At 47.4% G+C, this 57671-nt stretch carries 54 protein-coding genes (1 of these 54 cut by a window edge); 27 read left to right on the top strand and 27 right to left on the bottom strand.

Annotated features, from left to right (window positions below; genetic code table 11):
* The first annotated feature begins 169 nt into the window (after positions 1-169).
* Positions 170-379 (top strand): DUF2683 family protein, encoded by a 210-nt coding sequence (locus IEX60_RS05795; RefSeq protein ID WP_188748395.1) that lies wholly within the window; start codon positions 170-172, stop codon positions 377-379.
* Between the two features lie 485 nt (positions 380-864).
* Here the strand turns inward: IEX60_RS05795 and IEX60_RS05790 are convergent, their stop codons facing one another.
* Positions 865-1746 (bottom strand): hypothetical protein, encoded by an 882-nt coding sequence (locus IEX60_RS05790; protein WP_188748393.1) that lies wholly within the window; start codon positions 1744-1746, stop codon positions 865-867.
* Positions 1747-1940: 194 nt separating this feature from the next.
* Here IEX60_RS05790 and IEX60_RS05785 point away from each other — a divergent pair, with 194 nt between their 5' ends.
* The 6 genes from IEX60_RS05785 to IEX60_RS05760 all read left to right on the top strand — a co-directional run bounded on the left by IEX60_RS05785 (position 1941) and on the right by IEX60_RS05760 (position 6081).
* The gene (locus tag IEX60_RS05785) at positions 1941-2237 is read left to right on the top strand and encodes a hypothetical protein (RefSeq protein WP_188748391.1); all 297 of its coding nucleotides are present in this window, start codon (positions 1941-1943) and stop codon (positions 2235-2237) included.
* Positions 2234-3154 carry a DoxX family protein gene (locus tag IEX60_RS05780; protein WP_188748388.1) on the top strand — a complete coding sequence of 307 codons (921 nt, stop codon included), beginning with the start codon at positions 2234-2236 and terminating at the stop codon, positions 3152-3154. Before IEX60_RS05785 ends, IEX60_RS05780 begins: the two co-directional genes overlap by 4 nt.
* A gap of 11 nt (positions 3155-3165) precedes the next feature.
* Positions 3166-4248: a hypothetical protein gene (locus tag IEX60_RS05775; protein ID WP_188748387.1), complete on the top strand. Its 1083-nt coding sequence runs from the start codon at positions 3166-3168 to the stop codon at positions 4246-4248.
* Between the two features lie 260 nt (positions 4249-4508).
* The gene (locus IEX60_RS05770; protein WP_188748385.1) at positions 4509-4982 is read left to right on the top strand and encodes a hypothetical protein; all 474 of its coding nucleotides are present in this window, start codon (positions 4509-4511) and stop codon (positions 4980-4982) included.
* Positions 4961-5548 carry a MauE/DoxX family redox-associated membrane protein gene (locus IEX60_RS05765; RefSeq protein WP_188748383.1) on the top strand — a complete coding sequence of 196 codons (588 nt, stop codon included), beginning with the start codon at positions 4961-4963 and terminating at the stop codon, positions 5546-5548. Before IEX60_RS05770 ends, IEX60_RS05765 begins: the two co-directional genes overlap by 22 nt.
* Positions 5549-5718: 170 nt before the next feature.
* Entirely contained in the window at positions 5719-6081 is a 363-nt protein-coding gene (locus tag IEX60_RS05760; RefSeq protein WP_188748381.1) for a hypothetical protein, read from the top strand.
* A gap of 53 nt (positions 6082-6134) precedes the next feature.
* Here IEX60_RS05760 and IEX60_RS05755 read toward each other — a convergent pair whose 3' ends face one another.
* The 3 genes from IEX60_RS05755 to IEX60_RS05745 are packed head-to-tail and all read right to left on the bottom strand — an operon-like array spanning position 6135 to position 11818.
* On the bottom strand, positions 6135-7502 hold the full coding sequence (locus IEX60_RS05755) for a RagB/SusD family nutrient uptake outer membrane protein (RefSeq protein ID WP_188748379.1): 1368 nt from the start codon (positions 7500-7502) through the stop codon (positions 6135-6137).
* 14 nt (positions 7503-7516) lie between these two features.
* The gene (locus IEX60_RS05750; RefSeq protein ID WP_188748377.1) at positions 7517-10723 is read right to left on the bottom strand and encodes a SusC/RagA family TonB-linked outer membrane protein; all 3207 of its coding nucleotides are present in this window, start codon (positions 10721-10723) and stop codon (positions 7517-7519) included.
* Positions 10724-10741: 18 nt separating this feature from the next.
* A complete protein-coding gene (locus IEX60_RS05745) occupies positions 10742-11818 on the bottom strand; it encodes a TlpA family protein disulfide reductase (RefSeq protein ID WP_188748375.1) in 1077 nt (358 codons plus the stop codon).
* Positions 11819-12477: 659 nt separating this feature from the next.
* Between IEX60_RS05745 and IEX60_RS05740 the strand changes: the two genes are divergently transcribed.
* From IEX60_RS05740 to IEX60_RS05710, 7 genes are all read left to right on the top strand, one after another.
* Complete coding sequence (locus IEX60_RS05740; RefSeq protein ID WP_188748373.1) at positions 12478-12990, top strand: helix-turn-helix transcriptional regulator; 513 nt, start codon at positions 12478-12480, stop codon at positions 12988-12990.
* Positions 12991-13023: 33 nt separating this feature from the next.
* Positions 13024-13260 (top strand): hypothetical protein, encoded by a 237-nt coding sequence (locus IEX60_RS05735; RefSeq protein WP_188748371.1) that lies wholly within the window; start codon positions 13024-13026, stop codon positions 13258-13260.
* Complete coding sequence (locus IEX60_RS05730) at positions 13260-13517, top strand: Txe/YoeB family addiction module toxin (RefSeq protein WP_188748369.1); 258 nt, start codon at positions 13260-13262, stop codon at positions 13515-13517. The genes IEX60_RS05735 and IEX60_RS05730 overlap by 1 nt, the downstream gene beginning before the upstream one ends.
* Positions 13518-13624: 107 nt before the next feature.
* The gene (locus IEX60_RS05725) at positions 13625-13864 is read left to right on the top strand and encodes a hypothetical protein (protein ID WP_188748367.1); all 240 of its coding nucleotides are present in this window, start codon (positions 13625-13627) and stop codon (positions 13862-13864) included.
* Positions 13851-14243 carry a type II toxin-antitoxin system VapC family toxin gene (locus IEX60_RS05720; RefSeq protein ID WP_188748365.1) on the top strand — a complete coding sequence of 131 codons (393 nt, stop codon included), beginning with the start codon at positions 13851-13853 and terminating at the stop codon, positions 14241-14243. Before IEX60_RS05725 ends, IEX60_RS05720 begins: the two co-directional genes overlap by 14 nt.
* Positions 14244-14318: 75 nt before the next feature.
* Positions 14319-14717 (top strand): integrase core domain-containing protein, encoded by a 399-nt coding sequence (locus tag IEX60_RS05715; protein WP_188748363.1) that lies wholly within the window; start codon positions 14319-14321, stop codon positions 14715-14717.
* 503 nt (positions 14718-15220) lie between these two features.
* Positions 15221-16726, top strand: coding sequence for a M43 family zinc metalloprotease (locus IEX60_RS05710; RefSeq protein ID WP_188748361.1), 1506 nt, complete (start codon positions 15221-15223; stop codon positions 16724-16726).
* Between the two features lie 125 nt (positions 16727-16851).
* Here the strand turns inward: IEX60_RS05710 and IEX60_RS05705 are convergent, their stop codons facing one another.
* Genes IEX60_RS05705 through IEX60_RS05695 form a run of 3 tightly spaced genes read right to left on the bottom strand, consistent with a single transcriptional unit; the run spans position 16852 to position 22430 of the window.
* Positions 16852-17718, bottom strand: coding sequence for a DUF1735 domain-containing protein (locus tag IEX60_RS05705; protein ID WP_188748359.1), 867 nt, complete (start codon positions 17716-17718; stop codon positions 16852-16854).
* A 23-nt stretch (positions 17719-17741) separates the two neighbouring features.
* A complete protein-coding gene (locus IEX60_RS05700) occupies positions 17742-19289 on the bottom strand; it encodes a SusD/RagB family nutrient-binding outer membrane lipoprotein (protein ID WP_188748357.1) in 1548 nt (515 codons plus the stop codon).
* Positions 19290-19307: 18 nt separating this feature from the next.
* A complete protein-coding gene (locus IEX60_RS05695) occupies positions 19308-22430 on the bottom strand; it encodes a SusC/RagA family TonB-linked outer membrane protein (protein ID WP_188748355.1) in 3123 nt (1040 codons plus the stop codon).
* A 499-nt stretch (positions 22431-22929) separates the two neighbouring features.
* On the opposite strand from IEX60_RS05695, the gene IEX60_RS05690 reads away from it, so the two are divergent.
* The gene (locus IEX60_RS05690; RefSeq protein WP_188748354.1) at positions 22930-23202 is read left to right on the top strand and encodes a hypothetical protein; all 273 of its coding nucleotides are present in this window, start codon (positions 22930-22932) and stop codon (positions 23200-23202) included.
* Here IEX60_RS05690 and IEX60_RS05685 read toward each other — a convergent pair.
* The 5 genes from IEX60_RS05685 to lepA form a co-directional block, all read right to left on the bottom strand.
* Positions 23190-24470, bottom strand: a complete 1281-nt coding sequence (locus IEX60_RS05685; protein WP_188748351.1) for a sensor histidine kinase — start codon at positions 24468-24470, stop codon at positions 23190-23192. The two genes, IEX60_RS05690 and IEX60_RS05685, sit on opposite strands and share 13 nt — an antisense overlap.
* Positions 24471-25145 carry a response regulator transcription factor gene (locus tag IEX60_RS05680; RefSeq protein WP_188748350.1) on the bottom strand — a complete coding sequence of 225 codons (675 nt, stop codon included), beginning with the start codon at positions 25143-25145 and terminating at the stop codon, positions 24471-24473. It abuts the gene before it with no gap.
* A gap of 180 nt (positions 25146-25325) precedes the next feature.
* Positions 25326-25727, bottom strand: a complete 402-nt coding sequence (locus IEX60_RS05675; RefSeq protein ID WP_188748348.1) for a hypothetical protein — start codon at positions 25725-25727, stop codon at positions 25326-25328.
* A 102-nt stretch (positions 25728-25829) separates the two neighbouring features.
* Complete coding sequence (locus IEX60_RS05670) at positions 25830-26711, bottom strand: bifunctional 5,10-methylenetetrahydrofolate dehydrogenase/5,10-methenyltetrahydrofolate cyclohydrolase (RefSeq protein WP_188748346.1); 882 nt, start codon at positions 26709-26711, stop codon at positions 25830-25832.
* 83 nt (positions 26712-26794) lie between these two features.
* Entirely contained in the window at positions 26795-28585 is a 1791-nt protein-coding gene (lepA, locus tag IEX60_RS05665; protein WP_188748343.1) for a translation elongation factor 4, read from the bottom strand.
* Positions 28586-28826: 241 nt separating this feature from the next.
* Here lepA and IEX60_RS05660 point away from each other — a divergent pair, with 241 nt between their 5' ends.
* Both IEX60_RS05660 and IEX60_RS05655 read left to right on the top strand, forming a co-directional pair.
* Positions 28827-29813, top strand: coding sequence for a GlxA family transcriptional regulator (locus IEX60_RS05660; RefSeq protein WP_229717438.1), 987 nt, complete (start codon positions 28827-28829; stop codon positions 29811-29813).
* A gap of 24 nt (positions 29814-29837) precedes the next feature.
* The gene (locus IEX60_RS05655) at positions 29838-30389 is read left to right on the top strand and encodes a hypothetical protein (RefSeq protein WP_188748341.1); all 552 of its coding nucleotides are present in this window, start codon (positions 29838-29840) and stop codon (positions 30387-30389) included.
* Positions 30390-30392: 3 nt separating this feature from the next.
* Here IEX60_RS05655 and IEX60_RS05650 read toward each other — a convergent pair whose 3' ends face one another.
* Positions 30393-31493, bottom strand: a complete 1101-nt coding sequence (locus IEX60_RS05650; protein ID WP_188748339.1) for a Gfo/Idh/MocA family protein — start codon at positions 31491-31493, stop codon at positions 30393-30395.
* Between the two features lie 84 nt (positions 31494-31577).
* On the opposite strand from IEX60_RS05650, the gene IEX60_RS05645 reads away from it, so the two are divergent.
* Genes IEX60_RS05645 through IEX60_RS05620 form a run of 6 tightly spaced genes read left to right on the top strand, consistent with a single transcriptional unit; the run spans position 31578 to position 36842 of the window.
* Positions 31578-32123, top strand: coding sequence for an OmpA family protein (locus IEX60_RS05645; protein WP_188748337.1), 546 nt, complete (start codon positions 31578-31580; stop codon positions 32121-32123).
* A 9-nt stretch (positions 32124-32132) separates the two neighbouring features.
* Positions 32133-33311 (top strand): AIR synthase related protein, encoded by a 1179-nt coding sequence (locus IEX60_RS05640; protein WP_188748335.1) that lies wholly within the window; start codon positions 32133-32135, stop codon positions 33309-33311.
* A gap of 5 nt (positions 33312-33316) precedes the next feature.
* Positions 33317-33733, top strand: a complete 417-nt coding sequence (locus tag IEX60_RS05635; RefSeq protein WP_229717437.1) for an ATP-dependent zinc protease family protein — start codon at positions 33317-33319, stop codon at positions 33731-33733.
* A gap of 34 nt (positions 33734-33767) precedes the next feature.
* A complete protein-coding gene (rimK, locus tag IEX60_RS05630; protein WP_188748333.1) occupies positions 33768-34694 on the top strand; it encodes a 30S ribosomal protein S6--L-glutamate ligase in 927 nt (308 codons plus the stop codon).
* Between the two features lie 53 nt (positions 34695-34747).
* Positions 34748-35578 (top strand): prolipoprotein diacylglyceryl transferase, encoded by an 831-nt coding sequence (gene lgt / locus IEX60_RS05625; protein WP_188748331.1) that lies wholly within the window; start codon positions 34748-34750, stop codon positions 35576-35578.
* A gap of 46 nt (positions 35579-35624) precedes the next feature.
* Entirely contained in the window at positions 35625-36842 is a 1218-nt protein-coding gene (locus IEX60_RS05620) for a multidrug effflux MFS transporter (RefSeq protein WP_188748329.1), read from the top strand.
* On the opposite strand, the gene aroQ is transcribed toward IEX60_RS05620, so the two are convergent.
* Both aroQ and IEX60_RS05610 read right to left on the bottom strand, forming a co-directional pair.
* A complete protein-coding gene (aroQ, locus tag IEX60_RS05615) occupies positions 36781-37203 on the bottom strand; it encodes a type II 3-dehydroquinate dehydratase (protein WP_188748327.1) in 423 nt (140 codons plus the stop codon). The two genes, IEX60_RS05620 and aroQ, sit on opposite strands and share 62 nt — an antisense overlap.
* 33 nt (positions 37204-37236) lie before the next feature.
* Entirely contained in the window at positions 37237-38895 is a 1659-nt protein-coding gene (locus tag IEX60_RS05610; RefSeq protein WP_229717436.1) for a gliding motility protein RemB, read from the bottom strand.
* A 315-nt stretch (positions 38896-39210) separates the two neighbouring features.
* Between IEX60_RS05610 and IEX60_RS05605 the strand changes: the two genes are divergently transcribed.
* Both IEX60_RS05605 and murI read left to right on the top strand, forming a co-directional pair.
* Positions 39211-40629, top strand: coding sequence for a glycoside hydrolase family 125 protein (locus IEX60_RS05605; protein WP_188748325.1), 1419 nt, complete (start codon positions 39211-39213; stop codon positions 40627-40629).
* A 65-nt stretch (positions 40630-40694) separates the two neighbouring features.
* Positions 40695-41516 (top strand): glutamate racemase, encoded by an 822-nt coding sequence (gene murI, locus IEX60_RS05600; RefSeq protein ID WP_188748323.1) that lies wholly within the window; start codon positions 40695-40697, stop codon positions 41514-41516.
* 1 nt (position 41517) lies between these two features.
* Here murI and IEX60_RS05595 read toward each other — a convergent pair whose 3' ends face one another.
* Complete coding sequence (locus IEX60_RS05595) at positions 41518-42054, bottom strand: OmpA family protein (RefSeq protein WP_188748321.1); 537 nt, start codon at positions 42052-42054, stop codon at positions 41518-41520.
* A 31-nt stretch (positions 42055-42085) separates the two neighbouring features.
* A complete protein-coding gene (locus tag IEX60_RS05590) occupies positions 42086-44251 on the bottom strand; it encodes a glucoamylase family protein (RefSeq protein ID WP_188748319.1) in 2166 nt (721 codons plus the stop codon).
* 213 nt (positions 44252-44464) lie between these two features.
* On the opposite strand from IEX60_RS05590, the gene IEX60_RS05585 reads away from it, so the two are divergent.
* Positions 44465-45418, top strand: coding sequence for an acetyl-CoA carboxylase carboxyltransferase subunit alpha (locus IEX60_RS05585; protein WP_188748317.1), 954 nt, complete (start codon positions 44465-44467; stop codon positions 45416-45418).
* Positions 45419-45433: 15 nt separating this feature from the next.
* On the opposite strand, the gene IEX60_RS05580 is transcribed toward IEX60_RS05585, so the two are convergent.
* From IEX60_RS05580 to fucP, 7 genes are all read right to left on the bottom strand, one after another.
* Positions 45434-46216, bottom strand: a complete 783-nt coding sequence (locus IEX60_RS05580) for an L-fucose dehydrogenase (protein WP_188748315.1) — start codon at positions 46214-46216, stop codon at positions 45434-45436.
* Between the two features lie 6 nt (positions 46217-46222).
* Entirely contained in the window at positions 46223-47062 is an 840-nt protein-coding gene (locus IEX60_RS05575) for an amidohydrolase family protein (protein WP_188748313.1), read from the bottom strand.
* A gap of 17 nt (positions 47063-47079) precedes the next feature.
* The gene (locus tag IEX60_RS05570; RefSeq protein ID WP_188748311.1) at positions 47080-47934 is read right to left on the bottom strand and encodes a fumarylacetoacetate hydrolase family protein; all 855 of its coding nucleotides are present in this window, start codon (positions 47932-47934) and stop codon (positions 47080-47082) included.
* A 5-nt stretch (positions 47935-47939) separates the two neighbouring features.
* On the bottom strand, positions 47940-48710 hold the full coding sequence (locus tag IEX60_RS05565) for an SDR family NAD(P)-dependent oxidoreductase (RefSeq protein ID WP_188748309.1): 771 nt from the start codon (positions 48708-48710) through the stop codon (positions 47940-47942).
* A gap of 125 nt (positions 48711-48835) precedes the next feature.
* The gene (locus IEX60_RS05560) at positions 48836-50494 is read right to left on the bottom strand and encodes a UxaA family hydrolase (protein WP_188748306.1); all 1659 of its coding nucleotides are present in this window, start codon (positions 50492-50494) and stop codon (positions 48836-48838) included.
* Positions 50487-50840, bottom strand: a complete 354-nt coding sequence (locus IEX60_RS05555; protein WP_188748304.1) for an L-rhamnose mutarotase — start codon at positions 50838-50840, stop codon at positions 50487-50489. The genes IEX60_RS05560 and IEX60_RS05555 overlap by 8 nt, the downstream gene beginning before the upstream one ends.
* A gap of 54 nt (positions 50841-50894) precedes the next feature.
* On the bottom strand, positions 50895-52154 hold the full coding sequence (gene fucP / locus IEX60_RS05550; RefSeq protein ID WP_188748302.1) for an L-fucose:H+ symporter permease: 1260 nt from the start codon (positions 52152-52154) through the stop codon (positions 50895-50897).
* Positions 52155-52343: 189 nt separating this feature from the next.
* Between fucP and IEX60_RS05545 the strand changes: the two genes are divergently transcribed.
* The gene (locus IEX60_RS05545; protein WP_308420735.1) at positions 52344-53252 is read left to right on the top strand and encodes an AraC family transcriptional regulator; all 909 of its coding nucleotides are present in this window, start codon (positions 52344-52346) and stop codon (positions 53250-53252) included.
* A 17-nt stretch (positions 53253-53269) separates the two neighbouring features.
* On the opposite strand, the gene IEX60_RS05540 is transcribed toward IEX60_RS05545, so the two are convergent.
* From IEX60_RS05540 to IEX60_RS05530, 3 genes are all read right to left on the bottom strand, one after another.
* Positions 53270-55558: a GH92 family glycosyl hydrolase gene (locus IEX60_RS05540; RefSeq protein ID WP_188748300.1), complete on the bottom strand. Its 2289-nt coding sequence runs from the start codon at positions 55556-55558 to the stop codon at positions 53270-53272.
* 100 nt (positions 55559-55658) lie between these two features.
* Complete coding sequence (locus IEX60_RS05535; protein ID WP_188748298.1) at positions 55659-56633, bottom strand: NAD(P)H-quinone oxidoreductase; 975 nt, start codon at positions 56631-56633, stop codon at positions 55659-55661.
* Between the two features lie 20 nt (positions 56634-56653).
* On the bottom strand, positions 56654-57671 hold the final stretch of the coding sequence (locus IEX60_RS05530; protein WP_188748296.1) for an outer membrane beta-barrel protein. It continues 1670 nt past the right edge of the window; only the last 1018 of its 2688 coding nucleotides appear in the window; its start codon lies off the right edge, out of view — the gene reads right to left on this strand; the stop codon is at positions 56654-56656.

The following is a 57671-nucleotide window of genomic DNA, read 5'->3' as shown; positions in this document are numbered from 1 at the left end:
CCGGGGTAAAAACAAACGGTTGCGCAATTTACGGAAACCGTTTGGAAATTTGGATTTTACGGAGCCCCTGTTGGCGTTGAAAGCGTGACAGGGGCTAAGTAAGCTTCCGCCTATTGAAAAAGCGGTATTTTTTGGTATCTTAGCCTGACCGTTATCAATGGACATACAAATGGATACATATATCGTACACCCCAATAAGTCACAGGAGAAAGCTCTCAGGGCATTCCTTGAAGCTCTTAAAGTACCCTTTGAACACCAAAGTGACGAGACGTTACCTCAGCATGTCATCGAAAGTATAAAAAGAGGACAGGCGGATATTGACGCTGGACGAACGATTACCTTTGAGGCATTCAAGGAAAAAATTGCCAATAAACGGTGAGCTTACCTATCGACCTATCCGAACGTGCAGTCGAATCCTTCGATGCAATTTGTGCGCAGATCAATGAAAGGTTTGGAGAGAAATATGAAAGGCGCTTTGAAAAAAACACTATCAAAACATTAGAGCTAATTAGCCAGAATCCATATTTGTATCAAGCAAGCAAATTTGATCCTACTATCAGACGGGCCTTAATTGACAAAATATCCTCTGTATTTTACGAAGTCAGACAGGATCGTATTAAGGTCCTTTTCTTTTGGGACAATCGGCAGGAACCGATGTTTTAAGGCGGATAAAGGAGTGGACACCCTCCGCCGGAAGGCGCCGCATCATAGAGGAGTCAGCTGGCGGTTTCACTGCGGTCACCTTGCGGTAAGGGTGCCGAAAACCGCCAGCATACCGCCAGCTCACGGCTCGCACACCGCCAAGCCACCCGCAGCAGTTAGGTAGCGGTTTGGAAGCAGGGTAATTGCTTTCCAAAAACATGTTTAAGAACCACTGGTCTCCCTTACCAAACACGCCTGATACCAACCCATCACTTCATCTACCCGCTCTTTGCGGACATACGTACAGGATTCTTTATCCGGATGCAGTTCACTGTAATTCGGCGGATCGAGCCAAACCTCCAGCCGCCTTTTCTTGTCGGGCCTGAGCGCTCGGATGGCTCGCCAATGGACGATATAGTTGCGGTTTATCCAGCAATAGTTATCCGGGTCGATTTTTGGCGCCAGCTTTTTCAGCGAAGTATCCAATGCCAGCGGAGGCAATTCCGGGTCACGGCGAAACACCCGCTGCCGGTCATCGAAGGAATTCATGTAAGCTACCTCCCACTCCAGCGAAACTTCTTGCACCCGACCCGTTTCGTCCGTACCCAAGAGATGCTTAAGATACCCGTCGCGCGGGGACACCCCGGACTGCATGAATCCGACCGACATGGGCATAAACACAAAAGCGAAGTTCAGCGCAATCAGGTAAATCGCCGCCCACCACGGAATGCCCCTGCCATTCTCAAGCAACAACAAGCTTTCGCCCAGCGCGCGCCAAAACAGGTTGCTGTATGCATACCCCAGCAACCCCAGGCCAAAAATCCCCACCACAGCCTGTGCGAGGTAACGCCGCAACATACACCGCATCAACCACGGCCAACTGTTTAACGCGAGCGTAACCACGAATACGGCAAACGCCATACCGAACGCCGCGGACATGAATGCCCAAATCAGTAATCGGAATTCAGGATGAGGATACATCCGGTACCAAGGCCCAACAGACCACATGGTCAGTAACGAAATGACCATCACTTCCCCTACCAAAACCGAAAGGATCGGAATCAGCCAGTAGCGGAGCGATTTGATACGATCAATCATCTTCATTGGCCCGGTCGGTTCAAACACCGATTAGTTCCATGCTAAGGTACCAAATAACCGTACGTTTCACAATTGTAATGCTGTCCATCGATGGATGGACAGCACACATTGGCAGATGGATAGCGCCCATCGACGGATAGACACGCTCTCTGGGTGTCAATACCATACCGCTTGCGTAAGTTTGCCTAAAACCCACTAAAATGAAAACCACGCACTTCAATGAGCTGTACCACTGGTACCTGCACGGATGCCGCCGCATCGCCATCCATCCGCTAGCCCTCCCCGCTGTGTCGCTGGCCTTTGCATTGGTATTAATCGCCACCCCGTCGCCCTGCTTTGAGCCCGAGGAGAAAGCGCACCTGCAATTGCTGGATGAAATCCAGCTACGGAAGCGGGTGGCCCAGTTACACGCTTATCACGAAAGCCGCAACCCCTGCGACGTACAGGAGCGGATGTTGCTCGAATCGATTGACTCACTACGCAGGGTAAGCCCATGAAAACCAAAGCACTCCCTATCGTCCGTATCGGCATTGCACTGGTTTTCCTTACCTCCGGCTTTGCCAAGGTGCTGGATACCCAGGCCTTCGTGGCGTTGGTGCACCGGTATGTGCCGGGCAATCTGGCTGTCATGGCTGTGGTTATCCCTCCTGTTGAAGCCATGCTGGGACTCTGCTTATTGCTTGGCTACCAGCCCCGCGAAATTGCCGGTACGCTTGCCTGGCTCACCCTGGCTTTTACGCTTGTATACAGCTATGGCCTCGTAACCAAGGGCATCACCGACTGCGCCTGCTTCGGTTCGGTAAAAAATCTGCAGTTGCCCCCTTGGGGGGTATATATCCGCAATACACTGCTCCTTATGGGCGGCTTCTGGATGGCCAGCGCGTATCCAGCCCACCGGGAAGCAGCGCCGGTCAACCGCATCCGGGGCGCCATCGTCCTCCTATTCGGCGCAGCAGCCTTCCTGCTCGCCGGGATGAGCTTCGACGGGCCCTTACGCCGGAACCGGGTTGATAACCCGCACTGGCTCGGACTTCCACGAAGCCGTACGCCTTTTGCCGCACTGCCCCTCTCCGCCGACAGCACGTACGCCCTTTACCTCTACCGGCCCGACTGCCCCTTATGCAAAGACATGGCCGCCAATGCGGCATCGTGGCGGGAAGCCGGATTGGTGGACGCCGTGGTAGCCCTCACCGCCCGGTCGCAGGCAGCAGTATCGGATAGCCTGTTCCGGCCCGGTTACGGCCGGTATTTCGATACCCTCGGTTTGCTTACCGACCAGCAGATGGTTACGGCCGTATCCCATGTACCCACACTGGTCGTCATCGAAGGCGATACCGTGAAGTATATCCATACTGGGCACTTGGCCAACGGGTTCCGCATCCGGCCAGTGCAGCCAAACAACGAAGAACCCTAAACCGATTACCTATGCTGGTACTTCTACAACTGTTGCAACAAGCCCTCGATCAATGTGCGGATGGCAGCCATGACGCCAGCCACATCAGCGGCATCTGCCTGCAACTGCAGGTAGATGTACCCCGTACATTCAGGGAATACACCAGTGCAGAGCTCGCCGCCATCGATTTCCTGCGTTACCACCGCGGCCTCGTAGCCTTGTACAAATGGGCGTTGGCGATGGCCGACAGCATCGTCGTGCTATCCGTATGGAAGCTGTTGACCAGCCATGAACGGCTTTTTGCCGATCTCATCCCACCCCGCGAACCCTTACCGGACTTTCACGTGAAGGTATTACAACACGAAAGCCACAGGGAGCTACGCCCCACCATCGAAAAGCTCAAACAGAAAGAAGTACCACCAACGCTCCTCGCGGAAATAGGCCATGCCCTGACCGCTCTTTTTACAGAAGGGAAAGCACCGATGCCCGTTTACCATCACCGCACCTACCTACCCGAATTCATCGGCATGCTGCGTCAGCTCGCCGAAGACCAACGTACCAAGGACTGGCCGAAGCGCTTCATGGAGGCGATGGTTAATTACAATTTCAATTACATGGGATTCTTCAACCGGTGGAAGGAGCACCTCAGCGACGAAATGGAACGGGCCTGGGCAGAGGGGCGGGCAGACGAGGTGCTACGTCGGTGCCAGGAGACTGTCGAACTTTATCACACCCTTCCCCTTGCCTTCGACCCCAACCGGCCATCGCTCAAAGTATTAATGGAAACTACGGTCGCCCATCTGTGGGAATCGCTTTCCGACACGGGGTCCAATAGCCACCCCCTACGCACCAATGCACTCGCAGGCGATATTGCCGTCCGCTTCCATTACCGGCACAAGGCCGGTGAATTTGACTATGATACGCAACAGGAGGCGGCCAGGGACTTCACCAATGCCCACCTGAGCAAAACAGGCCAGCCTGTATCCGCCCATACACTCACCAAGTTTGATAAATCCGCATTATACGGCCCAGCCCTACGTTACCGCAGGCAACTGATCAAGGAACTGGAGCTGCTCGAAAAAGACTTTAAGCTCAACAAGACCGAAAACCGCTAACCTACTTTTTTTCACATTTCCCGGGGAATGGATTTTCCCCATCCGCCCCCCACATTGTCCAGCGTGCCGGATGCGGCCAACCTACCTGATATGCATGATTCCGGCAAGCAGCGAAAGCGCGCGCAAAAGATATTGGGGAATGAAAATTCCCCGGAAAAACACGTCACACGATACCATATGGCAACCTACGTCCCCCATTCATATCAGTAGATTCCTATCTTCTTTTGTATCGATGACAATAAAACAATGGAGGTCAAAAGATGAAAACATTACAACACATACCGATGAAAACCTGGGCAACCTCGCCTACCCCAGCCACTACTCCGGCGATGATCCAAGCATTTTGGCATCGGCTCTTCCGCGAACGGACCCATCAGGTCAAGATGGACTGGCTGCAGGGCTTCGGTAATATGGTCTATGCCGATACCTATGCTTCGCCGTTCATCATCCGGCTGTACCACAACGACCCAAGAGATAAGCGGGTGGCCTACCTGTCGGTTACAGGTGGATGCGTCGAATGGCGTTTCGGCATCAAGGCTGTAGGCTTCGAGCAATGCCCGGTAGTGGCCGATCCGAAACTAATGGAATGGCTGGACAGTCTGTTCTGGTTTTACACCGCCACCGAATCGCAGAAACAGCAAATCAGCAGATTGACCGATATCCAACGATTAGTTTCCGAACGGATGTATACAATTAAGAAAAAACAAGGGTTATGGAAAAGAAATCCATCATAGTAGGTATTATCAAGTTAGCGTTGCTTGCCTTGTGGGTTCCGGTAGCCGTAGAGAAGCTGTGGGATCTTTCCGGGTTCTACAGCACCCTGCGGCGTCAGCCGATTCCGCAGTGGAGTGCTGACATCCTGTTCTGGTTGCTACCATTGTTAGAATTGGGTGCCGCAATACTGCTTGCCTGGCCCCGAAGCCGAAGACGCACCCAGCAGGGCATGTGGCTATCGGCCATCCTGATGCTGGTTTTTACACTATTCATTCTTTTCGGTGTGCTGGGTTGGTACGAAAAGCGCCCGTGCGGATGCGGATCGGTGATCAGCGGGCTCTCATGGAACGATCATCTGTGGTTCAATGCCGTTTTCTTCCTGCTGGCGGTACTTGGTGTGTGGCTTACGTGGCCCACGCGCCAAGCCAGCGGCTGCCGGCGGAAATACCGGAAGTCCGTGCAGATATTCCGGCAGCCGGCCGAAACCCGCGATATTTCCGGACACTTTATTGTTAAACGATGTGTGTTTACTTTTCCTAAACGTTTTCCCCGCAAGTTTGCACTATTCAGGCGCAGGGCCTTGTAAAAACTCACCCTGTCTGTGCGAAACTACCGAGGGTAAATGTAAAGGCACGTGACCGGAATCTCCACGTCAGTGACCGGAATAATAAGTGTAACGGCTTTGAAGAGCCATAAGTCAAATCAAACCTTTTTTTGGGGTGCTTTTTTTCCAAATGCGAAAGAAAAGTCCATTGTATGAATAAGATTGTAAACAAAGCAATAGATATAACGAAACGTTACTTTTTTATGCTGGCCCTGACGGGCATGATGATCGGGTTTTCGGCCTTTAAGTTTACCGAGAAAAAACTCGATACGGCCTGGTATTCGGTAACCGTCGCTCCCGGAGGCAGTCCGGAGAACGAGGAAGAGCTACTGATCGGTAACGAAACAGATGCTCCTTTTATCGGTTCGAGCGAAGACCAGTGTGCGACGGAAAACGAAACCATCATGTGTTCCGTCCAGCTTACGCTCGATGATCCGCAGGATAAACCTGAAACGATTGCCGAAGCAAGGGATACTTTTGGTACGCTTCTTACCGCCGATCATCCGGAAGAATGATGATGGGAGATTACCGAGGCGGCAGGAATCTGCCGCCTCGGTAAATTGATCACTTACCTGATATTTTGCTCAAGCTTATTCAGTTCCACTTCATTATCCGGTATCGGCCAGACCCACCTCGGATCTCCCGCGGGCAATTCATATCGCTGTCCATCAATCATCCGTACCAAGGTTCCAGCGAAGCGCGGATCATTGCTCAACCGGCGTAAATCCTCCCATCGCGTACCCCGCATAACCAGCTCCTTACGGCGTTCCTGTAAGACGATCCGCAATACTTCTTCAGCATTACTTTCCTTTATCGGATCAAACATCCCATCGCGGAACCGGTACCGCAACAGGTGGTTTAGGTCTTCAAGTGCCCCCTGAACATCACCGAGCCTTGCCCTGCATTCCGCACGTGTAATCCACATTTCATCAGTAGCCAATCCAATCCATGTCCGGGTACTCCTCACGTACCCCCCACCGAATATCGTTGCCCCGTTAGTATGTGCAAAGTAGTAGACATCCCTACGCAGATCGCGATCACTATATAAGGCCAGTAACGTGGTATCCGCGTTAAATCTGGCAAGTCCTACAATTGTCGCGGCCCCGCCACCATTGTCGAACAATACTTCAATATTTTGGTTGACATCCTCAGGAAATGGATAATTTAGTGTCGGATCAAGGGTATTTAAATCGATCAGATCGTCCTGTAATTGCAGACTCAGGCTCGCATGCTTTTCAGCGAGTCCATAGTCTGCCATTTGAAGGTAAATCCTGCTGAGCAACGCATGTCCAGCAGCTTTGTTTGGTCGCTTTTTATCAACTGCCATTTCGGGTAGGAGCTCCACGGCCGCTGTTGCGTCATCCAGTATCCGGCGGTATGTCTGTGCCAGCGTACCACGTCCTACCCGTTGCGTCACATCGTATTCAAGCCGGAGCGGGATGCCGGGTACCGAAGCGGCCGTCGCCGCATCGTAGATTTGGCAGAAGAGCTGGGCGAGCTGGTAATAATTCAATGCACGGAAAAACAGCGCCGAACCCTTTACGTTTTTCCACAGGGCGATTTCCTTGTCCGCCGGTGTAATTTTTTCAACTTCCAACGCCATATTGGCGTATAAAATCCGCTCGTAGGCACGGTTCCAATCCGCCGACTCGTCGCCTTCGAAGATTTCCGTTGCCCATATATATGCGTTACGCTCGTCCGCTCCGGAGAGTGTGGTCAGGGTCCCATCGGGGATATAATACTCGTCGCTTCCGATGATTCCAAGCTCGACACTTGCCGCGGTATTCATCCGTATATGGTTGAGTAACGCATCGTAGTCCTGCACGGTGTTCGGTACGGTGAGCCTGACATCGGGCTTGATATCCAGAAAATTCCTGCCGCAAGCCGTGCAAACGAGCAATGCGGCGAGAGACAAAACTGTTTCTTTTTTCATCATGTTCATCTTTATCCTTAAAAATCTACTTGTACACCAAATGCAAATGTCCGGGGGGCAGGGTATTCGGCCGTTACATAGTCCGGGTCAATGCCCGTTTGGGTCGACTTCCATAAGATACCCACGTTACGCACATAGCCGTATAGCCGAATACCGGCAATAGGCAGCCGTCCCAGCAGATCACGTGGAAATGCATAGCTGAGATTCACATCCTGTATACGTACGTGATCTCCCCTATCGACAAGGGCTTCGGAATGCCGGTATACCTGTGTCCTGTAGGTTTCCGAGCTTTCGGCCCACGCGGGCACATCGGTGATCCGTTCGTCGCCGGGCTTCTGCCACCGCCGGAAGTAGTCCATGTGATATCCCCCGTCATATTCCACACCGGGATAAATTGACTCCCTGCGAAATACGTAGTTGGTTTTCCAAGTGACCAGCACACTCAGCGCGATGCCCTTCCAGGAAACATCATTCCTGAGCGACCCGTAGAAAGACGGTACCCTCACACCTTCAATACGCAGGTCTGCCGGATCGTAGTTGCGGTAGTAGTCGCTGTATTCGGCACCAAGCGCCCCGTCATACCATACCAACGGCATGCCAGTTTCGTGGTCCAGGCCCGCCCACGGCAGCGCGTACAGGGCATCCCTGGACCGGCCGACCACAGGCGGCGGGCTGGTGAAATAGTTCCCTATAGTCGCGACTTCCCCGGTATTGAAGTGCGTCACGCGGTTCCGCACCCAGCTTACCATCAACAGGCTTTTCCAGGTAATGCCGCCATTCAGGTTCAGGCTGTTTATCTGTACATCAACGCCCTTTGTCTGTAAGTCGGCATAGTTTATCAGGTTGGTTGCTACGGCGGTCCCTCCCGTTATGATACCCGTGCTCGGCGGCAGGTAATCGGCACCTATAAGATCCTGTGCCCATTTTGTATAGTATTCAATACTGCCGGTTATACGGTTGCCCATCGTCCGCCAATCCATGCCCATGTTCAGCGTGTTTACCTGTTCCCATCGCAGTGAGGGATTCCCCGCGCTTTGCAGATCGGCATATTGAAGGTCACGTCCGGTATCCATCGCATAGCGGATAACCGGATATGCACTTACCGATTTGTTGACATTCCCTGCGCTGCCATACGTCCCGCGGAGGCGAAGGTAAGGCAGCCAGTCCGCGATGGGATAGAAACGCTCCCCGCTGGCTTCCCAGCTCCCGCCCACCGACCACAGGGGAGTTCCCCGCTGGTTGGTCTTCACCCCAAAGAGATTACTGCCATCCCACCGCAACGAGGCGGAGAGTATATACCGCTTCCTGTATGTATAGCTTCCGTTGCCATAGTAAGACAGGAACCGGTCCATATAGCCGTCCCTTCCACTCGGCTGCTCGGGAATGGTACCCGTTAGCCGCGGTCTTGTCGGGTAGCGGGTTACGTAGTCAAAATTGGTGTTGCCCGTGCGGTATTCCGGGTCGTAGTTATACAGCCGGTAACCCGGTTCCGTTTCGCGGACGCCACTGCGCATTTCGGCACCCGCCAGCAGTGCCACCGCATGGTCACTGCCGAAATCACGGCTATAGTTCAACTGCCCCCTTGCCGAGTGGGCATGTTGCCCGGCTGGACGCTGGCCGTACAGGATGTGGTTATGAGGGATCACCTGCGTGCCGTCCTCCTGGGTATAGCGGTTTACCAGATTACGCACGTAGTAGCTGTCCGGCGTATAATGCTGGATGGTCTGGCTTTCGCCCCGAACAAACTGGTAGTCGGCAGACAGGTTAAAATGCCGGAGGAATGCGTACCGCACACCGCCATTGAGCCTCATTTCAGTGCCTTTCGTGCGGTTGTCGGCCATGGTGATTTCATCCAGCGGCCGGAATTGCCAATCCAGTAAGCCTTCCGCGGCCATGCTTTCCTTATAGGGCATGCGATAGTCCTTCACGACGGGTAGACTGTTTCCCATTTCATCCCTTAGCCGGATATAGGGCGAAAGGCCGAAATTCGTGGCGCCGCTGCCCAGGTCATCGAGCGTAAGGCCATTTGTTTCGGTACCCTGGCTGGTATACCATATACTGCCGCTTAACTCTAAACCCTCCAATGGCTTGAATGTATTCTGCATGTTGATGTTCAGCCGATCGTTGCCATTGCCCACTATCGTACTCCGGTTTCTGTCATATCCCAGACCGAAGGCGTAACGCATGGTTTCACCGCCGCCCCTTACATTCAAGGCATGCTGCCTGTATTGCGAGGGTCGGTAGAGATAGCGGAGTGCTTCGTCGCGTACCTCGGTATTGCGGAGTATGGTTTCCTGTTGGGTAAACTTCTCTCCGGAGATCAGTCCTTGGTCACGCCTGATCAACAGTTCCACATACTCCGGGAACGGTGCCTGGGTAGCGGCCTCGTTATAGTAGCCACCTCGTTCGTACTTCTCCTTCTCTATCTGCATCACGATGTCGCTGGGCAGCCGGTTTTGGTTGTAGAACAGGTCCGGCTTTTCCCCGATGGTTACATTGTTGTTGAAGGATATCTGTGCCTTTTGGCCGTACCGTCCCTGCTTGGTAGTGATCACGATGACCCCATTGCCCGCACGGGCACCCCAGATGCTGGCCGCAGCGGCATCTTTCAGTACGGTAACGCTTTCAATGTCATTGGGGTTGATGGTATTGATGTCACCTTCGTAGGGGAAACCGTCCAACACGATCAGCGGTGTTTCATCGGATTGTATCGTTGCCAATCCACGCACCCGTATGTCTGAGGCCGAAGTGCCGCCCGCATTGGTGAACTGCACGCCCGGTGCGATTCCCTCCAACCGTTGGAGGATACTGCCCCCGACAACGCGGTTGAGCGTCTGGTTATCCACATGCACAAAGGAACCCGTGGCCCGTTCCCGGGGCACTTGGTAATATCCCGTATTGATTACCACCTCTTCCAATGTCTCTGCTTCGGGCTCCAGGTATATTTCCAGTAGCTGTTGTGGCTCAACGGTCACCGGAATGTATCGGGGAATGTATCCCACGAATGATACCAGCAGCGTATCATTGCCCGTCAGTTCAAGCTTGAACCCTCCATCCGGCCCGCTGTGCCGGATCTGACCGGCTTTCTTCAGTTGCACGCTGGCACCGTGCAACGGCATCTGATTACTGGATGAATAGACAAATCCGTTGATTTCCTGTTGTGCGATGCATGGCCATATCCATGCAAGCACATAAAAAGCAGCTAATGCGATCTTACGTTTCATGATTCAGTTTAGGGTTGGTTAATTGATTGTATCCTGTTTGATTAGATTTCCATAATGCGTCACATCGGTTACCGAAGGAAAGTTTTTGATGTTACCCGCCAAAATATCTCCGATAATCCCGGCGTCGTATGAGCGCCAGGACGGTATGGAGAAGACCTTACCATCCTTGATAAGTACCACTCCGCCCGGTGTCTGCTGGGTGAAGAAATGCCTGCTTACCAGCACCCTTCCCTCCCCGATTACTACCGGATATTTCCATCCACGGTGCTGCACAAAGGGAAGTGCCTTGTAATCAAAATCCATGTGTATGGTGACCACATCGATTTCCCCGGGATAATGCCGCTGGATATCGATCCATTTTTCCACCGATTTGATGCAGGGGGCGCACCATGTGGTCCAGAGATCGAGCACCAGCAGCTTGCTGTGTTCATATTCCCGGAGCGTGATCGTATCCTTCCCTTCGGGATGGTTGACCACCCATAACGGCAGGTCCCACAGGTAATCGGGTATCGTATCCCCCGGCACCAGACCGCCCACCTTACTGAGGTCGGGGTTATGTTTTATCTTGGGAAACCTCACCAGGTCCGCATCTTTTTCCAAAACGAGTCCATTGTTGGTTTGGGCAACAGATGGAACGCTGAGGATGCCCAGCATTAAACAGGTAATCCCCAAAGCGAGGCCCAGCCCGCTACGGGCTGGAACCTTCGCATGGGTCCAAACACATGACTTTTCAATATTTTTTCGACAAATGCACACAAACGGACTAAGCTGCCACGGACTTAGAGCAGCCGCCATCCTCCGTGTAGATATTCTTGCCCCATCTTTGCTCCACATATTAGCCACATATTTACCACGTATTCGCCACTTTTTGTATGGTGTAGAATAAGTGTAAGGTACCCGGGTAACACCGAAGTAAAACTTATCTATTAATCGGCGATAACGAGAGACAGAATCGTGACGTACGATCCCGGGGCTCCCATCGGGTTGTAATTGTTTCTGTTTATAGCTTAGTTTGTTTGTTGTCAGCTGATTGATAAACAGCAGCAACCTGATTTTATAGACGTAGCTATCCCCTAAGCGTAATTTTTGCTTCATTTGTTCGTGTTTTGGTCAATTTCTCAGTGGCATTAACGAGATCGCTGTCACTAAGTTTATTGTTGGATTTAAGTGAAAGAAAACGTTGGTTAATTTGATACTTTTACCAAAATCAAACGGGGCGACGAATAATATTTCTATAACGTTGACTGCTCAGGATAGATAGTAGTTCGCGCTGATCGGAAAAGACCGATTCACGGAATTGATTTTCGGTTAGGTAGATATGCTGCATTCCTTTTCATTTTGTTGGTTACACGTTTTGGATTCGCAGCGGAGAGAGAATTTGACTTTTATCAAAAGAAAAAGGTGTGGTTCTCTACCCGCCCCCTCACCAGCAAGTTCGGAATGAGCGGGTGAGCTGCCCACACCTTTCTCTTATATATTCATAGAATACAATACAAAGGTATGGGGCTCCACCCGAGGCAACTGTATATTCCTAATTTGCTGGTGAGGACACAGATGCTTCTTCGTAAAGCCTTATTTACGGCCTTCAAAAATATCAAATTATGTCGAATTTTCGGTTATCATCTTGTTTTCGGTTATTAAGAACGCAAATATAGGCGTTCAGATTTCCCGGCAAATTTTCTGATGGGTGTAAAATACATATTCCGTACACCCAAAAACATTTTGTATATTTGTGGTATCAGCAATACACCTTTATGATGGCACAAGCACGAAAAGTTCATCTTGGTCAGAATATACGTGATATGCGCGTGCTGAAAGGCATGAAGCAGGAGACTTTAGGCAAATTGATTGGCATGGCCCAACAAAACGTATCAAAAATGGAACAGAAAGAATTACCTTCGGAAGAAATCATGGAACGGGTAGCTAAGGCAATGGGGACCACCGTTGAGGCTATTAAGAAGTTCAATAAAAATAGTGATTTTCAATTCTTCTTTTGTGCAACCAACCAGCACAACCATCCCATCAAAGAGGTCATCAAGTATTTCAAGGAGGAGTTGTTGAAGGAATACGAAGAAAAAGAAGCATTAAAAGACGAGCTTTCGAAATTGAAAGCCGAGTTAGAGGCACTGAAAGGTGGAGAAGCGCAACATGCAAAGCCCGCTCAGCCAGCAAAAGCACCTTTGCGTACGAAAAAGAAAACGGCTGCAAGCGAAGAACCCGTTGCAGATGGAAACGTGCGTTCTATGACCGGAAGTGGAAAGGGTTAAGGAATTTTCGAACAGTAAACAAAAGGAGCTGATATGAATACCATCATTATCGAACATGCGGATGAAAAGCTAACCTCGCTTTTTCGGCAAATGGCCGAGATTGCCGGTGTTCCTATTAAAATTAAAACCAAGCCTGAAAAAGAAAGTAAGGCAATCAGTAACCCTGAGATATTAAGGGCTATTAAGCAATACGAGTCCGGCAAGGTAGAAGGCACAACGATAAGTCCGGAAGACTTGAAAGTACAACTTGAAAAAATGGTTATCGGGTAATGCTGGATATCAATATTCAGCCTTTGGCATGGGGTCATTTGGGTTGGTGGGCCAAGAACAACCCCAAGACCCTATTGAAAATCCATGAGCTAATTACTATCACTGCGCGGACACCGTTTGAAGGGGTTGGGAAACCCGAGCCCCTAAAGCATAGCCATAAAGGCTATTGGAGTCGTCGGATAACACAGGAACACCGCTTGGTATATAAGGTGGAAAGTGAGCGGATTGTGGTTGTTTCCGCAAAAGGGCATTACTAACCACCACTGATATTGCGACAACGGATGGAAACGAACATTCTATGACAGGGAGCGGAAAGAGTTAAGTAAATTCAGTAATTTTGCATTAAAACTGAAAGGAGGCACACATGTACTCAGAAGCGAGGAAGCTGCACTTGATAGAAGAAGTATTGAAAATAAAAAGCGACGACACATTGTTAGCCCTCGAAGATTTTTTAAATAAAGCAAAGATTAAAAGTAAAGCGAAGCCTACGAAAAAATCTGCTTTCGCCGAGTTCTCGGGGATATGGTCGAAAGAAGAAGCCGAAGAGATAGAACGGGCAATCGAAGAGGGGTGCGAAACCATACATCCTGATGACTGGAAGTAACATCATCCTTGATACAAACATCGTCATCGAGTTGTTTAAAGGTAATCCCAATGTCATCAAACAACTTGGGGTTTTGCCACTTGTCAAAATATCAACTGTCGTTTTGGGCGAGTTGTTACTTGGAGCTTATCGCTCATCCAATTTCGCCAAACATGTGGCACAAATCAACGGCTTTCTAAAGAAATGCGAACTCATAGGCACTGATGCCAATACAGCCAATGCTTATGCAATGATTAAAGCGGCTTTGTTGAGTAAAGGCAAACCAATACCTGAAAATGACATCTGGATTGCAGCAATAGCAAGGCAACATAATTTGACGCTAATAACACGAGACGCTCATTTTAGGCAAGTAGAAGATATAAGTACTGAAAATTGGTAACCTTTATCGGCAACGGACGGGAATGTAAGGAAGATAAAGGGGAAATAAGGAAGCGAATACAGGGTGAATGATAAAATGATAATTGGTATTTTTGCATTATGGAAGCAGTGCTCGGACAACGGACCGGAATTTGTCGCCGAGGCCATGCGTGGCTGGTGCGAGAAAAACGGCATCCAATGGGAGTTTATCCAACCTGGAAAGCCTACACAGAACAGTTTGATAGAACGTTTTAACAGAACTTTCAGGCAGGACGTGCTGGACAGCTACATGTTTGACAGCCTCCCGGAGATAAGAAAATTCGCAGAAGCATGGGCGTGGATGTATAATAACGAAAGACCACATTCATCGCTGGGGCAGTTGACGCCGACAGAGTTCCTGTTGAAATATGGGAAACTCTCCGAGTTTCCCACATTCCAACAGGATAGCAATAGCAATTCTGATTGGAATTCTTTAGTTTTGAATGTAGCTAGCTAAGGGAAGATTACATATCCACATAGAGATATTTGACAATCTTCAGCAGAATCTGAACTCCGTGAAGTAACAATACTATCAACAAGACTCTCACCATTTTGTTATAGTCCGTCGACCTTCGATCAACTAAAAAGATTTCATCCGAAAATATTTGGATATTAATATATCATTGTGTACATTTACTAAGCCAATTGAATCAGACTTCCTCAAGTTAAGCTAAGGTTGACAAGATGGACAACAAGTCATAAGATAGACTATAAAATTAAGCTGCCTTTTTAAAATAAAATAACAACTACCAAATATTAGTATATTAGTCAATTTCATTTATTTGAACGACGTTTTACGTAGTTTAAAACATTTGCATAGACTATATGCTGGACTCAGACGTCATCCTATGTCATCCCATTTAAAAATATTAATGTATTCCAAGAATATAAGATATGGTTAATCAACTAATCATCATTGAATATTCAAACAAATATCAACGGTTATTTTAATAATAACTAATGTCTACCTTATTAAATTTTAAAATGAACTCTTTCTTTGAACTCCGACGTATAAGCACTTATTTGATATATATTTTTGCTTTACTACTCCTTGACGCATGCCATAAAGCAGAAATCAACGAAAATATGTCATCAGCTATTAATGAATTGCAGCAACATAATGAACTTATATTGCAGGATTCGGTTGGGTTGAATTGTGGGACAATTGCCTCCGAGGACTTTCTAACCCAACGCTTAGGTATTAAAACTTATAAACTTAGCGCCATAACAGATAAAATTTTTCTGGTCCATTTCCACATTGTTCGCAAAAGTGACGGAACGGGTGGGTTAACCACTTCACAGGTGGATCAGGTTCTGTCCAACCTGCAAATGGGAATGGAGCAAGCAAGTATATGTGTAGCTGAAAAAGGCCGATCTTTTATTAATAATAGTACATTCTACTCCGGTTCCCCCTCTACAAACTTTAATAATATTGTGACCACCAACAGACAAAGCGACGCTATTAATATTTATTTATTGCCTACAGAAGCATTGTCATTTGGTAGAGCAGTCGATATTCCTTCAAATGCTCTAGTACTTGCTGGGTCATACGTGTTGACTCCGGTGGTCGCCCATGAATTTGGTCATTGCTTGGGACTTTTTCATACCCATAGAGGGACTGCTGACGATGGGGTGGGTGGGCCAGCCCAATGCCCTGAATTGGTCAATGGAAGCAACTCGTCTACCTGCGGTGATTATGTGACAGATACACCGGCAGATCCCTATCAATGGCAAGGTTGTGTTTACGTTGGCACTGGTACCGATGCAAATGGTCAACATTATTCGCCTTTAACAGATAACACAATGTCTTATGTATCACCAAGTTGTTTACAAAGTTTCACTCCGCTACAAATCGCTCGAATGCATACAGCTATTGATAACAATTCGACCCTACAAAACGCGATGAGTCGAATTACAGGTCCCGACGTCATTTGTACAAACGGGACCTATAGTGTCAGTAATCTTCCTTCTGGCGCAACTGTTACATGGACTACTAATGGTGGTTTGAATATATCCGGCTCAAATACTGCAAATCCTGTAACTGTGGTCAATACATCAGGGAGTGGAGGGGCCGTCATTGCAGAAATCACAACTACCTGCGGTAGTTCTTCAGTAACCAAATATGTGCTTGCTGGTACTTCTATAGTATTGGGAATAGAGGAAATGATCGACCTTCAAGATTCTCCTTCGGGGGATAGGTTCACCGTATTGGCCGGAATAGGCAATTATAAATATACAGGAGTACTAAAGATAAAAAACCTTAACGGTGTACCCACCACATATTCATGGTCTAAAGTATCAGGATCAACAGGAGCTCCTATCATAGGTTGGTCAGCACAGGGGAATAAAGTTACAGTTTACTCAAAAGGTGTTAACAGGTATATCAAATTAAGATGTACTGCAACAACTTCCTGTGGTTCTTCTTTTTCGAAAGATTATACATTTTATACAGGATTCGCCCCTTAATCATTGTCAAGCGAAATTGGGTCCTTTTATACTAGTTTAAAAATCCCCGGCAAAATTGGCCGGGGATTTCATTAATAACAATCTCAGACGATAGTCTCTTAAAAAAAGGCCATCTTTATAGTCGCTTAATTCCTAACAGCGGTCTCGTCAAACGTATAACCACCGCCAAGAATCGTAAACTTCACATGAAAGCCATTATCATCATAGCTGCTTTCCACCACCTGCGCCCCATAACTAGAAGTTTTGGTGGCGTCCCCGTATGCACCGACTGTGATTGTTCCGTCTTCGTTGAATGTGTATTCCGTGTAACCTGTGAAGTAGCCACCGATGCCATCTTTACTCACCGTATTTGCATTGATAGTTGGCATGTGAACATCCTCATTCGTTGTAGCACTTACGCCACCTGTAATCACGGAGATAAAGGAATAGTTGGCCTCAAAAGCACTTTGTGCAACAAATTGGATCAACATATCCTTAAAATTACCGCTGATCAAATATCCTTCTTGATCAACACTAGCAATCCGGAAACCAAGCGCGTATTGACCTTCTAGTAACACAGTCGGGTTAAAAGCGATATTTATCGGCGTAGTTACAGAACGGCTACCTCTGGGAATGGTAACGGACAACCCTCCTTCTATCGAAAATTGATCCGAAGGAAAGCCAACGAATTCACCGTCATTGGCTTCATTCCAATTAGCGATGATTTCTTCGCTATTGTCCAATGTCAGATTTACCGTGATGTCTTCACTTGCGGGCTCTTTGGATGCCAACGCTACTGTCAGGGTACGAAAAACAGTATCCTTATCTTCCGGAACAAACGACGCCGCAATTACGTGCGTACCACTTGCAGATGGTAGTTCGATGATTCTATTGCTTTCAAACGCCTCATCATTGACACCATATTTAAGGTCCTCGATATTCTGATCTTTCAAACACGATGAGAGTCCCAAAGCCATTACGGCCATTGGAAGTATTTTATATAATATTTTCATATTCATATTTTTATGGATTGTCACTATTTATCCCAAAAAACAGTAGATGTTTGGGCATCAATTGTTCCCTGAGCCTCTACATTCGCCCCATTATAATCATATTCATTCTGCGGATAAAGTAACCGCAATGGGATATGCCGTCCATTCCGGCTTGGTGAAAGTGACAAGGGTACATTAGGAACGCCTAGCCGCCGGTAATCAACCCAAGCTTCGAAATTGTTGATACCCGGTAAAGCAAGATATTTCTGCGTTGCGATCAGATTGATTTTATCCTGATCGCTGCCGGCGGCGCTCCAACTCACAATACTCCTAGATTGAGCCAAGTAATCTTCAGCCTCATCTGCTGCATTTTCCACACCTAGCCAAATAAAGGATTCGGTGACTGCATCAATATATGCTTGATGGGCATCTCCATTCAGCCATCCCCGTTGCGTAGCCTCCGCCTGCAGAAACAAACTTTCCACAGATGTGAACAGCCATTGCGGTTGAGTAGCACTTTTAGCCAAGCCCGGGCCAGCAACTTCTGAAGAATTAACGGCTTTAGGATTGTCCGGATCGAGGTCAACGAACCCAAAATCATAACCAAAATAAAGATCGTCTTCGCTAAGTGGGTCACGGGCCTCGTTGAATACATATTGATACCGAATATCATTGTTATTCATAAACAACCCTAGCAGATAATTATTAGCCCGATTAAAGTTATCGATAAGCGTCCCAGTATGATCTCTCAAATACGTGTTATAAAATGGATTTTGCTTGTATTCATCAACCGCGTAACCAGGATTTACCTCAGCTGTTTCCCCACTCATCAGGAAACCGCTTCCATCTGCCTGGATTTTACTTAACTGTTCAGAAGGTGCAGTCGTCCCAAATATTTCGGATTGGCGGATCAACAATTTTAAGCGTTGCGTATTCACTAATTTCCTCCACATTAAGGCGTCACCACCAAACATAATATCTGCATCTTCGATACCTGGATTAACCAATACATCCGCAGACGCAAATAGGGAAGCTGCTTCATCCAGTTGAAGAAGCAAATCGTTATAAATATCCTGTCCATTATCGTAAGCCGGTGAAATAAATTCACTTAAATTGAGGGCTTGTGTATAAGGCACGTTGTTGTACTGATCAACCAGATACATATAACCAATCGAGCGAATAACTTTTGCAATAGCCACATAAAAGGTTTGCTCCGTTTCAATAGCTTTACGTTCCATTACATTCGCATCCATAAGGATGTTATACCAAGAAACTGTTGGATAAGTGACCGTAGTATTTCCATTTACCCATTCATCCTGTTCATAGGTGGTTGTAAGGTCATAATTTTCTAACGGATTACTTGGTCCGTAAGACCCGGATCTTGCCCAATACCCCATCCAGTGCGCAGCGTAATCATATGATGTTGCCATCTTAGTGGCAGTTGCATTTAATACCGACGGTAACAACAAATTAGGCTGCATGGCCTCGTCCGTGGGCGAGTTGGGGTTGTCATTAATATCAAAAAAACTATCACTACATCCTGCAGCCAAAAAAACCAGCAGGAATAAAAAGCTATATTTTAAATTTTTCATCGTTCTGTTTTTTTTGTCTTAGAATCTCAAGTTTACATTAAATCCAAAGTTCCTGACCGGAGGATAGGACACTGAATTGACAATCCCGAAGGTATTGGGATAGTCCTCATTCACACTGTTGAAATCAGGGTCACTGAACTTATTTTCTTTAGGCACCCATATAAACAGGTTCCTTCCTGTCAACGCTACGGACAAACCTTTTACGACTCCAAGCCTCGCTAGAATGTGCTCGGGAAAATCATAAGACAACGATAATTCACGCATGCGCCAAGCGGCTGCACTGGTAATGAAGTTAGATGCAGCATCGCGATACACACCTGTAAAAAAGTCATTTACATTTGCTACCGTAATATCTGTGTTCGGCAGGTATGTGCCGGGGTTGGCAGGATCTTCATACGAAGAATTAGGAAGCACAAATCGCTCCCTGTGGTTCAAAGCAGTTGCTTCACCTACACCCGTCCAGGACATATCACTCCCCATCGCAAAGAACGATGCATAATGTCCCCCTTTGTATTCAAATAACGCAGATAAGTTGAAACCTTTCCATTGTACCGACGGATTTAGACCGACAATCCACAAAGGAAGTGTTCGGCCAAAATCTTTACTGTTCGGATCAACAGAGGGATAGCCAGAAACACGATCAACAATAATGCGGCCTTCGTCATCTCTCAGATAGTCCGTCGCTCTAATAACAAAAGCAGGCTTGCCTATTACCGCTACGTTGCCCGACGCGACATAACCACCGATGGATACTTCATCTAATCCGGGGTAGACGCCGATCACTTCACTGTTATTATAGGTTGCATTTGCACGGAAATGAACACCTCCGTCCTGGAACTTGATCAACGGGGATAAACCAAGATCCATCTCTATACCTTTATTAATAAACGAAGCGGCATTCAAATTGGCGAAATTGTACCCGGTTGCATCCGACGTTCTCACACTGATGATCTGATCGGTGTTCTTTTGGTAGAAATAAGTAGCTTCCAAGGTGATACGGCCATTTAAAAATCCAGATTCAATACCAGCTTCAGTGCTATTTACGAACTCAGGATTTAAATTCGCATCGTATGTGGTATTTCCAGCTGTAAATCCGGGTAACGACCCAAATGGAAAACCTGTATAAGCTGGCTGTGTATAAATAGCCGCCAACGAATACGGACTAATTTCGGCATTACCCGTTTTATTCCATGCCCCTCTAAGCTTTAAATATGAAAACGCATTGCTTTTAAAGCCCGGTATCGCATCCGATAGTAACACGGATCCACTAACTCCTGGATAAAAATAGGAGTTGTTCCCCATAGCTAAAAGTGAGGTTTGATCATTCCGGCCCGTGAACTCGACGTTAGCCCAGCCTTTATAGCTTAAGGCGGCACTACCGTAAACGGAAAATAATCTTGACTGGCTGTAGGTTGAAGCACCGGAAAGACTTCCGGTGCGATTACCTATATTATAGAGTTCAGGAACGACTAGATTTCCGGCACCTACTTCTGTATTCCGGAATTCCGTCTGTCTCACATACGTTCCCAAAATAGCCTTAAGTCTAAAGTCCCCATCCAACTGCTTATCCAATTGACCAAATAGCTCCGACGACAACCTAGTATACGCATAGGGCTGCTCCTCTACCGTACCCGGAATTAATGTGAAAGATCTGCCAAGCCCATATTCATTAGGAACCTCGCCTTTCGAATAGTTTCTATCAATCCTCGTCTGACTGGTTAAACCGGCCATATAGGTAAAGCTAAGCCAGTCAGTTGGTTTGTAACCAAGTCTCAGGTTAGCCAACACATCTTGTCGCTTTCCTTCACGCCGCCAGTTATCAATTGCAAAGTACGGATTTAAACCATAGTCATTATAGTATCCGTTGTAGTCAGCAAAAGGATCGGTTTCAAAATTCTTATATTTTGACAACGGGATATGAGCCGGGGTATTAAATATTTGCGCCATTATCCCATCGTTACCACCAACATTCTGCGCGGTAAAATAATCCCCCATACCTTCATCGTGAAACACCTTATAATTCATCTGGCTGTAGTTGACGTTCATTCCAGCGTCAAATTTTCCGTATTCACGGGTCGCATTCAGACGAACGCTGGTACGTCTATTTTTATCGCCGGGTACAATGCCTTTAATGTTTGCGTCCTGCAAGCTTAAGAAAAAGCCCTTGGAGGACAGTGAAACATCGTTTTGCATGGTAACTCCCGTATCAAAGAAGTCCTGCCGCTCATCAGTAGCGCTATAAACTACTGTCTGAACGCTCCCATCCGGCAATTCGTGACCAATTTCTTTGGTAGAACCGTCGTACGCAGGCCCCCATGACCAGTTTTCATAAGGTATGTAGGATCCATACCCGCCTGAACCAAACTCTTTCTGGAGTTTAGGAAAAAAGGAAATATTCTGAAATTGTGTGGCATGGCTAACGGTGATTACCGGTGTATCAGATCCTCTCTTGGTAGTTACCACAATAACTCCGTTACGGGCATCGGGACCATATATACCTGCCGAAGAGGAACCCTTTAAAACAGAGACGTTCTCGATATCATTCGGGTTAAGTGAGGAAAAGTAACTAATCGGGGTCGGAACACCGTCCAAAACCAATAAAGGATCGTTATTTCCTGTCAGCGAGCGTATACCGCGTAGGTTAATATTTACGTCCTCAAATACGCCACTGCTTATTGTCGTTACATTTAATCCGGACACTTTACCTTGCAATCCATTAATGGCATTTACGGCATTTACCTGAGTCAATGTTTCATTGTTTATTGATGTAGCAGCATAGCTCAATTCATTCTTGGGCCGGGCAATCCCCAATGCAGTTACCACAACCTCTTCCAATTCCGACGTATTTGGAGATAACGTTACATCGACAACATTAGAAGCATTCAGCGGAGTTGTTTGACTAACATAGCCTAAATAACGGAATGTTAATGATTGAGAATTTTGCGGAATAACAAAGGAATATTGTCCATTATCATCCGTGGCTGTAACAGCAGCCGAACCGTCAGCCAAAACGGATACCCCCGCTATCGGCTCACCGGTACTTACATCTGTCACTCTACCACTGATTCTCCTGTCTTGGGCATGTGCTGATCCAATCAGCAGCATCCCCAACATAAAGAAACATAGTAATCTTTGTTTCATGTGTTTTGTGAATTTGGTTAAAAAATAGTCGTATAATAAAAGTTGTTGAAATCATTTAACGCTCCCGCCCGCTCGCCAAGGGGGCCGGGGCACGGTAATAAGCAAAAAATTTTCCGTGAATTATTCTCCTGGTTTAATGACAAGCCGGTACCGCCTATTTTCTATGGTCATTTTCCGAAACATCACTTTACTCTCCTGAAATAGGTAGCCACAATGTCAATATCGAAATCTCTACAGGTAATTAAATTGACAGAACAACAACGGGGTTGAGTCAATCAAGCAGATGCTAAAAAAAGTGTCTTGTAAAAATTACCCAATAGTTTGTGTCTACGTGTGCTGTTTTCTATGTGTGTGTTAGTTATCGCTGCGCCAAAAATACAACATAATCTCTCAACGACAAAAAATTCAAAAAAAAAAGTTAAAAAATGTTAATTTGTGTAGTAGACTGATATCCAAAAAGATTTTTAGTACTTTCGTTTCAACATTCAAACGAAAAACCATGCGTGCAAAAACCATTTTCATCATCGTAATAACGGTATTGGTCACGGTCATACTCATGAAAAACATGGATGAGGTGAATTTTTGGATATTTGGCAACCGGACAGTCCCCAAATTGGGTGTTTTGGCCACCATGTTTTTCATCGGCGCCATTGTAGGTTTTTTATTAGGGCGCCCCAGGAGGAGGCGGAGTAACGAGGAGCAACAAACGGTCGACCCGTCACTCGATATCAATAAGCCGTTGGATCCGACCGATGAAGATTACATCAGATGAGTTAAGCGGAAGTATAGACGATGCAGTCCGTCTTCGTAGCGGTACCCTACTTCTGCCTGATACAATTGCGCAATTGCTTTTACCACCGCTAACCCCAGCCCGGTAGATGACGATTGATCGGCCGACCGATAGAAGCGGGTGAACATCTTCTCGGAATCCAGGGGCTGCTGCTTGCCGGTATTCGCAATTTCAAATCCGTCATTTCCAACCGTAATGATCACCCGCCCCCCCTCGTGATTGTGGACAATGGCGTTTTTCAGCAGATTGGTAATTAATACATCGGCCAGATCTCCATTAAAGCGCCGTGTGAGGACGGCGTTTTCGATCATCTTCAAATGGATATTCCGATAGAGGAGAAGTTCTTCGAAATCATCCACCTGCCCCCGTAACCGCTCGTTGAAATTAACCAATTCTTCTTTTGAGAATTGCCGGTTTTCGATTTTTGAAAGCAGGAGCAGCGATTTATTGAGCCTGGTCATCCGCTCCAGGTAGTGAATCGCATTAGCGAGCAATTGTGCCTGACCGTTTTTTTCCGGAGATTGCTCAAGCAACAATTCCAATTTATTGATTGCAATGGCTAACGGGGTTTGTAATTCGTGAGAGGCATTTTCGATAAACTGCTTTTGCTGCTGGAATACGGCGATATTGGCCCGAAGCAATTCGGCCACCGTATGGTTCATATCCTGAAATTCGCGCACACGGGTTTGCGGGGGCTGAAAGATCTTATCTTCGCCCAAGCGGAATCCCCGTAATTCGCTTTGCAACTGGTAAAAGGGGCTCCATATTTTACGCAACACCCAATTGTTAATGATGAATGCACTGGCAATTACCGCGACATACAGCCACAGCAGCGCGTGCAGCAAGTCCGCGACGAGGTCGTCCCCTTCCACCATCGAAGTGATGATCTTCAGTTCGTAATACTCGGCCTGTGGGGTGGAGAAATACGTGGTGAGCATACGTACAATCTCATAATCTTCCTCGTATTCCATATATATGGACGTATCTTTGAACTCTTCGGTGGCCTGTAAGGCAAACTCCCTGTCTATGGGCCGTATGGCATAGTTGCTCTCATCGAAGCGGCTTTTCTGAAGTAACGTAGAATCCCGGTTAGCTTTCTTGATGATGAGCATTTTATAGTTTTCGAGCCCATCATCGATGCTGTCATACACCTCCTCCATCATGCTAAAATAAAAGACTACGGCCCAGATACTCAGAATAAGCACCAGGGAAGCAGACAGGTATAACAGCGTATGGTTGAGGAGCTTCATCTATACGGTCAGTTTATAACCTACACCGTAGATAGCCTGGATTTCGAGGTTGGCACCGTGATCTTTTAATTTCCTGCGGAGGTTTTTTATTTGGGAATAGATAAAATCAAAATTGTCGGCGTTATCCATATGGTCCCCCCAAACATGCTCTGCCAGCGCAGATTTATAAATCAATCTGTTTTTGTTGACCACAAAAAACGCCAATATATCAAACTCCTTCCGGTTGAGATGGATTTCCACTCCATCAACGCTAAGCGTACGCCCGTTAAAATCCAGTTCCATGTTATTCAACTTAACAACGTTGCGCCCGTCCAACGCCTTGCGACGTAATACAGCTTTGATGCGTGCATTGAGTTCGGCCAGGTGAAAGGGTTTGGTGAGGTAATCGTCTGCACCAAGATCCAGTCCTTCCAACTTGTCATCTAATGAATCTTTGGCTGAAATAATAATAACGTTGTCACGCTTTTGTTTGGATTTCAAGGTCCGGAGCAGATTCAGTCCGTTCCCGTCGGGCAGCCCCACATCCAACAAAATACAATCGTAATCATAGAGTGCAATTTTTTCCATAGCCGAACGAAAATCGGCTGCCGCCTCTACAATATATTGTTCTTTTTGCAAAAATTGGGTGATGTTATCCCGCAGGCCCTGTTCGTCTTCAATGATGAGTATCTTCATTTCCGGATTATTTACCGGATAAAGATAGGTTGAAAATCTGTAAAAAGGTGGGAGGATGATTGATTAGGATATGCAACGCAACTGTAACGCTCCCTGCGGTGCGCGTCACTAGGTTGCTTTTGCACATCCTAATCAATTGGGGGGGACAAATAATAATGCCGAAATCACCAATGGATGTTTCTACTTTTTCAGGTCTTTTTTGACCTCTTTGGCGGCTTCGTCGATTTCGTTACCTACCTTCTTCGCGGCATTTTTTACGTCGGTAGCGGCGGCTTTGGAAGCTTCCTTCACTTCTTCCTTCGCGTTTTTTACGCCGGCTTTGACTCCTTCTTTGGCATCTTCAAACGTTGATTTGGCATCTTCACCAACCTTTTCAGCCTTTTCACCGATGGTATCCCCCACCTTTTCTATTGTATCCAAAGCTGCGTCCACTTTTTCTCCGACAGTATGATCATGCCCTTCATGACTGTGGTCATGGTCCGCGTGATCAGGGTTATGTGTGTCGTTACCGGACGTACCATTGTTACAGGCAGCAAAGAACAATGCTCCGGCAAATAGGCTTATTAATGCTATTTTATTCATTTTATCTATTCCTTTTATTGAATGTTGAAGAAACAATTGTTATACCAAAATGTTTGAGTACCGGCGGAAATCGGCTATCCATTACCGGAGTTCAGCTTTTGGCTATGGGTAAATGGTCCCTTTTGCAGCTTCCAACGTATTTTTCAGCAATCCGACGATCGTCATTAAGCCCACACCTCCCGGGACCGGCGTTATCCACGACGATTTAGGTGCGACATTTTCAAAATCGACATCGCCGTACAGTTTGTATCCGGATTTGGTTGCCTCACTCACTTCGCGGTTAATTCCCACATCGATCACAATGGCTCCTTCCCTAACCATATCAGCGGTAATAAAATGCTTCTTTCCAATGGCCGCCACGACGATGTCAGCCCTTAATACCTCTTCTTTGATATTGCGGGTACGGCTATGGGTAAGCGTCACGGTACAGTTTCCTGGATTGCTATTCCGGGCTAACAGAATACTCATCGGGCTTCCCACAATGTTACTCCGTCCTACCACAACTGCGTGCATTCCCGAGGTATCAATGCCATAATGCGCGAGCATCAGTAAGACACCATAGGGGGTAGCCGGAATAAAACAAGGTAAGTTGCGCTGCATACGCCCGAGATTGACCGGGTGGAATCCGTCGACATCCTTCCGGTAATCAATCGCTTCGGTAACTCGTTCGGGGTCGATGTGTTTTGGCAAAGGAAGCTGCACGATTAATCCGTCCACGCTATCATCCGCATTGAGTTCCTTCACTTTGGTTAAAAGTTCATCTTCCGAAATACTGGCATCGAAGTGAATATTGGTTGATTCGAACCCGACAAGTTCGCAGTTGCGCATTTTACTGGCCACATAGGTCTCACTCGCACCATCATTACCAACCAAAATAGCCACCAGGTGAGGTTTTCTCCCCGTTTCTGCCAAAAAAGCAGCTGCTTCCTGCTTAATATCTTCCTTGATTTCCGATGATACGAGTTTACCGTCTAATAAGTTCATTTTTTTGAGATTTGAGATTTGAGATTTGAGATTTGAGGCGTCCATGGTCTCATATCTGATATCTCATATCTAATGTCTACCAACTAATCCAACTTCAACACGGCCATGAAGGCGGATTGTGGAATCTCCACGTTGCCCACCTGCCGCATCCGTTTTTTCCCTTTCTTTTGCTTTTCCAGCAACTTACGTTTCCGGGAAATGTCACCTCCGTAACATTTTGCGGTTACGTCTTTGCGCAATGCACGGATATTCTCCCGGGCAATGATCTTGGCACCGATGGATGCCTGTATCGCGATTTCAAACTGCTGCCGCGGCAACAGCTCTTTTAGCTTCTCACATATTTTCTTTCCGAAATCATACGAATTGCTCCGATGGATAAGCGAAGAAAGTGCATCCACGGGTTCGCCGTTCAGACGGATATCCAACTTGACCAGATCGGATTGCCGATAACCAATCTGGTGGTAGTCAAACGAAGCATACCCTTTGGAGATCGTCTTCAACTTGTCATAAAAATCAAAAACGATTTCGCCCATTGGCATTTCAAACACCAGCTCCACCCGGTCTGCGGTAAGGTAGGATTGATTGATGATTATCCCCCGCTTTTGGATACAGAGTGACATTACCGGCCCAACGAATTCAGCTTTCGTGATAATGTTGGCTTTAATATACGGTTCCTCCACGTAGTCCAGTTTACTGGGATCGGGGAGATCAGATGGATTGTGTACAATGATCTCTTCTTGGTCTTTCGTGAGGTACGCTTTATAGGACACGTTGGGTACGGTGGTAATCACCGTCATGTCAAATTCCCGCTCCAGCCGTTCCTGGATAATCTCCATGTGCAGCATTCCCAGGAAACCGCAGCGAAAACCAAAACCAAGCGCCGCGGATGATTCGGGCTCAAACACCAGCGATGCATCGTTAAGCTGCAGGCGATGCATGCTTTCACGCAATTCCTCAAAATCTTCCGTGTCTACGGGATAGATTCCGGCAAATACCATGGGCTTCACTTCCTCAAAGCCTTTGATGGCCTCCTTGCTCGGGCGGGCTACATGGGTGATGGTATCTCCTACCTTTACTTCTCTCGCCTCTTTGATGCCGGATATGATGTACCCCACGTCGCCGGTACGGATAACGTCTTTGGGCACTTGGTTGAGCTTTAATGTCCCGATCTCGTCCGCAATGTACTCACGGCCCGTAGCCATAAATTTCACCTTATCCCCTTTCCGTATCTCGCCGTTTTCGACTTTGAAATAAGCCATGATACCGCGGAATGAATTGAACACAGAGTCAAAAATCAACGCCTGCAAGGGCGCTCCGGGGTCACCAACGGGCGCCGGTACACGGTCTACAATCGCATTCAGGATATCCAACACCCCCAAGCCTGTTTTGCCCGAAGCGGGGATGATATCTTCGCGCTTGCCGCCGATCAGGTCCACAATCTGGTCTTTCACCTCCTCGGGCATTGCTCCGGGCAGATCCATTTTATTGAGTACGGGGATGATTTCAAGGTCATGTTCAAGCGCCAGGTATAGATTGGAGATGGTCTGTGCCTGGATTCCCTGCGAAGCATCCACAATGAGCAGCGCCCCTTCGCAGGCGGCAATGGACCGGGACACCTCATACGAAAAATCCACGTGACCCGGTGTGTCGATGAGGTTCAACACATACTCCTGTCCATCCTTTATATAGTTCATCTGGATAGCGTGGCTTTTGATGGTAATGCCCCGCTCCCGCTCCAAATCCATGTTGTCCAAAAGCTGGGCCTGTGCCTCGCGTTGGGTAATGGTATTCGTGAACTCCAACAGCCTGTCTGCCAACGTACTTTTACCGTGGTCTATGTGCGCAATGATACAAAAATTGCGAATATGGTTCATTCAAAATAATTTTATGGGAAGCGGTTTCATGGAATCTTATATTTCATTCGCTCGTTGGCTCTTTTACTGCTTTCGCGTTGCGTGCTGACCAGACAGATTTTCCACAAATCCACTTCAAACGGCAAAGATAGTTTTTTGGCAGGATATTTAGCGATAGCGACGATATTTTGGATAAATACTCCCAAATTGCCTTTGCATATAAAAGCAAATTTCTCTAAGTTTGATTAGAATAAATATAGCAATGCCCATGCAACTATCCATCCTTCTGACAAGTAAATACCGGTTACTGAGCCTTGCGGCTATTGTGGATGTATTTGAAACGGCCAACCGTTTCCTGAAAGAAGAGGGTAAACGGGAATTGTTTGAGATCAGCTTCGTCGGGGCAACCGATACAACAATGATTCCTGATAACTTCCGCCATCTTGCTTACGTACTGCTCGGTAATGGCCAAGCGTACGACATCATTTTTATCCCTGCTTTTGGACCGGTGGATATGGCACAGGCCCTCGAAGATAACAAATGCTTTATTCCTTGGCTCCATGAACAATATGCCCGGGGCGCCACATTGGCCAGCAATTGCACGGGAGCCTTTTTGTTGGCAGCATCGGGGTTATTGGACGATCGCCGGGCAACGACGCATGTGGATGCGGCTGAGAAATTGGCTGCTTATTTCCCCAAAATAAAATTAGAACAGGATGCCGTCGTAACGCACGATGCCAATATTTATACCAGCGGAGGTGCTACCAGCGGATTTCACGTCATGCTGGCCCTCATACAAAAGTGTTGCGGAAGGGAATTGGCAATCCGTATTGCGAAGAACTTCGCCATTGACATGGATCGTGAAAATCAATCGTATTTTGGTCAGTTTTCGCCGGTGGAAGCCCACGATGACGAATTGGTTATGCGTGTACAGCACAAAATCAAAAACCAGTTTCCCGAACTAAAAAGCATCGAAGAAGCCATCGCCGGCATTCCCGCCAGCCGGCGTAATTTCGTTCGCCGGTTTAAACAGGCAACGGGCCTCACGCCCATACGGTACCTCCAAAAGACGAAAATCGAAGCAGCCAAAAGATTACTGGAAAACACGGAAAAGGGGTTATTTGAGATTATGTTGTGCGCGGGATACAACGATATGAAAAACTTCAGGCAACTGTTCAAAGAGAATACCGGTATGACGCCAAAGGCTTACCGGGACAAGTTTGCGATGCGGTTTGAGCCGATTATTTAAATGAATTGAAAGCAGATAACACGGATGCTACGGATCTTCACAAATTCATTATTTATTTTAGTAGCCTGCGTATGCTGGGCGTTTGGCAGCAAGGCCCAACCTACGCCGGGCAAAGAAAAAATTGTGATCACCTTCCCGGGGGAATACCGCTGGAAAAGCACCAAAATCCCCAAGGATACAAAAGGTATACGCGGCACTGCCTATACCGTAAAAGGCAGGGAGGAGGAAAATGCCCCGGTAAAAACCGTGACGGTAACCACCATAGACCGGCGCTATTATCCCATGAAAGCGGAAGGAACGCCCGAAGAAAAATGGGAATTTGAGAAAGCCGGTTGCCCGGAAGCGCTGCTTGATATCGTGGACCGAAAAACGGCAGAAGGCCGCACATCCATCCTGTATGCGATCAAAGCCACCAAATCTCCGGAAGGAGCCTGTGGTTCAACCGTGCTGCTTACCTATGTGGCCGAGGGGCCTACCGCCCTGCATACGGTTGAATTGTCGATCCCGCAGGAACGCTATACCCCGGAATTGCAGCAGGAATGGCACGATGCATTGCTGCAAAGCAAGATTGAATAACGATTACCGGCCATCCATCAAAATCCGTTCTCCACGTTTTGCAGATTCTCTTGCCGCCTGCAAAATTTCGACCACAATCAAATTGTTCGACAGAGAAGACAGGTCATCTGTTCCATCCGCTTCGCCATCCAGTAATGCCTTTAAATAGGATAACTGGTCATCGAAGTATTCTGTCTGCAACGGAATTTGCTCCTGTTTACGCGGACCGGTATAACGCAACAGCGTACCTGGGTCTACGGCGTGAAGCGACGTGCTTTCACCATATACTTGTAGATCTTTGATGCTGTAGGGCCAGTCCCATGATGCCTGGATAATACCCGTGGTACCGCTTTTATATTCTAAGATAATCGTCGCATCGTCATCCACCAACGGATAAATCGACGGTTTCAACTGCCGTGTAACCGCAGTAACCGCTATAGGACGCTCTCCATTCATCAGCCAGGTCATCAAATTGGCGCCATAGCAACCGAAATCGATCAGCGCACCTCCCCCATTCTTTTCCGGATCGGTGAGCCAGCTTAAAAAATCTTCGCTGCACCCGATTTCCCGTGGCCCTTGATGACCGTCTTTTACCATTACTTTTTTCAACGCACCGATATTCCCTGCTGCCACCAGTTGCCTGAGGGTTTGATTGCTGTCATACCAGGTTGTTTCGTAGTTGGTGAACACCGGCGTGTGGTGTTCTGCCGCCAATTGAGCAATCCGCCTTGCCTGTTTGTTGTCAACGGCCAGGGGCTTCTCGACCATCAAGGGCACCTTCAAGGGCAAACAAACCTCAGCTACATCCACATGTTCGGAAATGGCATTATAGGCCAAAACCGCATCAGGACGGATGGCTTGCATCATTTCTGTTACCGTGCGGAAAAACAACGAATCGGGCAACCCATAACGATTCCGGTAGCGATTTGCCAGTGCTGTATCCGTTTCGGCAATTCCCAATATCGCTACTTCATGTTGCTGATAAGCACGGAGCAACGTGTGTACATGGTCATGGCTCAATCCGGCCACAGCTACTTTCAGGGGTTCTTTTGCAAATGCACTGCTAAAAAACAACAGCACGGATATAAAAAACAAAATTGAAAAACGATGGGTTGGCACTATCATTGTATTTATAGAAATATATTAAGCACCAAGTATAGGTAAAAATCACAGATATTTCCTATGTTTACAGCAGAAAAGTTATCAAACATGAAAACCGTAAGCAATTGTATATTAATGTCATGCATTGGCATGTTGGCCATCTCTTATCAAGGTTGCAAGCCTAAACAGGTCGTTCTCCAGCCCTCAGCAGAAGTAGTTGAGCGAGATGTTCCGGAGGAGCGTGTCGTTGCTGAACCTCAGAAAAAGGAGCCAACACCGGCACCTACGCAATCAACACCTACCCCGGTAGCACCACCAAATTACAACTTCAACAATATCCAGTTTGAGTTCGATTCATCTGTGTTAAAAACCGATTCCTATGCGGTTCTCGACCAGATTGCCCGGGAAATGCAGAAAGATCCCGATGCCAAATTCATCATTAACGGCCACGCGTCTATTGAAGGTACTCCAGCATATAATATGGAATTGTCTATTGACAGGGCTAACGCTGTAAAACTTTATTTGGTCAATTCGGGAATTTATGGAAATAATCTGACCGTGAAGGGATACGGTGCAACCAAGCCTATTGCTTCCAACGATACAGAACCCGGAAGGGCACAAAACCGGCGGGTAGAAATCAAGCATGTAGACTAGAAGGCGGGAATGGCTGATTTGAAATACAACCTGCGGGGAGTATCCGCCGCCAAAGAGGACGTACACAATGCAATTAAAAACCTCGATAAGGGTTTATTCCCTAAGGCATTCTGTAAAATCATACCTGACATATTAGCGGGCGATGATGCATGGTGCAATATCATGCATGCCGACGGGGCGGGTACGAAGTCATCCCTTGCCTATGTTTATTGGCGGGAAACAGGCGACCTTTCCGTATGGAGGGGTATTGCACAGGATGCCATTGTCATGAACCTTGACGATCTTTTATGTGTCGGGGCAACGGATAATATTCTTCTGTCATCCACCATCGGGCGCAATAAGAACCTGATCCCTGGGGAAGTCATCGCTGAGATTATCAATGGCACAGAAGATATATTAACAGCACTTCGCGAACTTGGCATCGGTATTTATTCCACCGGGGGAGAGACAGCTGATGTAGGCGATCTGGTCCGCACGGTCATCGTAGACAGCACGGTTACCTGCCGGATGAGACGTGATGAAGTCATTTCCAATCACCGCATACAAGCCGGGGACGTGATCGTCGGACTGGCTTCCTTCGGGCAAGCGAGTTATGAACGTGAATATAATGGCGGTATGGGATCCAATGGGCTTACTTCTGCCCGGCACGATGTGTTCCACAAGTCAGTAGCAAAAAGTTTTCCGGAAAGCTACGATCCGTCGGTACCCGACGAACTCGTGTTTGGGGGCTCAAAGGGATTGACGGATGAAGTCGAAATCCCCGGGCACGGATCTGTTACGGCCGGTAAACTCGTCCTCTCCCCTACACGTACGTATGCACCCGTTATTAAGCAGGTACTTGACCGATACCGTCCGGAAATCCATGGAATGGTGCATTGCAGCGGTGGTGCACAGACCAAAGTACTACACTTTATCGAGGCGCTCCACGTTGTCAAAGACCATTTGTTCGACATCCCTCCCCTGTTCAAACTCATCCAAGAAGAATCCGGAACGGACTGGGAAGAAATGTATAAGGTATTCAACATGGGTCATCGTATGGAACTGTATGTACCGGCCTCAATCGCCGATGATATCATCCGAATCTCAGCGCAATATGGCATCGCTGCCCAAATTATCGGTCGTGTTGAACCTGCTACCCAAAAACAGGTGACAGTCAAATCGCCGTTTGGCACGTATATTTATCACTGAATGCAATGAAGACCATCGGCTGGAAGGAAACGGCTGATTTACCGGAGTTGGACCTTTATGGTATTCCCGCCAAAGTGGATACCGGGGCCCGTACGTCGGTGCTGCATTGCAGCCACATCCAACTGATAAAGAAAGGACGGAAACAATATGTCGAATTCCGTCCGCTGGACGATCGGTTTGGCTTGCACGACAGGTTACACACCTTACCGTTTCACAGCGAACGTAAAATCCGAAACTCTTTTGGTCAGGAGGAAAATCGGTACATCATCAACACGGAAATCCGATTATTCAACGAAATGTATCCCATCGAGCTTTCCTTGCGTGACCGGTCGGGTATGGAATTTCCCCTGTTACTGGGCCGCTCGTTCATCCGTAAAAAATTCCTTGTCGATGTTTCGCGGGCAAACCTTTCAAAAAAATAAGTGTTTTAGCTTTCAATAACTTGTTTCAGCACACGTGAAGATAGCAGTCTTATCCACAATCAAAAACCTTTATTCCACACGCAGGTTGGTAGAGGCAGCGCGGATGCGCGGACATGAATGTGTTGTCATTGACCATAGCCAATGTTATGTGGGCATCAAGCAGGGCAAGCCGAGCATCCACTATAAAGGGCAGGACTTGTCCGATATCGATGCAATTATTCCCCGTATCGGCGCTTCGGTCACCTTCTACGGGTCGGCTATCGTCCGTCAATTTGAAGTGATGGGCGTTATATCGGCCAACCCAAGCCAATCCATCACGCGCTCACGGGACAAGCTGCGGTGCATGCAGATTCTTTCAGGGGCCGGCATCGGCATGCCCATCACCGGATTTGCGCGCCGTACCCGCGATGTTGACGACCTGATTAAAATGGTCGGGGGCCCGCCTTTGGTCATCAAGTTACTGGAAGGCACCCAAGGAATCGGCGTGGTGTTAGCTGAAACGAAAAAGGCGGCATCATCGGTTATTGAGGCCTTCTACGGTCTGGGCAACAATATCCTTATCCAAGAATACATCAAAGAATCACGGGGTACGGATATACGCGCGTTTGTGGTGGATGGCCGGGTGGTAGGTGCCATGAAACGTACTGCCAAAGAAGGTGAATTCCGGTCTAACCTGCACCGGGGAGGCAGCGCAGAAGTCATTAAACTCAACAAAACCGAACGCGAAACTGCTGTACGTGCAGCCAGGGAGCTGGGATTGACCGTATGCGGGGTGGACATGCTGCCATCAGACCGTGGGCCACTGGTGCTCGAAGTGAATTCCTCTCCCGGATTGGAAGGCATTGAAAAAGCTACCCACAAAGACATTGCCAGTGAAGTCATTGCTTTTATTGAAAAGCAGTACATCCTCAAACAGCAAAACCGGAAAGACCGCAAAGCGAAGGCCGGACAGAAGTTATGATTCGCAAATAAGCAAATAAACACTATATTTACCGACCTAAACAGATCATAACCATGATAGACACCCTGTTAGCTGCGATCCATTGGAATGTCCGCCCGGAAATATTCAGTATAGGAAGTTTCGAAGTCCGGTACTATACGTTGTGTTTCCTGCTGGCGTTCATCAGCAGTTATGTATTGATGCTCCGCATTTTTAAGCGTGAGAACAAACCCCAGGAACTGCTTGACCAACTGAGTATCTATATTTTTCTGGGCACACTGCTCGGTGCACGCCTCGGGCATTGTCTGTTCTACGAATTTGACTATTACAAAGACCACCTGCTGGAAATGATACTCCCCTATACCTATGTAAACGGCAAATTCACGCTTACGGGTTTTCATGGGTTAGCCAGCCATGGGGGCGCCATTGGTATATTGGTTGGTATATTTCTCTTTTGCCGGAAAACTAAAACCGATTTTCTATGGATTACCGACCGATTGGTCATCGTCATTCCACTGGCGGGGGCGTTTGTCCGTCTTGGCAACTTTTTCAATTCCGAAATCATCGGTTTGCCGTCGGATCTACCCTGGGCAGTCGTTTTCGAACAGGTAGATCAGATACCCCGGCACCCCGCGCAACTTTACGAAGCACTGAGCTATGTACTCATTTTTATCCTTCTATGGACTATTTACCAGCGAAAATCCCAACTGAAACCCGGCTTTATTTTCGGTCTGTTTCTGATTCTGCTGTTCGGTGCCCGCTTCGGACTGGAATTTATCAAAGAAAATCAGGAAGCCTTTGAAGAAGGGATGAAATTCAACATGGGGCAATTACTGAGTATACCCTTTGTCGCGTTAGGGTTTTACCTGCTGTTCAGGCCCTACCGTAAGAAGGACGGCAAGTAGTAAGTGTTTTCCAAAGCCGAAACAAAGCTGTAACTTTGCGTTCTTAATGACGTCAACGCAAAGACATCGCCTTTTTATTTTAATCACACTGGGACTGCTCTCGGCTATTGGTCCCTTTTCCATCGACATGTATCTGCCGGGGTTTGACGCAATTGCTGATAGCCTCGATACAACCGTTTCGCACATCCAGCTATCGCTTACCTCCTTTTTCATCGGCATCGCTTCGGGCCAGCTCATCTATGGGCCACTGCTGGACCGTTTTGGCCGCAAAATTCCGCTCATTGTCGGTTTGGTTATCTACATCGCAGCGTCGATCAGCTGCATGCTGACCAACTCAGCCGATTACCTCATTGCGTACCGATTTGTGCAGGCTTTGGGCAGTTGCGGCGGCATGGTGGCATCAAGGGCCATGGTGCGGGATTTTTATGGCCCCAGGGAAAGCGCCAAGATCTTCTCTTTGTTGATGCTGGTAATCGGCATCTCGCCCATTGTGGCTCCAACGGTAGGCAGTTTTGTCATCAGCCGCTGGGACTGGCATGGCATCTTCCTGGTATTGGCCATCATTACCACATGTATACTGCTTGCAGTTATCTTTTTCCTCCCGGAAAGCAGGGGATCCAATCCAGCGATTTCCCTCATGCCCCGCCCCATTGCTCAATCCTACTGGCAGGTGTTCAAAACCAGGCAGTTTTTCACCTATTCCTTTGCAGGAGGGCTGGCTTCCTCGGGTTTGTACGCCTATCTCGCAGGGTCACCCTATATCATGATCACGCTATATGGTCTCAGCGAGAAGCAATACGGATTGGTATTTGCCTTGATTGCATCTGCGCTGATTACAGCTAGCCAGCTGAACCGATACCTACTCAACCGATACAGCAGCGAAAAAGTGGCAAAAGTGGCGTTAATGGTTCAGTCGTCTTTGGGATTGCTACTGGCTATTCTCTGTGTAGCCGGTGCGATCAACCTGTTGGTAATGATTGCATTGATTTTTCTATTTCTCGGTTCCCAGGGTTTTGTATTTCCCAATACTTCGGCATTGGCACTTGCGCCGTTCAGCCGACTGGCCGGTAGTGCTTCGGCGTTACTAGGTGGCTTACAAATGGCTTGCGGAGCACTTTCATCCGGGTTGGTCAGTTATTTCCACAACGAAACGACCGTGCCCATGGCAGCAACTATGGCGGGGTGTGCCTGTCTGAGCTTGTTTATTTTGTTAGCAGGCTCTCGATTGCCAGCCGGTACCCGTTCAGACCAAAGCCACAGATAACCCCCTTGCAATTCTTTGCCAGGTAGGAATGGTGCCGAAACGATTCACGTGCGTATACGTTGGAAATATGTACCTCTACCACCGGTGCGGTGACAGCCGCAATGGCATCAGAAATGGCCAATGACGTGTGCGTATAGGCTCCCGCGTTAAGTACAATACCATCCACAGAAAAGCCGACCTCATGTATTTTATCGATGATTGCTCCCTCGTGGTTGCTTTGGAAATAGGTTAATGTCACACCATCATAGGATTGACGGAGTGTTTCAAAATACGAATGGAAATCCTGGTCACCATAGATTCCCTTTTCCCGTACTCCTAACAGGTTCAGGTTCGGACCGTTGATGATGATGATGTTGCTCATATGACTACAAACTTAGGAAACAATCGATTTGATTCAAAAATCGTAATAAAAATTACGGAAGGAAGACCGTAAACCCAGGGTAAACATGCCGGTCTGATGATGCGATCCCTTTTCGGGAATACCATGCCTTCGATAAGTAGCACCTGCTTCTATCCTCAGGTTATATTTGGGATTGAGAAGATACGATATCCGGCCATCCGCAAATAGCAGTGTATTTTTTATGCCTTGGCCGATGTAGTTATCATATTCGTTTATCGGTGTCAAATACGATTTGAATATATCGCCTCCAAAATTAGAGGCCGAATCCGGATCGGCCCCAAATTGCCCCCAAGTGCCCTGAAAAGAAAAATCAAACTGTCCATAGGAATAGTTCAATATGCCAACCAATTCCCTGAAATTAGCCCCCCAGGGATGAGCCAAAGGCTGCCCATAGTTACTGTAATTGCTCACAGGATCAAAATGTGCATAGGTATACGGACGGACTGTATTGTACTCAGTCAGGAAATTGAGGTTTTTAACACCGAACGCATCATACCCACGAAAACCGAACTGAGCTCCCCATTTATTGGTTACGTGTCCATTGGTAGAAAAGAAATTCTTGGCCACAAATTCGCCCAGTAGAAATTGCCCATATACCGACAGGTTCTTCAACGCTTTGTATTTTGCATTCAATCCGAGGTGCATTTTATCGGGGGAAGAAGTATTGGTTAACTCAACCGGCCGCATGAAAATAATGGGATTGAAGTAATTGAAATCAAAGCCCCTCTGTCCAGCAGCATTTCTAGCTCCCCATATGACTGATTGAAACAGGCCGATCGAGAATCGATTATCCACGTTCCAGTCGAGATACTGAAAAGCGCCCCATTTCCAATTATCTCCTCCCCGGGTGGGCAGCCCAGTAATAGGGTCATAGGTATACGATCGTGGATGAACCGGGTCCATCATATAGGTCCACATACTCATATATTGGACATTCCCCAGTTTCCCTGTCAACTTCAATGCCGTATAGTTGGATGAGGCATCCGAAAGCAATAGCGAACGATACCCATCGCCAATGAAATGCTTATCATAAGCCAATGTAATGTTGAGGTATTGGTTTACAGTGTAAGACGCGACCGCCGATGAATACATCCAATCGCTTATTTTCGGATTGGAATACGAAGTCTTCCCATGCCCCTGTCCGGGAACGATGGCTTGCTCAAAGACGTACTCGTTTAAATAGGCGGGAAACACTGCCTGGTTTTCAAAGAAATTAACGTATACCGAAAACTTATCTTCAATGGTTACACCGGCCTGTGCGCCCCGGGTATTTACCCAAGTGGTGCGCCCTGAGCCGGCAAAATCGCGACCGATCTGGAAATCGGGCAGGAAATCGGCATAGAAAGTATAAGTTGCTTTCTTTACTTCTATCAAATGTTCGTTGTAAAGCTTGCGCTCCCCCCAAGAAAGCTGCCCCCGCTCTCTCAACCGCATCAGTGATTCATACCGAGGCTGCAAGGCGCTATCGATAATCAAAGGTTTCAAGGACGTATGCAACCGCGTATCTGAATCATACAGCACATCGTTCATCTTTTGATAGAAATGATAGGAATAGGGTTGGTAAGCGGACTGCGCCCCTACATGCGGCACACCGCAGCAAAGCGTTGCCAAAGCAGCCAATTGCAACCCTCTAACGGATACAAGACTTATCATTACATAAAAACATAAAAAATCAGTCAGCAAAGATAGCATTGCTCACCAAGAATTAAGCCATTCCTAATAACCGGAAGCAAAATTTACCTGTTAAAAGTATTAAAAACATCAAAAATAAACCTGCTAAAACGAATATGCAGATATTTGTATTCATTTTTTTTGCATATTGCAGGCTGAATAGATAGACTATCATTAAATAGGGAATACACTTTCTTTTCGAAAAGACAGGTTCCATTAGACCCCTAAAAGCAAACTTAGCGAAACGGTCTCATTGAGGCCGTTAAACAACAAATAACGACTCAATAATTATTTCTAATGAAACGAAGAACATTCATTCAGCATGCTGCCGTATTAGGCACGGGAATGTGGGCCGGCAACCTTTCACTTGCATCTGCTAAACCAGACTATCCGGTAGTCCGTGTACCGAAAAGCCAACGGCATTTTTCCAGTGAGTCCATAGAACAGGCTATCAAGGCTTTTCAGCAACATGTAAAAGACAAGGAACTGGGCTGGTTATTCGGCAATTGCTTCCCCAACACGTTGGATACGACGGTATTTCCGGAAGAAAAGAATGGAAAGCCTTATACGTATGTCATCACCGGTGATATCGATGCAATGTGGCTCCGTGACAGCTGTGCACAAGTTTGGCCCTACCTACCTTTTATGAAGGAAGACAGCAAATTACAACGACTGGTTGCGGGACTGGTCAACAAGCAAAGCCAGTGCATCAACATCGATCCTTACGCCAATGCGTTCTACAACGACCCCTCCCGTGTGGGCGAATGGGGGAGCGACCACACAGACATGAAACCTGGCATCCATGAACGTAAATGGGAAATCGATTCCCTTTGTTACACCATACGTCTTGCTTACGGATATTGGAGCGCTACGGGCGATAAATCTCCTTTTGATACGGAGTGGGTTGCTGCACAGCGCAATATTCTCAAAACATTCAAAGAACAGCAGCGTAAAGAGAGCTTGGGGCCTTACCGCTTCGAGCGCACTACAGCGCGCGGTTCGGATACACTCCAAGTGGATGGATACGGTTATCCGGTCAATCCGGTCGGTTTGATCTGCTCAGGCTTCCGGCCAAGCGATGACTCCACGTTGCTCTCATTCCTGATACCTTCCAACTTATTTGCGGTAACCAGTTTGCGGCAGTCAGCGACTCTGCTTACACAGGTGGCCAACGAACGGGAACTGGCCGAAGAGATGCTTAATTTGGCAGGTGAAGTAGAAACAGCAATCAACGAATACGGTATCATCGATCACCCTGCACACGGCCGTATTTACGCATTCGAAGTGGACGGATTCGGAAGCTTCATTACAATGGACGATGCAAATGTTCCCAGCCTCCTGTCGTTGCCCTATTTGGGTGCAGTAGATGTCAACGACGCCGTATACCAACGTACGCGCGCCTTTGTGCTGTCGGAAAACAATCCGTTTTTCTTTAAGGGTTCTGCTGCAGAAGGCATTGGAGGCCCTCACATCGGTCGCGATATGATCTGGCCTATGGCCATTACGATGCGAGGGTTGACATCCACGGACGATCACGAGATAAAAGCCTGCATCGAAACCTTGAAAAACACGCATGGCGATACCGGATTCATGCATGAATCGTTTCATAAGGACGATCCTAAAAAATTCACACGCAAATGGTTTGCCTGGGCGAATACACTATTTGGTGAATTTTTATGGAAAACCTATAAAGAAAAGCCATATTTGCTGAAGTAGGATCGGTGATGGGTTGACCGGTGGTGAGTGATTACCGACTACTCACCACCGAACACAATTAAAACATGGGACCAATAGGAATATTTGATTCAGGCTATGGTGGGTTGACCGTATTCCGGGAAATCGTGGCTAAATTACCCCAATACGATTACATATATCTGGGAGACAATGCCCGGGTACCTTATGGCACACGATCGTTCGAAACGGTGTATGCGTATACCAAAGAATGTGTGGAAAAACTTTTTGCCATGAATTGTCATCTTGTGGTATTAGCCTGCAATACGGCTTCTGCAAAAGCGCTCCGTACCATTCAGCAGCATGACCTCCCACTCCATTCCGATGTTCGCAAGGTATTGGGTGTCATCCGGCCGACCACAGAGGTGATCGGTAATTATACGCATACACGGCATGTAGGTGTTTTAGCAACACCGGGTACCGTCAAGTCGGCCTCCTACCCCATTGAAATCCGGAAATTTTTTCCCGACATAACGGTCTACCAGCAAGCCTGTCCACTATGGGTCCCTTTGGTTGAAAACAATGAATTGGATTCGGAGGGAGCGGCTTACTTTGTGGAAATGGATATGAAACGCCTGCTCAAACAATCGCCAAATATTGATACAATCGTCTTGGCTTGTACCCATTATCCGTTGCTTCTGCCGCTCATCAAGCGCTTTGTTCCACCCCATATTCAAGTATTGGCCCAAGGAAAATTGGTCGCCAATAGTTTGGCAGACTACTTAACGAGGCATCCTGACATAGAAGCTCTTTGCACAAAAGGCGGAAGCATTCAATTTTTCACTACGGACAATGCGGTTGCTTTTGAAGAAAAAGCAGGAAGATTCTATGGTCAATCCATTAAAGCCAGCGAGCTGAACGTGCTGGCCTAACTCATTTCTTCTTATCGGTTACGATTGTGACTTCCACCCGGCGGTTCTGCTGCCTGCCTTCTTTGGTATTATTGGGTGCAATGGGCTTGCTTTGACCATACCCGTGTGTTGTAATCCGGTTTTCTGCAAGCCCTTTTCCTACCGCATATTTTTTCACGGATTCTGCCCTTTTTTCGGACAACCATTGATTATATTCCTCAGTACCCGTCGCATCGGTATGTCCATCCACAATCAATGAAGCACCGGGATAATCATCCAGTAACTTGACCAATTTATCAAGTTCGCTTTTTGCCTGATCCGTCAAATAGGAAGAGTTAAGTGGAAACAACACATCGGAATCAAACGTAACCACGATACCCCTATCGGTCACCGCAGCATCTTCAAAATCACGCTGTACGTGCTTCAAGCCGTCTTTGGTCCCGTCAATGGTTACCTGCGCACCGGGATTGACAGCTATTTGCTTGTTTTTACAGGAACTGGCGGCCAGCGATATTACCAGTACCAACGAAACCGATGAAAAAAGGGTATAGAATTTCATGTCTACCTATGAAGCTATAAAAATAAAAAATTTACTCAGTACTAAAATAATTTTCAACAACCTTCTGTATTCCCGGATTGCTGGAAAACAGGTCCCAAACCAATCCACTGCGGCCATTTTCGATCATAACTGCCACAGCTGCCTGATTTTCGGCATCGTATGCATCGGCCACCGCATTATCATCGATGTCAATCCTCCTACGAAACCCATATTCGGTAAACAATGCATCACCGAAACGGTCGTAAAACGCCCTCATTGATTGTATTGCATCCTGAGGAAGGTATGCGTAACTGGCACATGCAATAGCGGGGTTCACGGTACAAACCGTATCCAACGAATCCACCAAAATTTCAGCACCCCAAATATCCCGTGAAAATCCTCCATATCCTTTTTCTTTATCGCGATTCTTGTAAGCATTGGTAAGATTGATGTTATTGACAAAATAATTGGCAAATGTATCCCGCTTCGCGCGGGGGTCAAAAGCCAAAAAAGGTTTATAGGCCTCTAGTAAGGATGTATCTATGGATCCGACGGTGACGGGAAGACTATACAGGGTTGTATCATTTGCATACGGAAACTCAATAAAACGAGGCATAGCACTGCCACCGGTCGTATGGAGCTTAACGGAGAACGATGGGTTGTTGGTCAATTCCATTACGTGAGTTGAGTCGGCAAGTTTTCTTCCGAGCCCCAACCCCGTTGTGTAAGCATCGCGCGGAATAGGGTGTTGGGGCGAGGCCAACGCAAGCACATAACAGATAAAATCCTCTCCAAAGCCGCCAAGCGGTGAGGCATCTTTGAATCCGACCGTGGGCGACCAGCGATCCAAAAGGATATTTTCCTGTCCTTCCATAACAAACCGATCCCATTCAACCGTATTCCATAAGGAATCGATCTTTTCCATTAATGATCCCGTTTCTGCGCTGTCTGCCTGAAAATATTGCTGTGCCACAAGCAACCCTTGCATCAAAAATGCCGTAGCCTTTAAATCGCCTTCTGGTACGGTATCGGTCGTAAAGACTCCTTTTCCCGTACGTCCATCTATCTTTTCAGGAAAAGCGCCGTGATATCGCTCTACATTACCCAAAAAATCCACCATCCGTTGAAGCCTGCCAATAGCCGACGTCCGGGATATGATTCCACGCTCGACCCCCACTACATAAGCCAGTATGCTAAGACCGGTTTCCCTTACCGATACCGTTGCATCGTCTACGCCGAAATGAATCGCATGCATACCGCTGTTTATTTCCGTCCGTTCCACAAAGTAATTGACATGTGCAGCCTGAATGAAATCCAGCATTTTCTCATCACTGCCTGTTTTTGGGGAAGCTTCCAATACATTAGAAAATGGCGATTCAAGATAGCCATAGTCTACCCAGGCAATTTTGTAATAATATTTCCGGTCAGAATAAGGTACGAAATCCGTACACTTCTGTACAAAAATGGGCCGGATAGCGACGGGATGGAAATGCTCGTTATCCTCCGACCGATAAATTTTTATATAACGGATACTCGGTGTCAATGGCAATTGCCATGTTAAGTCTACATGCCGATCGTAAGCCACGGCGGTGGATAACACCGCCGGTGAAGAAAGTTTTACGCGCGGTGGATTAGCCGGTAGAAATTCAATCTGATCAACATAAAGCCAATGGGTTCCCTCAGTTGCTTCTCCCTGCAAAAATTGCATGCCATAAACAGGCGTATCGGCATCCAAACCCTGGATATCATGCAACGGTATCTGCACATTCAACCACATGTTTGACTGAAAATCAGTAATGTATTTCGCCAAATCTACCGCAACACTCGTCTTGTCTTTTTGTGTCAATCGTACATGAGGCAATGCATTGATCGCTGTATTGGAAGCCACAAACAACTTAAATGTGAGGACATCATTTGCCCTGAATTGATAGTAGCGCGAGCCAGGGGGATAATTGACCTGTACGCACCATGCACCATTTGCAACGGATATGTATTTGAGCGATAAGGCATTGCCAGGTGTAAAAAACACAGAATCCGAAACAGGCAATTTCCCACTCACATTTTCCACCCAACTACCGGCTTCATGATTTACCTGGCTATACGCATAATTTCCGTTCAATATACTGTTTTCGAACAAAACCTCGGGATAGGTGTCGGCTGTCGCTAGCAGTATGCTTTTCAGAAAAACTAAAAAAAACAGGGTAATATTTCTAACCATAAGCCTCAGTGAATACTGTTGATCGTTTTGAACCGAAGAAATCCTCGCAAAAACCAAGCCATTAACGGTGATGAGTGAACGGTGATGGCAAACCGAACACCGAACACTGACCACCGAACACCGACCACTGACCACCGACCGCCCTACCAATCACATTTTAAAAAAGCGATACAATTCCCTAACTTAGCGCACTAATTTTGCAAACAACCCCATATGGAGACAACGTTTGATTTTGAGAAGCCGATTGCCGATCTGCAAATGCAGATTGACAAAGTAAACCAGGTTGCCGAAAAAACCAAAGTGGACATGAGCGCTACGCTGGCTGAATTACAGGAAAAATTGGAAAGAACCAAGCATGAAATATACAGCAACATGACCGGTTGGCAAAAAGTACAGATGTCAAGGCATCCGGACCGACCTCAGACGTTGGATTATGTCAATCAAATCTGCGACGAGTTCATCGAACTGCACGGGGATCGAAATGTAAAGGACGACAAAGCAATTGTGGGTGGCTTTGCCTCGATAGACGGTCAGTCGGTTATGATTATCGGCCATCAAAAAGGTAAAAACACCAAAGAAAGGCAGTTCCGCAATTTTGGCATGGCCAATCCCGAAGGGTATCGGAAGGCATTGCGGTTGATGAAATTGGCAGAAAAATTCAATAAGCCGGTAATCACGCTGATCGACACGATGGGTGCTTACCCGGGTATCGAAGCAGAGGAACGGGGGCAGGGTGAGGCAATTGCCCGCAATTTAATGGAGATGTCGGTATTGAAAGTACCTATTATCTGTGTTATCATCGGCGAAGGGGCATCGGGTGGCGCGTTGGGCATCGGTGTAGGCGACCGCGTATACATGCTCGAACACACCTGGTATTCTGTTATATCCCCCGAATCGTGCTCATCAATCCTTTGGAGAAGCTGGGATTACAAGGAAAGGGCGGCCGAAGCGCTGAAATTGACGGCCGATGATATGTTGAAAAACGGCCTCATTGATGGCATTATCCGGGAGCCTTTGGGCGGAGCACATCATAATCCGACGGAAATTGCATCATCTGTTAAACAGCAATTGCTTACCGACTTGGCCATCCTGAAAGCCCGGCCAGCGAGCCAACTGGTTGCTGAACGCATTGAAAAGTTCAGCAAAATGGGTGTTGTAATTGAATAACAAGCAAATTGATTATCAATCAATTGCACGATCCAAATGTACGTATCCTCCATCCACATGGATTAATTGACCTGTCGTATGGCTCGACCGTTCAGACAGCAAAAATGTCACCATATCTGCTATTTCTTCTGCGGTGGTCATCCGGTTGCCCAACGGAATACGCCGCGTAATTTTTTCAAGGATTTCGGCTGGATTGGACAAAGTTTTAATCCAGGTATCGTACAGTGGAGTGTAACATTCTGCTACAATCACTGCATTTACCCGGATACCATATTTCAATAATTCTACCGCCCACTCACGTGTCAACGCATTACGCCCACCATTGGCAGCAGCATAAGCCGATGTATTTCCCTGCCCGGTTTCCCCGGTTTTAGAACCAATATTCACGATACTCCCCCTGCTCTTCTTCAATGCCGGGAGTGCATGATGTGCCATCAGATAGTAATGGATAAGCGATTTATGAAGGCTGTCTACAAATTTCTGGTAATTCCCATTCTCCAGCCCCACTCCGTCGTTTACCCCCGCGTTGTTTACTAAGCCATCCACGCGTCCAAACTCGGCCAAGGTTTCCCTGACAGCCCGTTCACATTCTTCCGCGCGGGTCAATTCAGCTTCGACACAGTATGCCCTCCCGCCTCCTGATTCAACTTCTTCCTGCACCAGTCGATTGTCAGATTGTCTCCGCCCCACAATTACGGGAATAGCTCCTTCCGCCGCCAATGCCAACACAATCCCCTTGCCAATCCCTTTGGCCCCGCCCGTGACCATTACAACTTTGCCGTTCAACTTCAGATCCATATTAGCTTATATACTTAGTAATCCATAAAAATCGGTTGCAGATTGATGCCATACCATCTGTTGTTCGCTATCCGTAAAACTGTCGATTGCCTCCGCTACCAATTCGACTACCCGTGCATAGTCTGCTGCAACTAAACATACCGGCCAATCAGACCCGAACATAACCCGCCGGGGACCAAATACCTGAAGTATATGTTGTATATAGAACAGGAAATCCACTGGCTTCCATCGTTTCCAGTCGGCTTCGGTAACCATACCGGACAATTTGCAATACACGTGTTCGTATTCCGCAATGGCTGCCATCTGTGTAGCCCATGGTTCGCGTATTCCGGCTTGGATATAAGGTTTAGCCAAATGGTCGATTACCAAGGGTTGATTGGGTAAAGAGCGGACAAATTCAAGTGCAGCATCCAGTTGATGCGGCTTCACCAACAGGTCATAGGTATATCCCCGTTTTCCCAACGCCTCTACGCCATTGAGAAACACCGGACGAAGCAAGAAATCGGGATCTTGCTCACCTTGAACAATGTGTCGGAATCCTTTTAGTTTGGGATACCGGCGAAAATAAGCCAACCGTCCGTCAACATCGGCCGCCTGCAGATCCACCCATCCCACCACACCCCTGATAAAGGGGGCTTGCTCAGCCAAGTTCAGCAAAAACAGGGTTTCCTCTTCCGATTGGTCTGCTTGTACCGCTATGCATCCGGATACACCATTAGCCTCCAAAACCGGTTTCAGATCATACGGCAGAAAATCCCGTTGGATAACCGCCATATCATCGGTTATCCATGCATCCCGCTTCGGGTGGTATTTCCAAAAGTGCTGATGTGCATCGATTCGCTCCATACCTCCCTGTATGCCTTTTAGCCCTGATATGCTTTTACCACCTGACGTGAAGTGCCTAATCCATCGGCTCCCAGTTCGACTACGTCGCCCGGTTTGAGGTATATAGGCGGATTGAATCCCAGTCCGACACCAGCAGGCGTTCCGGTGGAAATAACATCACCGGGTAGCAGCGTCATAAACTGGCTGACATAACTGATGATGAATGGTACGTCGAAAATCAGATCCCGCGTGGTTCCATCTTGATAGGTCTTGCCATTTACGGTGAGCCATAGCCGCACATTGTTTATATCGGCAATTTCGTCTTTGGTAGCCATAAAGGGGCCCATTGGTGCAAACGTGTCACATCCCTTTCCTTTATCCCAGGTACCACCCCGTTCCAATTGAAATTCCCGTTCAGACACGTCGTTATGTAAAACATATCCAGCCACATAGTTAAACGCATCTGAGGCATTTACATAACGGGCTGTTTTGCTTATGACCACACCAAACTCCACTTCCCAGTCCGTTTTTGCGGAATTTTTGGGGATTATGATGTCATCAAACGGGCCGCTAAGTGAGGTGGTTGATTTCATAAAAAGAATCGGCTCACTGGGAATCGTCGCTCCGGTTTCCGCCGCATGATCCCGGTAATTAAGCCCGATGCAGAGGATTTTTGAAGGACGCGCAATGGGGCTTCCCAACCTCGTGCCTTCGGGAACAACGACAAAATCACCTTCATTCGCTTTTACAAATTCCTCCAGCCTTGCTAACCCTTCATTCTCAAAAAATTCCTCATTATAATCACCTCCAAAGGCAGAGACGTCATAATTCACACCATCAATCTGTACCCCTATTGCTTCACGGCCGGGATCGCCATATCGGATTAATTTCATATTTTTTAATTATTCAACTTAACAAATCCACCGTCTACGGGATAATCGTTTCCGGTAATAAATCCAGCCTCGTCCGAGCAAAGGAAAAGTGCCATCGAAGCGATCTCTTCGGGTTTTGCCATACGGCCGATGGGCTGGGTCTTAGCTAGTTTTTCAAACATTTCCGCCTCTTGACCCGGATAGTTCTTGGCGATGAAACCATCCACAAAAGGTGTATGCACACGAGCAGGCGAAATGCTGTTGCACCGGATACCGTGGTGCAGGTAATCACGTGCTATGGATAATGTCATTGCATAAATGGCCCCTTTGCTTGTCGAATAGGCAAACCGGTCTGTGATTCCAACCAACGCAGCGATCGACGCCATATTCAGAATGGCCCCACCTCCTTGTTGTTTCATCCGGGGTACGACCGCATATAATAGGTTGTACGCACCCTTTACATTGACCGTGTAAATACGGTCGAAATCCGCCTCGCTGGTATGCTCGACATCCCCTACGTGCGCTATGCCCGCATTGTTCACTAAAATGTGAATGGTGCCAATACCATCCACTATATCCAATACCGATTGCTGTTTGCTTACATCGCAGCTATGTGCCCTCGCTTGGCCTCCGGACGCCCTGATTTCGTCAACCAACGAATCGGCACCTTCTGTATTCAATTCAAGGATGTGTACAAAAGCGCCCTCTTTTGCGAATAACAGGCTGATTGCCCGACCTATTCCGCTTCCACCCCCCGTAATGACGGCTGTTTTTCCAGTTAATCTCTTATTTGACATCAGTTAAAATTTGCTAAATCTAATCGGATACCTCCCAGCCGCCCAGGGCGGCGTTGACGCCCGTAAAGAAACAAAAAATAATCCCACATCTCAAATCTCACATCTCATATCTCATATCTCACATCTCACAAAGACACACCCCTTCTCCAGGGAATAAAATCATCCTGTCCTAACCGCACCGCTTTGGGTTGCGTAATTCCGCTGGCCACCTGGATGACAAATTCCAATATCCGATGTGCATTTTGCTCGATGGTTTCTGTTCCTTCGATGATTGTACCGCAATTGATATCAATGATATCCGGCATCCGCTCAAACAGTTTTGTATTGGTAGCCAGCTTGATGACCGGCGCAATGGGATTCCCTGTAGGCGTACCCAATCCCGTGGTAAACAATACCACATTAGCTCCTGCAGCCACTTCTGCTGTGGTACTTTCCACATCATTGCCCGGTGTACACAGCAAGTTCAGTCCCGGTGTATTAGCTACCCCGGGATAATCCACTACATCAACCACCGGTGACGTACCCCCTTTTTTTGCAGCTCCTGCTGATTTGATGGCATCGGTAATCAACCCGTCGCGTATGTTGCCTGGAGAAGGATTGGCATAAAAACCAGATCCATCCGCTTCCGCTTTTGCATTGTAGCTTTTCATAAGCTCCATGAATCGCAGTGCTTTAGACTCATCTACACAGCGATCGCTCAACTCCTGCTCTACACCGCATAGTTCGGGAAACTCGGACAAGATGACCGAGCCACCCATCGCTACCAGCATATCCGAAACGTAACCCAGTGCCGGATTGGCCGAAATACCGGAGAATCCATCTGAACCTCCGCATTCCAAACCTATACACAGTTTGTCCAACGGTGCAGGCGCACGCCGCTGCTCGTTGGCTTTCATCAGGCCGGCAAAGGTATGTTTCAGCGCCTGCTGAAGCAGGTTAGTTTCCGTCCCCATCAGTTGTTGCTCAAAAATATACAATGGCCGGTCGAAATTCGGATCGCGCTTCTCAATTTCCGCACGCAGTATGGAAGCCTGCGCATGTTGGCATCCGAGGCTGAGTACCGTAGCTCCTGCGACGTTTGGATGGGTAATGTATCCGGCCAACAGTCCGCAAAGTGCATCCGAATCGATCCGCGTACCGCCACAACCCATTTCATGGTTTAGAAAATTGACACCGTCTACGCTTTCAAACAGCCGACTTCCCTCCTCCTGCTCGCGGTCAATTTCAATATCTGCAGACAAAATATCCGCTATCGTTGCCCCCTCTTGATATAAACTAATCAGCCGGTCCACTTCAGGTTCGTAGTCCCGCGACCGTTTTCGGTAGCCCAACTTCTCTTCCAACGCACGTTTCATTACCAGCACATTGCGGTTTTCACAAAACACCAACGGGATAACCAACCAATAGTTGGCTGTACCGACCGTTCCGTTCGTTCTGTGATATCCGAGGAAGGTCCTATTCGTGAATGCTGACACATCCGGCTGCTTCCAATCAAGTTTACGTTCACCCAACGTAAATGGATTTGCGGCATGGTAAATATTCTGTGTAGTAATGGTTTCCCCCTGCGGCAGGGGCATACGGGTCTTCCCCACCAATACTCCATACATCCGTATTTCGTCGCCCTCATCCAACGGTTCCAATGTAAACTTATGCTTTGCTTTTACCCCACTTACCACCAAAAAACGCTTGTCCTCAAACGAGATTTCCGTGCCCGGCGCAAGGTCTTGCAAAGCAACTAGCACGTTATCATTGGGATGTATCCGTAAAAATAGCTGTCTATCCATCGTTGCGTCCGGTGCTACTAAGTTCAAAAATCTTATTCATGACCACCCACTTTTCTTCCGGTTTGGATCCGGGTATCGCTTTTTGATATTTCCAGGTAAGCTCTTCCCACGCTTGCACCAAAGGATTCTTGGCATCCGCTGCGGCTTTTTCGACAAACGAAAAGTCATCATCGGCCTCGATCATCATAAACATCCGGTCGGCAAATCGGTAGATGTCCATTCGGGTTATGCCCGAGTCTTTGATGGACTGCTGGATTTCAGGTGCCACATTTCGGTGCAATCGCTCATATTCAGCGATCAGCTGCTCATCGTCTTGCAAGTCGAGCGCTAATGCATATCGTTTCATCTGCTTATTTTTAACTAAGTTTGTATTTTTTTTCAAATCTGCGAATCTCCCTGTTTAATGTGCCGCAGCAACCTGAATAACTTTATTATTTACATTTCGTAATGCAAATAACAGTACAACCGAAAAGCACGCCGCCGGCACAACGTATGCACTTTGCATGCCGAACCAATCGGACAACCGCCCCATGGCCAATGGGACGATGGCCCCTCCCACGATGGACATAATCAAAATGGATGATCCCTGTTTTGTATTTTTACCCAATCCGCTGATTGCAAGTGAAAAAATAGTCGGAAACATGATAGACATCAGAAACGTAACCCCCACCATGGCGTAGACCGCAAACATGCCATTCACTCCGGCCGATAGCAGGGTAAAGGCAACACTGAGCAATGCGAAGATAGCCAGCAACCTGGCGGGTGTAATAAAACGCATGAGGAATGTTCCCACGAAGCGCCCCAGCATAAAGCCTAACAGTGCGACGGAAAGCAGGTTCGCAGCTGCTTTTTCCTGCACCCCGGCAACTTGTTCTGAAAAACGGATAAAAAAACTAACTACTCCCACCTGTGCTCCTACATACAAAAATAACGCAATCACCCCGAATACAAAATTTCCATTAGACCAAAGTGATTTTCCCATTGACCGGTCGTCATGCGACAGCGTTTCTTCGTTGATTTCAGGTAGTGAAGTGCGACGGACCACCCAAGCAATCAGCAATACGATTACACCGATCACGATATAAGGCAATTTAACTGCATCCGCTTCTGATTGCAGATAGGCAGTCAAGTCGGCCGTAGGCATAGCCGTCTGCTCGGCCGCGGTCAACGTTTTGCCGGACAATATATAATGCCCGCCAATGAAGGGGGCTAATGTTGCCGCCAGCCCGTTGAAAGATTGTGCCAGGTTGAGCCGCTGGGCGGCAGTTTCCGGACTGCCTAATACGCTGATATACGGATTAGCCGCAGTTTCCAAAAACGTTAATCCGCTGGCAATGACAAACAAGGCGCCAAGGAAAAAACCATATTCACGGGTACTGGCGGCAGGAAAAAACAAAAAGGCGCCGACGGCAAACAGCAGTAGCCCGAAAACGATCCCTTGTTTGTAGCCAAATCGTTTCATGAAATAACCCGCGGGCAGGGCGATGACAAAGTACGCAATAAAAAAAGCCGAATCAATAAACGCGGACTGAAAGTCCGACAATTGGCAGGCCTTCTTCAGGTGTGGAATCAGTATGGGGTTCAAGTTGTGAGCAAATCCCCAAAGGAAAAATAAAGAGGTGACCAAAATCACCGGAATCATCGATTGCTGTTTCGCCATTGCTAGTTTTTCGATATCGGTTAGTATATAAATCAAGCAAAGTAAGCAAACAACCCACATAAAAGCTGCGCACATACTAGCGATGTATTCAACTATATTAACGTATTTTTGGTAGAATTGCTAAATATTATGTTCTTTTGACTGAATGGAACGCTGCTATGTCCGTATGCAATACAAAATGCGAAGAGCATGGAGATTCATCAGGCATTGAACACATACGTAACGAAGCTGATGAAACCGCAACTACTAAAAGTAAGCACCAGTCCCGCTCATTCGTTCAGCGCACGGCGGGATACCATACCTTATGCGAACAACCGTTGGCATTATCACCGGGAAATTGAACTCATCCATTTTGAAAAAGGGAATGGCACTCAATTCATCGGGGACAGCATATGCAATTTTTCATCCGGTGATGTGGTGCTTATTGGCTCCAATTTACCTCATTACTGGAGCTTTGACAGCGCTTACTTTAATTCCAGTAATCAAACGGATGCGGATGTTCGTGTAGCACATTTCAACGAGGATTTCTGGGGCATGGATTTTCTAAACCTGCCAGAAAATACGCACATCAAACAGCTGCTTCAACAAGCCAAGCAGGGGATATCCGTGCAGGGCGCAGCCCGTATTCAGGTACGTAAACTGTTGGAAGAGTTAATTACGACCGAAGGCACCAAGCGGATCATACTGTTGATTGAAGCACTTACGGCCATCGCACAGACAAAGGAGATCCAATTGCTGTCATCTGTCGGTTTCAACCCGCATTTCCAGCACGGCGAAAAAGACCGGATCAATAATATTTATGATTTTGCCCTGCAACATTTCAGGCAGCGGATTGCGTTGGATGAGGTGGCAGAGATTGCAGGTATGAGCAGTAACGCCTTTTGCCGCTATTTCAAGTCGCGCACGGGCAAAACATTCTCGCAGTTTCTCATCGAAATACGCGTAGGGCATGCCTGCAAATTACTTATCGAAAACAACATGAATGTTAAACAGGTTTGTTATGAAAGCGGGTTTCACAATTTTGCTGGATTCCATAAATACTTCAAGCAGATAACAGGCAAAAGCCCGTTAAATTATCAACGGGCTTACCTGAAATGATTTTTTTTGGTTGCAGATCAATTCTCCTCCAGGCTCAGCGAAAATGGAAAATCTTCTGTTTTTGTGCCCCGGCTTGTATTGGGTGTATCCGTCATATCGAAATGTATAACAGCTCCCTTTACCAGGTCATCATGCTTGATGTAGTTTTTGTTATAGGTACTGCCGTTAAATGTTGCGGATTGAATATACCGGTTCTCCTTGCTGTTGTTAGGTGCCTGTATCTCGATGGTCTTACCTTCCCCCAACTGAACCGTTACTTTCTTAAATAGCGGCGCCCCTACCACATATTCATCGGTAGCCGGCGTCACAGGGTAGAAACCTAACGCAGAGAAGACATACCAGGCCGAAGTCTGGCCGTTATCCTCATCGCCGCAATATCCATCGGGTGTGGGTAGATACATACGTTCCATGGTTTCCCGTATCCAATACTGCGCTTTCCAGGGCGCACCCACGTAATTGTACAGGTAAATCATATGTTGGATAGGCTGATTGCCATGGGCATACTGTCCCATGTTGGCAATCTGCATTTCACGGATTTCATGAATGGTAAACCCATAATAGCTGTGGTCGAACACCGGAGGCAGGAAAAACACGGAATCAAGCTTCTGCACAAAAGCGTCGTGTCCGCCCATCAACTGCGCCAATCCTTCCACATCCTGAAATACAGACCAGGAATAATGCCAGCTATTTCCTTCGGTGAAGGCGTCTCCCCATTTAAACGGATTAAAGGGGCTTTGGAAATTACCATCTTTATTTTTTCCGCGCATCAAGCCTGTTTCCTTGTCAAATAGTTTCTTGTAGTTGAAGCTACGTTCCCGATACAGCGCAATTTCATCTGCAGGCCGGCCCAATGCTTTTGCCAATTGATAAATGGCGAAATCATCGTATGCATATTCTAGCGTACGGGCTGCATTTTCGTTTATTTTAACGTCATAGGGCACATAACCAAGTGTTGTGTAATATTCCGCACCAGCCCTGCCTACAGCTGTGATCGGCCCCGGATTGTTTGCGCCTTTCAACAGTGCTTCATACAGCTTCTCAATGTCGTAGCCCCGCAACCCTTTGATATATGCATCCGCAACCACTGAAGCCGAATTATTGCCCACCATGATGTTGCGGTATCCCGGGCTGGCCCATTCGGGCAACCATCCCCCTTCTTTATAGGCATTCACGAGTCCTTCCTGCATCTGTTGGTTCATCTCAGGATAAACCAGGTTCAGGAAAGGAAACAATGCCCGGAAGGTGTCCCAGAAACCCGTATCGGTAAACATATAGCCGGGAAGTACCTGTCCATTGTACGGACTGTAATGCACCACATTGCCATTGGCGTCGTATTCATAGAACATCCGCGGAAACAAGATTGTCCGGTACAGGCAGGAGTAAAAAGTCCGTACCTGATCAATGCTGCCGCCTTCCACCTTAACTTTTCCGAGTTCGGCATTCCAACGGTCGGCTCCCTCCTGCTTGATAGTTTCGAAATCGCGGTTGCCGATTTCATTCAGGTTTAACTCGGCCTGCTCGAAACTGATGAATGAAGAAGCTACCTTGGCCTGCACTTGCTCACCCCTGTTACCGATATGGAAACCTACAATAGCTCCCACATGATTGGCCTGTATTTCCATCCGGTCATCGACCAGCACAGAATCAGCGAACGTTCCCACGTTGGCAAAGGGTTGATCAAATACCATCACAAAATAATTCTTAAAATTGTCTGGTACCCCCCCGCTGTTACGGGTGGTGTATCCGATGATTTTATTTTCGCCGGGAATGACCTTTACATACGACCCTTTATCAAATGCATCAATGACCACATAAGCACTATCGGTATCCGGAAAGGTAAAACGGAACCGCGCAGCCCGCTCCGTGGGGGTAAGCTCCGTTGTCACGTCATGATCCGCCAGGTAAACGCGGTAATAGTTCGGTTGCGCTACTTCGGCCTTATGCGAAAACCAACTTGCGCGTTCGTTCTCGTCAAATGTACGCTTTCCCGTAATGGGCATGATTGAAAACTGCCCATAATCGTTCATCCATGGAGAAGGCTGATGGGTCTGCTTGAATCCACGGATCTTATCGGCTGTGTACATATACATCCATCCATCGCCCATTTTTCCGGTTTGGGGCGACCAGAAATTCATGCCCCACGGACGTGCTATGGCCGGATAGGTATTTCCATTAGACAATAAATGTACCGACTGTGTGCCCATGAGTATATTTACATAATCCAATGGGTGTTCTACGTGGGTTACGTCCTGCGCCTGCGCCGACTGCAAAACTATCGTAAACAATAAAATCAATGATCGCCTCATGTCAGTGAGATTCGTTTATGGGTTTATAATACCAATGTGTTCCGGGTGCTAATATGAGAAAAATATTGGTAAAACAGAATGCTAAAAGTGTTTAGCTGCACTATGAGGTAACAAACAGTACCAGCTTACCGATAAAATCACCGGATTCCATCAACCGATGTGCTTCGGAAGCCTGTGCCAATGGAAAGGCTTGGTATATCACTGGGCGTAGCGTTCCTGTTTCCACTAACGGCCATACTTGTCGTTCGATGGATTCCCTAAGGTTACTTTTGAAACCTGCATCCCGTGCCCGCAATGTACTGCCCGTAAGCGTAAGACGCCGTTGCATCAACTTCATGACATCCAGTTGAGCATATCTGCCTTCCATGGCGTTGATGAATACCAGCCTACCCTCCTCCGCCAATAATGACACATGACGCTCAAAATAGGGTGCTCCGATGCTATCCAGTATCACATCGATCCGAATTTCCGACAGCACATTTGCAAAATCCATTTCCCGGTAATTGACACACCGTACCACCCCAAGTTGTTCACAGAAACGGCATTTTTCATCCGAGCCCGCCGTGGCATATACAGTAGCACCAAATTGTACCCCGAGTTGAATGGCCATAGTGCCGATACCACCGCTACCTCCATGAACCAACAGTGCTTCCCCCACTTCCAGCCTACCGCGCTGGAACACATTATGCCATACTGTAAACACCGTTTCAGGTAGGCACGCAGCCTCGGTGAAACTGAGATTATCGGGAACCGGCAGGCAATGTGCTGCGTTCACAGCTACGTATTCGGCATATCCTCCTCCCACCGTAAGTGCACATACCCGATCACCCGGTATCCATCGCGTCACATCCTTGCCGCACGCTTCTACTACGCCCGCTACCTCCAGTCCGGGAATATCCGGCACCACACCTGCAGGCGCAGGATAGTGACCTTTTCGTTGAAAAATGTCGGGCCGATTGACACCTGCAGCATGCACCCTGATCAACACTTCGTTATGCAGGGGCACTGGCACCGGGCGCTTTGCAAGTACCAAACCCTCGGGCCCTCCATGCGTGGTTATGACTGCTGCATTCATTCAAAAATAATTATTCGTTTTCATCCCGATTTCTTTGACGGGTATTTTTGCAGGCGGATATTCAGAGACAGCATGAAATACCTAGTCAGCCGGTTGTTGCGCATATCCAGGATATCGGTACCCGACACCTCCCGCGTCACTCCGGTATTCTGATTGAACAGGTCAAAGCCCTGTAAGCGCAGCAACGCCATGTTGTTATTGAGAAATGTATATTCGATGTAGGCATTTAGTAAGGTGGGATTGGCGTTGACAAAAGCACTGTAGCCACTGTTGAGCCGGTGCGAGAGGTCAAAACCAAATGCCCAGTTATCCGAAAGGTAACCTTTGCCGGCGAATCCAACCAAGAAAGAGTTGGCATTGATGCCATCAATCTGCCGCAGGGAATAACGGGTACGGTTAAATGTGTAGCTCGTATTCAGTTCGGTCTCGATCATGTCTTCTAGCATAAACCGCATTTGTACGGCCTGTGAATAGATAAAATTCCGGCCGAAATTCTTCTCGTCATTGATGTAAGACACGTTGTTGACATAGTCCGTTGTTCCGTTCAGGTTCAGCTGAAAATTATCGTTGATCATCGAGGTGCTGTACATGTAATATCCACGTGCGTCAAAATATCCAGAAGTATTGCGGAAGCTGGTTTCCTGGACCGTGTTGCTCGGGTTCCGCCGGTTGGTCACAATTTTATTCTGCACCTGGTTGAGCGCCAACTGCGCTTCAAAAAATCGGTTCTTTCCCAATTTGGTCTGACGGAAGCGTGTCGTGATCCGGTTAACAAACTCCGCCTTCAGTTCGGCATTTCCGATAATAATATTCTGTGAGTTGGTTACGTCGCGGATTGGCTGTATCTGTGAGAAATTGGGCTGATTATTGGTGCCCAGGTATTCGATTGACCATTCACTTTCGTCGTTGATACGGAACCGGAAGCCTGCGCTGGGTATCAAATTGACATTCCGGTGCTGGGTAGTGGTGTCGATATCCATGGTCTGCCCCTGCAAGAGTAACGGTTGCACGGCAAATCCCAGTGTATACCGGAACCGT

Origin of the sequence: Parapedobacter defluvii (genome assembly GCF_014642075.1) — a bacterium.
GTDB lineage: Bacteria > Bacteroidota > Bacteroidia > Sphingobacteriales > Sphingobacteriaceae > Parapedobacter > Parapedobacter defluvii.
The sequence above is the reverse complement of the archived record's forward strand: the minus strand, read 5'-3'. Positions and strand labels throughout refer to the sequence as shown.

What these genes read in the sequence shown, in the direction of transcription:
- IEX60_RS05795 (WP_188748395.1), top strand. Translation starts at nt 170, where the DNA reads ATGGATACATATATCGTACACCCCAATAAGTCACAGGAGAAAGCTCTC.
- IEX60_RS05790 (WP_188748393.1), bottom strand. Translation starts at nt 1,746, where the DNA reads ATGAAGATGATTGATCGTATCAAATCGCTCCGCTACTGGCTGATTCCG.
- IEX60_RS05785 (WP_188748391.1), top strand. Translation starts at nt 1,941, where the DNA reads ATGAAAACCACGCACTTCAATGAGCTGTACCACTGGTACCTGCACGGA.
- IEX60_RS05780 (WP_188748388.1), top strand. Translation starts at nt 2,234, where the DNA reads ATGAAAACCAAAGCACTCCCTATCGTCCGTATCGGCATTGCACTGGTT.
- IEX60_RS05775 (WP_188748387.1), top strand. Translation starts at nt 3,166, where the DNA reads ATGCTGGTACTTCTACAACTGTTGCAACAAGCCCTCGATCAATGTGCG.
- IEX60_RS05770 (WP_188748385.1), top strand. Translation starts at nt 4,509, where the DNA reads ATGAAAACATTACAACACATACCGATGAAAACCTGGGCAACCTCGCCT.
- IEX60_RS05765 (WP_188748383.1), top strand. Translation starts at nt 4,961, where the DNA reads ATGGAAAAGAAATCCATCATAGTAGGTATTATCAAGTTAGCGTTGCTT.
- IEX60_RS05760 (WP_188748381.1), top strand. Translation starts at nt 5,719, where the DNA reads ATGAATAAGATTGTAAACAAAGCAATAGATATAACGAAACGTTACTTT.
- IEX60_RS05755 (WP_188748379.1), bottom strand. Translation starts at nt 7,502, where the DNA reads ATGATGAAAAAAGAAACAGTTTTGTCTCTCGCCGCATTGCTCGTTTGC.
- IEX60_RS05750 (WP_188748377.1), bottom strand. Translation starts at nt 10,723, where the DNA reads ATGAAACGTAAGATCGCATTAGCTGCTTTTTATGTGCTTGCATGGATA.
- IEX60_RS05745 (WP_188748375.1), bottom strand. Translation starts at nt 11,818, where the DNA reads ATGAAGCAAAAATTACGCTTAGGGGATAGCTACGTCTATAAAATCAGG.
- IEX60_RS05740 (WP_188748373.1), top strand. Translation starts at nt 12,478, where the DNA reads ATGATGGCACAAGCACGAAAAGTTCATCTTGGTCAGAATATACGTGAT.
- IEX60_RS05735 (WP_188748371.1), top strand. Translation starts at nt 13,024, where the DNA reads ATGAATACCATCATTATCGAACATGCGGATGAAAAGCTAACCTCGCTT.
- IEX60_RS05730 (WP_188748369.1), top strand. Translation starts at nt 13,260, where the DNA reads ATGCTGGATATCAATATTCAGCCTTTGGCATGGGGTCATTTGGGTTGG.
- IEX60_RS05725 (WP_188748367.1), top strand. Translation starts at nt 13,625, where the DNA reads ATGTACTCAGAAGCGAGGAAGCTGCACTTGATAGAAGAAGTATTGAAA.
- IEX60_RS05720 (WP_188748365.1), top strand. Translation starts at nt 13,851, where the DNA reads ATGACTGGAAGTAACATCATCCTTGATACAAACATCGTCATCGAGTTG.
- IEX60_RS05715 (WP_188748363.1), top strand. Translation starts at nt 14,319, where the DNA reads ATGATAATTGGTATTTTTGCATTATGGAAGCAGTGCTCGGACAACGGA.
- IEX60_RS05710 (WP_188748361.1), top strand. Translation starts at nt 15,221, where the DNA reads ATGTCTACCTTATTAAATTTTAAAATGAACTCTTTCTTTGAACTCCGA.
- IEX60_RS05705 (WP_188748359.1), bottom strand. Translation starts at nt 17,718, where the DNA reads ATGAAAATATTATATAAAATACTTCCAATGGCCGTAATGGCTTTGGGA.
- IEX60_RS05700 (WP_188748357.1), bottom strand. Translation starts at nt 19,289, where the DNA reads ATGAAAAATTTAAAATATAGCTTTTTATTCCTGCTGGTTTTTTTGGCT.
- IEX60_RS05695 (WP_188748355.1), bottom strand. Translation starts at nt 22,430, where the DNA reads ATGAAACAAAGATTACTATGTTTCTTTATGTTGGGGATGCTGCTGATT.
- IEX60_RS05690 (WP_188748354.1), top strand. Translation starts at nt 22,930, where the DNA reads ATGCGTGCAAAAACCATTTTCATCATCGTAATAACGGTATTGGTCACG.
- IEX60_RS05685 (WP_188748351.1), bottom strand. Translation starts at nt 24,470, where the DNA reads ATGAAGCTCCTCAACCATACGCTGTTATACCTGTCTGCTTCCCTGGTG.
- IEX60_RS05680 (WP_188748350.1), bottom strand. Translation starts at nt 25,145, where the DNA reads ATGAAGATACTCATCATTGAAGACGAACAGGGCCTGCGGGATAACATC.
- IEX60_RS05675 (WP_188748348.1), bottom strand. Translation starts at nt 25,727, where the DNA reads ATGAATAAAATAGCATTAATAAGCCTATTTGCCGGAGCATTGTTCTTT.
- IEX60_RS05670 (WP_188748346.1), bottom strand. Translation starts at nt 26,711, where the DNA reads ATGAACTTATTAGACGGTAAACTCGTATCATCGGAAATCAAGGAAGAT.
- lepA (WP_188748343.1), bottom strand. Translation starts at nt 28,585, where the DNA reads ATGAACCATATTCGCAATTTTTGTATCATTGCGCACATAGACCACGGT.
- IEX60_RS05660 (WP_229717438.1), top strand. Translation starts at nt 28,827, where the DNA reads ATGCCCATGCAACTATCCATCCTTCTGACAAGTAAATACCGGTTACTG.
- IEX60_RS05655 (WP_188748341.1), top strand. Translation starts at nt 29,838, where the DNA reads ATGCTACGGATCTTCACAAATTCATTATTTATTTTAGTAGCCTGCGTA.
- IEX60_RS05650 (WP_188748339.1), bottom strand. Translation starts at nt 31,493, where the DNA reads ATGATAGTGCCAACCCATCGTTTTTCAATTTTGTTTTTTATATCCGTG.
- IEX60_RS05645 (WP_188748337.1), top strand. Translation starts at nt 31,578, where the DNA reads ATGAAAACCGTAAGCAATTGTATATTAATGTCATGCATTGGCATGTTG.
- IEX60_RS05640 (WP_188748335.1), top strand. Translation starts at nt 32,133, where the DNA reads ATGGCTGATTTGAAATACAACCTGCGGGGAGTATCCGCCGCCAAAGAG.
- IEX60_RS05635 (WP_229717437.1), top strand. Translation starts at nt 33,317, where the DNA reads ATGAAGACCATCGGCTGGAAGGAAACGGCTGATTTACCGGAGTTGGAC.
- lgt (WP_188748331.1), top strand. Translation starts at nt 34,748, where the DNA reads ATGATAGACACCCTGTTAGCTGCGATCCATTGGAATGTCCGCCCGGAA.
- IEX60_RS05620 (WP_188748329.1), top strand. Translation starts at nt 35,625, where the DNA reads ATGACGTCAACGCAAAGACATCGCCTTTTTATTTTAATCACACTGGGA.
- aroQ (WP_188748327.1), bottom strand. Translation starts at nt 37,203, where the DNA reads ATGAGCAACATCATCATCATCAACGGTCCGAACCTGAACCTGTTAGGA.
- IEX60_RS05610 (WP_229717436.1), bottom strand. Translation starts at nt 38,895, where the DNA reads ATGATAAGTCTTGTATCCGTTAGAGGGTTGCAATTGGCTGCTTTGGCA.
- IEX60_RS05605 (WP_188748325.1), top strand. Translation starts at nt 39,211, where the DNA reads ATGAAACGAAGAACATTCATTCAGCATGCTGCCGTATTAGGCACGGGA.
- murI (WP_188748323.1), top strand. Translation starts at nt 40,695, where the DNA reads ATGGGACCAATAGGAATATTTGATTCAGGCTATGGTGGGTTGACCGTA.
- IEX60_RS05595 (WP_188748321.1), bottom strand. Translation starts at nt 42,054, where the DNA reads ATGAAATTCTATACCCTTTTTTCATCGGTTTCGTTGGTACTGGTAATA.
- IEX60_RS05590 (WP_188748319.1), bottom strand. Translation starts at nt 44,251, where the DNA reads ATGGTTAGAAATATTACCCTGTTTTTTTTAGTTTTTCTGAAAAGCATA.
- IEX60_RS05585 (WP_188748317.1), top strand. Translation starts at nt 44,465, where the DNA reads ATGGAGACAACGTTTGATTTTGAGAAGCCGATTGCCGATCTGCAAATG.
- IEX60_RS05580 (WP_188748315.1), bottom strand. Translation starts at nt 46,216, where the DNA reads ATGGATCTGAAGTTGAACGGCAAAGTTGTAATGGTCACGGGCGGGGCC.
- IEX60_RS05575 (WP_188748313.1), bottom strand. Translation starts at nt 47,062, where the DNA reads ATGGAGCGAATCGATGCACATCAGCACTTTTGGAAATACCACCCGAAG.
- IEX60_RS05570 (WP_188748311.1), bottom strand. Translation starts at nt 47,934, where the DNA reads ATGAAATTAATCCGATATGGCGATCCCGGCCGTGAAGCAATAGGGGTA.
- IEX60_RS05565 (WP_188748309.1), bottom strand. Translation starts at nt 48,710, where the DNA reads ATGTCAAATAAGAGATTAACTGGAAAAACAGCCGTCATTACGGGGGGT.
- IEX60_RS05560 (WP_188748306.1), bottom strand. Translation starts at nt 50,494, where the DNA reads ATGGATAGACAGCTATTTTTACGGATACATCCCAATGATAACGTGCTA.
- IEX60_RS05555 (WP_188748304.1), bottom strand. Translation starts at nt 50,840, where the DNA reads ATGAAACGATATGCATTAGCGCTCGACTTGCAAGACGATGAGCAGCTG.
- fucP (WP_188748302.1), bottom strand. Translation starts at nt 52,154, where the DNA reads ATGGCGAAACAGCAATCGATGATTCCGGTGATTTTGGTCACCTCTTTA.
- IEX60_RS05545 (WP_308420735.1), top strand. Translation starts at nt 52,344, where the DNA reads ATGGAGATTCATCAGGCATTGAACACATACGTAACGAAGCTGATGAAA.
- IEX60_RS05540 (WP_188748300.1), bottom strand. Translation starts at nt 55,558, where the DNA reads ATGAGGCGATCATTGATTTTATTGTTTACGATAGTTTTGCAGTCGGCG.
- IEX60_RS05535 (WP_188748298.1), bottom strand. Translation starts at nt 56,633, where the DNA reads ATGAATGCAGCAGTCATAACCACGCATGGAGGGCCCGAGGGTTTGGTA.